The 57,671-nt window shown below is 37.1% G+C and carries 57 protein-coding genes and 1 tRNA gene (1 of these 58 running past the window's edge); 34 read left to right on the top strand and 24 right to left on the bottom strand.

Annotated elements, in window-relative coordinates; all coding sequences use genetic code 11:
- Positions 1-2,283: the 5' portion of a DNA polymerase III subunit alpha gene (gene dnaE / locus QM481_RS04695; protein WP_283380822.1), read on the bottom strand. The gene continues 1,290 nt to the left of window position 1, outside the view; only the first 2,283 of its 3,573 coding nucleotides appear in the window; its start codon is at positions 2,281-2,283; its stop codon lies beyond the left edge, outside the window.
- A gap of 66 nt (positions 2,284-2,349) precedes the next feature.
- Complete coding sequence (locus tag QM481_RS04690) at positions 2,350-3,036, bottom strand: DUF2461 domain-containing protein (RefSeq protein ID WP_283327240.1); 687 nt, start codon at positions 3,034-3,036, stop codon at positions 2,350-2,352.
- A gap of 164 nt (positions 3,037-3,200) precedes the next feature.
- Between QM481_RS04690 and trpS the strand changes: the two genes are divergently transcribed.
- The 3 genes from trpS to QM481_RS04675 all read left to right on the top strand — a co-directional run bounded on the left by trpS (position 3,201) and on the right by QM481_RS04675 (position 5,517).
- On the top strand, positions 3,201-4,175 hold the full coding sequence (gene trpS / locus QM481_RS04685) for a tryptophan--tRNA ligase (protein ID WP_166552197.1): 975 nt from the start codon (positions 3,201-3,203) through the stop codon (positions 4,173-4,175).
- A gap of 314 nt (positions 4,176-4,489) precedes the next feature.
- A complete protein-coding gene (locus QM481_RS04680; protein ID WP_283380821.1) occupies positions 4,490-5,047 on the top strand; it encodes a phosphatase PAP2 family protein in 558 nt (185 codons plus the stop codon).
- 35 nt (positions 5,048-5,082) lie between these two features.
- Positions 5,083-5,517 (top strand): DUF2147 domain-containing protein, encoded by a 435-nt coding sequence (locus QM481_RS04675; RefSeq protein WP_283380820.1) that lies wholly within the window; start codon positions 5,083-5,085, stop codon positions 5,515-5,517.
- A gap of 205 nt (positions 5,518-5,722) precedes the next feature.
- On the opposite strand, the gene QM481_RS04670 is transcribed toward QM481_RS04675, so the two are convergent.
- Positions 5,723-6,739, bottom strand: a complete 1,017-nt coding sequence (locus QM481_RS04670) for an aldehyde dehydrogenase family protein (protein WP_283380819.1) — start codon at positions 6,737-6,739, stop codon at positions 5,723-5,725.
- Between the two features lie 221 nt (positions 6,740-6,960).
- Here QM481_RS04670 and QM481_RS04665 point away from each other — a divergent pair, with 221 nt between their 5' ends.
- The 4 genes from QM481_RS04665 (at position 6,961) to QM481_RS04650 (ending at position 11,307) form a co-directional block, all read left to right on the top strand.
- Positions 6,961-7,308 carry a 4Fe-4S dicluster domain-containing protein gene (locus QM481_RS04665; protein ID WP_095165955.1) on the top strand — a complete coding sequence of 116 codons (348 nt, stop codon included), beginning with the start codon at positions 6,961-6,963 and terminating at the stop codon, positions 7,306-7,308.
- Between the two features lie 342 nt (positions 7,309-7,650).
- Entirely contained in the window at positions 7,651-8,757 is a 1,107-nt protein-coding gene (locus tag QM481_RS04660) for a porin (RefSeq protein ID WP_283380818.1), read from the top strand.
- Positions 8,758-8,885: 128 nt separating this feature from the next.
- Entirely contained in the window at positions 8,886-10,223 is a 1,338-nt protein-coding gene (locus QM481_RS04655; RefSeq protein ID WP_283380817.1) for an ammonium transporter, read from the top strand.
- A 493-nt stretch (positions 10,224-10,716) separates the two neighbouring features.
- The gene (locus tag QM481_RS04650) at positions 10,717-11,307 is read left to right on the top strand and encodes a 3'-5' exonuclease (RefSeq protein WP_283380816.1); all 591 of its coding nucleotides are present in this window, start codon (positions 10,717-10,719) and stop codon (positions 11,305-11,307) included.
- A gap of 174 nt (positions 11,308-11,481) precedes the next feature.
- On the opposite strand, the gene mtaB is transcribed toward QM481_RS04650, so the two are convergent.
- From mtaB to QM481_RS04635, 3 genes are all read right to left on the bottom strand, one after another.
- A complete protein-coding gene (gene mtaB, locus QM481_RS04645; RefSeq protein ID WP_283380815.1) occupies positions 11,482-12,837 on the bottom strand; it encodes a tRNA (N(6)-L-threonylcarbamoyladenosine(37)-C(2))-methylthiotransferase MtaB in 1,356 nt (451 codons plus the stop codon).
- Between the two features lie 35 nt (positions 12,838-12,872).
- Positions 12,873-14,684 (bottom strand): LTA synthase family protein, encoded by a 1,812-nt coding sequence (locus QM481_RS04640; protein ID WP_283380814.1) that lies wholly within the window; start codon positions 14,682-14,684, stop codon positions 12,873-12,875.
- A gap of 134 nt (positions 14,685-14,818) precedes the next feature.
- Positions 14,819-15,832, bottom strand: a complete 1,014-nt coding sequence (locus QM481_RS04635) for a glutamine synthetase beta-grasp domain-containing protein (RefSeq protein ID WP_166552187.1) — start codon at positions 15,830-15,832, stop codon at positions 14,819-14,821.
- 573 nt (positions 15,833-16,405) lie between these two features.
- Here QM481_RS04635 and QM481_RS04630 point away from each other — a divergent pair.
- From QM481_RS04630 to QM481_RS04600, 7 genes are all read left to right on the top strand, one after another.
- Positions 16,406-18,610 (top strand): glutamine synthetase III family protein, encoded by a 2,205-nt coding sequence (locus tag QM481_RS04630; RefSeq protein WP_166550233.1) that lies wholly within the window; start codon positions 16,406-16,408, stop codon positions 18,608-18,610.
- 82 nt (positions 18,611-18,692) lie between these two features.
- Positions 18,693-19,256, top strand: a complete 564-nt coding sequence (locus QM481_RS04625) for a hypothetical protein (protein WP_166550232.1) — start codon at positions 18,693-18,695, stop codon at positions 19,254-19,256.
- Between the two features lie 117 nt (positions 19,257-19,373).
- A complete protein-coding gene (locus QM481_RS04620) occupies positions 19,374-20,075 on the top strand; it encodes a 16S rRNA (uracil(1498)-N(3))-methyltransferase (protein ID WP_283380813.1) in 702 nt (233 codons plus the stop codon).
- Positions 20,076-20,115: 40 nt separating this feature from the next.
- Positions 20,116-20,790 carry a DUF4159 domain-containing protein gene (locus QM481_RS04615; protein ID WP_370520397.1) on the top strand — a complete coding sequence of 225 codons (675 nt, stop codon included), beginning with the start codon at positions 20,116-20,118 and terminating at the stop codon, positions 20,788-20,790.
- A 181-nt stretch (positions 20,791-20,971) separates the two neighbouring features.
- The gene (locus tag QM481_RS04610; RefSeq protein ID WP_166550230.1) at positions 20,972-21,733 is read left to right on the top strand and encodes an acyl-CoA desaturase; all 762 of its coding nucleotides are present in this window, start codon (positions 20,972-20,974) and stop codon (positions 21,731-21,733) included.
- Positions 21,734-21,859: 126 nt separating this feature from the next.
- Positions 21,860-22,801, top strand: a complete 942-nt coding sequence (locus tag QM481_RS04605; RefSeq protein WP_283380812.1) for a hypothetical protein — start codon at positions 21,860-21,862, stop codon at positions 22,799-22,801.
- Entirely contained in the window at positions 22,794-23,474 is a 681-nt protein-coding gene (locus QM481_RS04600; protein WP_283380811.1) for an ABC transporter ATP-binding protein, read from the top strand. Before QM481_RS04605 ends, QM481_RS04600 begins: the two co-directional genes overlap by 8 nt.
- A gap of 25 nt (positions 23,475-23,499) precedes the next feature.
- On the opposite strand, the gene QM481_RS04595 is transcribed toward QM481_RS04600, so the two are convergent.
- Together QM481_RS04595 and QM481_RS04590 are read right to left on the bottom strand one after the other, a co-directional pair.
- Positions 23,500-24,801, bottom strand: a complete 1,302-nt coding sequence (locus QM481_RS04595) for a dihydrolipoamide acetyltransferase family protein (RefSeq protein WP_283380810.1) — start codon at positions 24,799-24,801, stop codon at positions 23,500-23,502.
- Positions 24,802-24,900: 99 nt separating this feature from the next.
- Entirely contained in the window at positions 24,901-26,139 is a 1,239-nt protein-coding gene (locus QM481_RS04590; protein ID WP_283380809.1) for a competence/damage-inducible protein A, read from the bottom strand.
- A gap of 277 nt (positions 26,140-26,416) precedes the next feature.
- On the opposite strand from QM481_RS04590, the gene QM481_RS04585 reads away from it, so the two are divergent.
- The 3 genes from QM481_RS04585 to QM481_RS04575 all read left to right on the top strand — a co-directional run bounded on the left by QM481_RS04585 (position 26,417) and on the right by QM481_RS04575 (position 28,771).
- Positions 26,417-27,145, top strand: coding sequence for a DUF4197 domain-containing protein (locus QM481_RS04585; protein WP_166550225.1), 729 nt, complete (start codon positions 26,417-26,419; stop codon positions 27,143-27,145).
- Between the two features lie 135 nt (positions 27,146-27,280).
- Entirely contained in the window at positions 27,281-27,634 is a 354-nt protein-coding gene (gene gldC, locus QM481_RS04580; RefSeq protein WP_283380808.1) for a gliding motility protein GldC, read from the top strand.
- 105 nt (positions 27,635-27,739) lie between these two features.
- A complete protein-coding gene (locus QM481_RS04575; RefSeq protein WP_283380807.1) occupies positions 27,740-28,771 on the top strand; it encodes a thioredoxin domain-containing protein in 1,032 nt (343 codons plus the stop codon).
- Between the two features lie 59 nt (positions 28,772-28,830).
- Here QM481_RS04575 and QM481_RS04570 read toward each other — a convergent pair whose 3' ends face one another.
- The 5 genes from QM481_RS04570 to QM481_RS04550 all read right to left on the bottom strand — a co-directional run bounded on the left by QM481_RS04570 (position 28,831) and on the right by QM481_RS04550 (position 33,091).
- The gene (locus tag QM481_RS04570; RefSeq protein ID WP_283381095.1) at positions 28,831-29,331 is read right to left on the bottom strand and encodes a tetratricopeptide repeat protein; all 501 of its coding nucleotides are present in this window, start codon (positions 29,329-29,331) and stop codon (positions 28,831-28,833) included.
- Positions 29,332-29,403: 72 nt separating this feature from the next.
- Complete coding sequence (locus tag QM481_RS04565; RefSeq protein WP_283380806.1) at positions 29,404-29,757, bottom strand: MmcQ/YjbR family DNA-binding protein; 354 nt, start codon at positions 29,755-29,757, stop codon at positions 29,404-29,406.
- A gap of 11 nt (positions 29,758-29,768) precedes the next feature.
- Positions 29,769-29,957 (bottom strand): DUF6728 family protein, encoded by a 189-nt coding sequence (locus QM481_RS04560; protein WP_166550220.1) that lies wholly within the window; start codon positions 29,955-29,957, stop codon positions 29,769-29,771.
- 79 nt (positions 29,958-30,036) lie between these two features.
- Positions 30,037-32,085: a (E)-4-hydroxy-3-methylbut-2-enyl-diphosphate synthase gene (gene ispG / locus QM481_RS04555; RefSeq protein ID WP_374760873.1), complete on the bottom strand. Its 2,049-nt coding sequence runs from the start codon at positions 32,083-32,085 to the stop codon at positions 30,037-30,039.
- A gap of 145 nt (positions 32,086-32,230) precedes the next feature.
- Entirely contained in the window at positions 32,231-33,091 is an 861-nt protein-coding gene (locus tag QM481_RS04550; RefSeq protein WP_283343614.1) for a sugar phosphate nucleotidyltransferase, read from the bottom strand.
- 689 nt (positions 33,092-33,780) lie between these two features.
- Here QM481_RS04550 and QM481_RS04545 point away from each other — a divergent pair.
- The 4 genes from QM481_RS04545 to QM481_RS04530 all read left to right on the top strand — a co-directional run bounded on the left by QM481_RS04545 (position 33,781) and on the right by QM481_RS04530 (position 36,690).
- Positions 33,781-34,200, top strand: coding sequence for a 6-pyruvoyl trahydropterin synthase family protein (locus QM481_RS04545; RefSeq protein ID WP_283380804.1), 420 nt, complete (start codon positions 33,781-33,783; stop codon positions 34,198-34,200).
- Positions 34,160-34,861, top strand: coding sequence for a GTP cyclohydrolase I FolE (folE, locus tag QM481_RS04540; RefSeq protein WP_166550216.1), 702 nt, complete (start codon positions 34,160-34,162; stop codon positions 34,859-34,861). The genes QM481_RS04545 and folE overlap by 41 nt, the downstream gene beginning before the upstream one ends.
- 108 nt (positions 34,862-34,969) lie before the next feature.
- Positions 34,970-35,671 (top strand): SDR family NAD(P)-dependent oxidoreductase, encoded by a 702-nt coding sequence (locus tag QM481_RS04535; protein ID WP_283380803.1) that lies wholly within the window; start codon positions 34,970-34,972, stop codon positions 35,669-35,671.
- Between the two features lie 98 nt (positions 35,672-35,769).
- On the top strand, positions 35,770-36,690 hold the full coding sequence (locus QM481_RS04530) for an SPFH domain-containing protein (protein WP_166550214.1): 921 nt from the start codon (positions 35,770-35,772) through the stop codon (positions 36,688-36,690).
- A gap of 31 nt (positions 36,691-36,721) precedes the next feature.
- Here the strand turns inward: QM481_RS04530 and QM481_RS04525 are convergent, their stop codons facing one another.
- Together QM481_RS04525 and QM481_RS04520 are read right to left on the bottom strand one after the other, a co-directional pair.
- Positions 36,722-37,588, bottom strand: a complete 867-nt coding sequence (locus QM481_RS04525; RefSeq protein WP_283380802.1) for an alpha/beta fold hydrolase — start codon at positions 37,586-37,588, stop codon at positions 36,722-36,724.
- Complete coding sequence (locus tag QM481_RS04520) at positions 37,539-38,522, bottom strand: cation diffusion facilitator family transporter (protein ID WP_283380801.1); 984 nt, start codon at positions 38,520-38,522, stop codon at positions 37,539-37,541. Before QM481_RS04520 ends, QM481_RS04525 begins: the two co-directional genes overlap by 50 nt.
- Before the next feature lie 236 nt (positions 38,523-38,758).
- Between QM481_RS04520 and QM481_RS04515 the strand changes: the two genes are divergently transcribed.
- The 5 genes from QM481_RS04515 to QM481_RS04495 all read left to right on the top strand — a co-directional run bounded on the left by QM481_RS04515 (position 38,759) and on the right by QM481_RS04495 (position 42,357).
- Positions 38,759-39,307, top strand: coding sequence for an NUDIX domain-containing protein (locus QM481_RS04515; protein ID WP_166550211.1), 549 nt, complete (start codon positions 38,759-38,761; stop codon positions 39,305-39,307).
- A gap of 69 nt (positions 39,308-39,376) precedes the next feature.
- Positions 39,377-39,991 carry a LysE family translocator gene (locus tag QM481_RS04510; protein WP_283380800.1) on the top strand — a complete coding sequence of 205 codons (615 nt, stop codon included), beginning with the start codon at positions 39,377-39,379 and terminating at the stop codon, positions 39,989-39,991.
- Between the two features lie 2 nt (positions 39,992-39,993).
- Positions 39,994-41,133, top strand: a complete 1,140-nt coding sequence (locus tag QM481_RS04505; RefSeq protein WP_283380799.1) for a glycerate kinase — start codon at positions 39,994-39,996, stop codon at positions 41,131-41,133.
- Positions 41,126-41,719: a Crp/Fnr family transcriptional regulator gene (locus QM481_RS04500; protein WP_283380798.1), complete on the top strand. Its 594-nt coding sequence runs from the start codon at positions 41,126-41,128 to the stop codon at positions 41,717-41,719. Before QM481_RS04505 ends, QM481_RS04500 begins: the two co-directional genes overlap by 8 nt.
- Before the next feature lie 71 nt (positions 41,720-41,790).
- On the top strand, positions 41,791-42,357 hold the full coding sequence (locus QM481_RS04495) for a DinB family protein (RefSeq protein WP_283380797.1): 567 nt from the start codon (positions 41,791-41,793) through the stop codon (positions 42,355-42,357).
- A gap of 90 nt (positions 42,358-42,447) precedes the next feature.
- On the opposite strand, the gene QM481_RS04490 is transcribed toward QM481_RS04495, so the two are convergent.
- The gene (locus QM481_RS04490; RefSeq protein ID WP_166550206.1) at positions 42,448-43,989 is read right to left on the bottom strand and encodes a GH3 family acyl-acid amido synthetase; all 1,542 of its coding nucleotides are present in this window, start codon (positions 43,987-43,989) and stop codon (positions 42,448-42,450) included.
- Between the two features lie 169 nt (positions 43,990-44,158).
- On the bottom strand, positions 44,159-44,935 hold the full coding sequence (gene surE / locus QM481_RS04485) for a 5'/3'-nucleotidase SurE (RefSeq protein ID WP_166550205.1): 777 nt from the start codon (positions 44,933-44,935) through the stop codon (positions 44,159-44,161).
- 348 nt (positions 44,936-45,283) lie between these two features.
- Here surE and QM481_RS04480 point away from each other — a divergent pair, with 348 nt between their 5' ends.
- The 3 genes from QM481_RS04480 to QM481_RS04470 all read left to right on the top strand — a co-directional run bounded on the left by QM481_RS04480 (position 45,284) and on the right by QM481_RS04470 (position 46,650).
- A complete protein-coding gene (locus tag QM481_RS04480) occupies positions 45,284-45,856 on the top strand; it encodes a lysophospholipid acyltransferase family protein (RefSeq protein WP_283380796.1) in 573 nt (190 codons plus the stop codon).
- Positions 45,840-46,334 (top strand): GNAT family N-acetyltransferase, encoded by a 495-nt coding sequence (locus tag QM481_RS04475; RefSeq protein ID WP_283380795.1) that lies wholly within the window; start codon positions 45,840-45,842, stop codon positions 46,332-46,334. The genes QM481_RS04480 and QM481_RS04475 overlap by 17 nt, the downstream gene beginning before the upstream one ends.
- A gap of 178 nt (positions 46,335-46,512) precedes the next feature.
- Complete coding sequence (locus QM481_RS04470; RefSeq protein WP_283380794.1) at positions 46,513-46,650, top strand: hypothetical protein; 138 nt, start codon at positions 46,513-46,515, stop codon at positions 46,648-46,650.
- Positions 46,651-46,798: 148 nt separating this feature from the next.
- Here QM481_RS04470 and QM481_RS04465 read toward each other — a convergent pair whose 3' ends face one another.
- Positions 46,799-47,665 (bottom strand): nucleoside phosphorylase, encoded by an 867-nt coding sequence (locus tag QM481_RS04465; protein ID WP_283380793.1) that lies wholly within the window; start codon positions 47,663-47,665, stop codon positions 46,799-46,801.
- 99 nt (positions 47,666-47,764) lie between these two features.
- On the bottom strand, positions 47,765-48,757 hold the full coding sequence (trhO, locus tag QM481_RS04460) for an oxygen-dependent tRNA uridine(34) hydroxylase TrhO (protein ID WP_166550200.1): 993 nt from the start codon (positions 48,755-48,757) through the stop codon (positions 47,765-47,767).
- Between the two features lie 218 nt (positions 48,758-48,975).
- On the opposite strand from trhO, the gene QM481_RS04455 reads away from it, so the two are divergent.
- The 3 genes from QM481_RS04455 to QM481_RS04445 all read left to right on the top strand — a co-directional run bounded on the left by QM481_RS04455 (position 48,976) and on the right by QM481_RS04445 (position 50,558).
- Positions 48,976-49,590, top strand: coding sequence for a deoxynucleoside kinase (locus tag QM481_RS04455; protein ID WP_166550199.1), 615 nt, complete (start codon positions 48,976-48,978; stop codon positions 49,588-49,590).
- Positions 49,591-49,838: 248 nt separating this feature from the next.
- Positions 49,839-50,078 carry a hypothetical protein gene (locus tag QM481_RS04450; protein ID WP_166550198.1) on the top strand — a complete coding sequence of 80 codons (240 nt, stop codon included), beginning with the start codon at positions 49,839-49,841 and terminating at the stop codon, positions 50,076-50,078.
- A 255-nt stretch (positions 50,079-50,333) separates the two neighbouring features.
- A complete protein-coding gene (locus QM481_RS04445; protein ID WP_166550197.1) occupies positions 50,334-50,558 on the top strand; it encodes a hypothetical protein in 225 nt (74 codons plus the stop codon).
- 89 nt (positions 50,559-50,647) lie between these two features.
- Here the strand turns inward: QM481_RS04445 and QM481_RS04440 are convergent.
- A tRNA-Leu gene (locus QM481_RS04440) sits at positions 50,648-50,731 on the bottom strand.
- Positions 50,732-50,878: 147 nt separating this feature from the next.
- Here QM481_RS04440 and QM481_RS04435 point away from each other — a divergent pair.
- The gene (locus QM481_RS04435) at positions 50,879-51,274 is read left to right on the top strand and encodes a DUF3127 domain-containing protein (RefSeq protein ID WP_166550196.1); all 396 of its coding nucleotides are present in this window, start codon (positions 50,879-50,881) and stop codon (positions 51,272-51,274) included.
- A 43-nt stretch (positions 51,275-51,317) separates the two neighbouring features.
- Here the strand turns inward: QM481_RS04435 and QM481_RS04430 are convergent, their stop codons facing one another.
- The 4 genes from QM481_RS04430 to QM481_RS04415 form a co-directional block, all read right to left on the bottom strand.
- Complete coding sequence (locus QM481_RS04430) at positions 51,318-52,652, bottom strand: ABC1 kinase family protein (protein WP_283380792.1); 1,335 nt, start codon at positions 52,650-52,652, stop codon at positions 51,318-51,320.
- A 33-nt stretch (positions 52,653-52,685) separates the two neighbouring features.
- Complete coding sequence (locus QM481_RS04425; protein ID WP_166550194.1) at positions 52,686-53,318, bottom strand: TetR/AcrR family transcriptional regulator; 633 nt, start codon at positions 53,316-53,318, stop codon at positions 52,686-52,688.
- A gap of 117 nt (positions 53,319-53,435) precedes the next feature.
- Positions 53,436-54,734 carry a M43 family zinc metalloprotease gene (locus QM481_RS04420; protein ID WP_283380791.1) on the bottom strand — a complete coding sequence of 433 codons (1,299 nt, stop codon included), beginning with the start codon at positions 54,732-54,734 and terminating at the stop codon, positions 53,436-53,438.
- Positions 54,731-55,726 carry a PhoH family protein gene (locus QM481_RS04415; protein WP_283380790.1) on the bottom strand — a complete coding sequence of 332 codons (996 nt, stop codon included), beginning with the start codon at positions 55,724-55,726 and terminating at the stop codon, positions 54,731-54,733. Before QM481_RS04415 ends, QM481_RS04420 begins: the two co-directional genes overlap by 4 nt.
- A 194-nt stretch (positions 55,727-55,920) precedes the next feature.
- On the opposite strand from QM481_RS04415, the gene dnaB reads away from it, so the two are divergent.
- Entirely contained in the window at positions 55,921-57,534 is a 1,614-nt protein-coding gene (dnaB, locus tag QM481_RS04410; RefSeq protein ID WP_283380789.1) for a replicative DNA helicase, read from the top strand.
- Positions 57,535-57,671: the final 137 nt, after the last annotated feature.

Below are 57,671 nucleotides of genomic sequence, written 5' to 3'. Positions count from 1 at the left end.
TTCTGGATGCCCTTTTTCTTTGGCACCATCCACAAACTTACTTTTCATTTTATCAAGCGTGTAACGGTCTTTTTTACCCATCGCTTTTCTCAGAACGTCGGCATCTCCTTTTGAAAATCCTGCTAATTTCTGAGACAAAAGCATCACCTGCTCTTGATAAACGGTAATTCCATAGGTATCCGCCAAGTATTCCTCCATGTCGGGCAAATCGTAAGAGATTTCCTCACGACCATGTTTACGAGCAATAAAGTTGGGAATATAGGCAATTGGACCAGGACGATACAAGGCGTTCATGGCAATCAAATCCGAGAATTGATCGGGCTTTAGATCCAATAAGTGCTTTTGCATCCCACCAGATTCAAATTGGAAGGTAGCGTTTGTTTCGCCTCTTTGATATAATTCGTAAGTTTTTACGTCATCAAGAGGAATGGTATCTAAATCAATCTCAACACCATAATTTTGTTTAATCAAACGAAGAGCTTCCTTGAGGATAGATAGGGTCTTCAGACCCAAAAAGTCCATTTTGATTACCCCTGCATCTTCAATGATTTTTCCTTCAAATTGGGTAATCAATAAGTTTACTTCTTTTGAAGTAGCAACAGGCAAGATTTCTGTTAAATCTTTGGGTGCAATAATAATCCCAGCAGCATGAATACCCGTACCACGTACAGAACCTTCCAAAACCAAGGCTTCTTCTAAGACTTTTGAACGCAAAGAACCTTCTCGACGTATTTCACGGAGCTTCTTAACGTTTTCAATGTCTTCAGCTTGTAATTGTTCTTTTTCAGCAAGTGATTTTTCCCCAATTAATGGAGCGTTCATTACCCTATTCAAACTAGTACCAGGCTTGTCAGGGACTAATTTTGCCAGCTCATTGGATTCATTCAGTGGCAAATCCATTACACGAGCTACGTCTTTGATAGACATTTTGGCAGCCATTGTACCATACGTTACAATGTGCGCAACTTGCTGTTTACCATATTTATCTACTACATAATCAATCACCTTTTGGCGACCTTCATCATCAAAGTCCGTATCAATATCGGGCATTGATTTACGGTCAGGATTTAAGAAACGCTCAAATAGGAGGTTGTATTTAATCGGGTCAATATTGGTAATACCGATACAGTACGCCACCGCCGAACCAGCCGCCGAACCACGACCAGGTCCTACAAATACGCCTAAGTCTCGACCTGCATTGATGAAATCTTGTACAATCAAGAAGTAACCTGCAAATCCCATCGTTCTAACTACGTGCAACTCAAACGCCAAACGTTCTTTAATGTGAGGTTCCTCCCAGTTTTCACCATAGCGATTACGAGCGCCTTCCCATGTCAAATGTTCGAGGTAATCATCTTGAGAAACAAAACCAGCTGGAATTTGATAGTTAGGAAGCAAAATATCTTGCTTCAATTTCAAATGGTCACACTTGCCAACGATTTCGTTGGTATTGTCAATTGCCTCTGGAATATGACTCCAAAGGTCAGTCATTTCTTGTGTTGACTTAAAATAAAATTGGTCATTATAAAAAGCAAAACGCTTTCCCTTCACGCTTTCGCCATCATCTACATCCTTGTAAGTTGGCGTAGATTGCTTTTCACCAGTGTTGATACAAAGCAAAATATCGTGGGCGTTGGCATCTTTTTGGTCGAGATAATGCGAGTCATTCGACGCAATAACTTTTACGTTATATTTCTTCGCAAACTTTAACAAAACCTCATTGACCTTCAACTGGTCAGGAATTTCATGGTTTTGTACCTCGATATAATAGTCTTCACCAAATAAATCCAGCCACCATTTGAACTCTTTCTCTGCTTCTTCTTCACCGTGTCTCAAAATGGCTTGAGGAACAGACGCACCGATACAGCATGTAGTGGCAATTAACCCTTCATGGTATTGTAGAATCAACTCTTTATCAATACGAGGATATTTACCGTATAAACCCTCGATGTAGCCCAATGAACATAGTTTTACCAAGTTTTCATAACCTTTACGGTTTTTGGCAAGCATCAATTGGTGATTACGACGGTCTTTTTGTTCTTTGGAGAAAGCTTTTTTGTGACGATCGTCCACGACATAAAACTCGCAACCTACGATAGGTTTTACGTCTCCATGTTTTCCAGCTTCGGCCACAAATTGGAAAGCTCCAAACATATTTCCGTGGTCGGTAATGGCCACAGCAGGCATATTATCAGCCTTGGCTTTGGCAAAAAGCCCCGAAATTTTTGAAGCTCCATCAAGTAAGGAGTACTGCGTATGACAGTGTAAGTGACTAAATTGCATAATTTCTAAAAGTAATATTGGCAAAGAAATGGTTTAAAGAAACCTATTTCAAAATTAATTTCATTTCTACAACAACTGAATATCTGGTTCTTCGTGGTCAAAGAAAATTACGTTCAGGTAATCCAAATAAGGTTTTAATATCTTACAGGTTTCAGTTACCTGTTCCACAAAGTTGGGCGAAAGCACCTCTTCATTGGTGAATTTTTTCCAGAAAAACATTTGTTTCCATTTCAATAACTCAATTTCTGGATGGTTTTTATCATAACCTTTTGGAGACGTTTTTACTTTCTCACCTTCGGGCGTTCCAAAGGTTTTGACAAAAAGAGGGTCAAAGATAATACCTTTTAAACTTTCTGGACTAAAATCTATTTCTTGACGAAAAGCGGCGAGTTGCTCGGCAGTTGGCGAATACATACCTCCTCCAAGGAATGAACCACCATTTTCGATATGTAAATAGTAATCCATTTTCCCAGACTTGCGACCGCCTTCCGAAAAACTAGCTGAGAGCCATGTTTTGTAAGGATCTTTGTTTGCCGAAAAGCGTACATCACGGGCAATTCGGTAATTACAGTCTTTAATTTTTACGCCAGATAGATTTTCGAATGTTCCAATACTATTAATTAATTCTTGGATACTTTCTTCAAAACTTGCTTTTACTCCGTCATATTCTTTCTTGTTGGCGTGAAACCATTCTCGGTTGTTGTTGATTTTGAGTTGATTAAGGAAGTCAAAAGTTTGTTGAGTAATGGCCATGTGTTTACTTTTTATAGATTTGTATCAGTTCTTATTTGTGAAGTTACTCAAAATGTTCAAACCATGATTTGACGGATTGGAGGAATTTGTGGAATTTTGTATAAAAATGGACTCGAAGCTTGCGAAGGCTTCAATATCACAAAGAACCAATTAATCCTTCTAGCATGAGAATACTAACAGGCATTCAAGCATCGGGGCGTCCACATTTGGGAAATATTTTGGGAGCGATTCGCCCAGCCGTAGCCTTGTCTAAAGAACCAAATAATGAATCATTTTTGTTCATTGCCGACTTACATACTTTAACAAGTTTGAAAGATGGTGATGCACTTCGTCAAAATACTTATGCTATTGCAGCTGCATGGTTGGCTTGCGGATTTGACCCTGAGAAAAACTTTTTCTATCGTCAATCAAGATTGGCTGGTTATCATACCGAATTGATGTGGTATCTTAATTGCTTTACGCCATTCCCAATGTTGGCAAATGCCCATAGCTTTAAAGAGAAATCTGAAAAGTTGGCAAGTGTCAATGCAGGTTTGTTTACCTACCCAGTTTTACAGGCAGCAGATATCGTTTTATATGATGCACATTTGGTGCCCGTAGGAAAAGACCAACGTCAGCACCTTGAAATGACACGTGATATTGCTTCGGCATTTAATCGTCAGTATGAGGAGGAGGTTTTGGTGCTTCCAGAGGCAAGAATCGACGAGTCAGTTATGACGATTCCTGGGATTGATGGGCAAAAGATGAGTAAATCTTATGGCAACTTTATAGATGTGTTTTTACCAGAAAAGGAATTATTGAAAGTTGTTAAGAAAATTGTAACAGATACCACCCCTTTAGAGGAACCTAAAAATCCAGATACTTGTAACGTTTTCAAATTGTACGAATTAGTAGCAACAGCTGAAGAAATTGCCTCAATGCGTGAAAAATATTTGGCAGGTGGCTTTGGCTACGGTCATGCCAAACAAGCATTGCATGAGGTGTTAGTTCGTGAGTTTGCTGAAGAAAGACGTTTGTTTGAATATTACATGAACAACTTAGACGAACTAGAAGCAAAATTGAAAATCGGAGAAGCCAAAGCAGAAGAAATTGCTAAAGCAACGATTGAGCGTGTGCGTAAAGTTTTAAGATTTATTTAAAATACCAAACCGTGTCAAGTGAGTGCTGAATTGTGAGTGCTGAGTTTTGAGTGTATTTGTTAACGTCTAAATACTCAAATTCACAACTAGCACTTTACGAAGTTATAAAAACCATTTATTTCGGATATCGGATGTTGGATTTCGGAAGTGTAGACTTCTATATTTTGTAAAAAATAAAGATATTTTACTTTATTTCCGAAATCCCAAATCTGCAATAGTTGAGAATCCTTCGTACAGCACTCATACCTACTTAATTTTGACACGGTTAATTTTCTCCTTATCCATCTGTTTCAGATAAGAATAGCCTCATATTTATGTTAGAAGCGCTCAAATCATTAGATACACAAGCCTTTCTTTTGTTGAATGGTATTCATCATCCTGTCATGGACAGTTTTATGAGTTTGATGACCAATAAATTTACATGGATTCCCTTGTATCTTTTTTTTCTCTATTTTATTTTTAAACAAGAAGGGAAGTCAGGCTGGAAGATACTTGTTGCTATACTATTGTGTATTTTGATTTCAGACCAAGTTTGTTCTGGTTTGTTAAAACCTTGGGTCGCTAGATTACGACCTTGTCATGAGCCTAGTTTAGCCAGTGTGATACATTTGGTAGGAGGTTGTGGAGGACAGTATGGGTTTTGTAGCTCTCATGCCGCCAATAGTTTTACGTTGGCTGTTTTTTTCTATTTGATCTACGGGAAAAGCCAAAATTGGGTCAAATTTTTATTTCCTTGGGCAATAATTGTAAGTTACAGTCGTATCTATGTTGGAGTTCATTACCCTGGCGATGTAATTTGTGGAGCTTTAATTGGCTCAATTGCAGCTTATGGAGTAGTTAAAGTGTTTCAGAACATTCAGAGCTCAAAATAGTTTACTCTTTAACAATACTCAATATTTGATAATCTATGAAAATGCTCATTAACCTCTTTGGAATCGGCTTTATTTTGTTGTTTTCTCATTTTTATAAAACAGAAAGTACCTCTGTCGAAGGAATGTGGCTCACAGCAGATAAGCTTTCCAAAATTCAAATCTATGAAGAAAACGGAAAGTATCATGGAAAGATAGCTTGGCTTAAACAACCTTCGGTTAACGGAAAACCTGTTTTGGATACCAAAAATCAAGATGAGTCATTGCGCAATAAACCCATGTTGGGATTGATTTTGTTGAAAAACTTTATTGCAGAATCAAAGAATACTTGGAGAAACGGGACTATATATGACCCGAGAAGTGGGAAAACGTACGACTGTGTTTTAACACTCAAAAACAGTAATACCTTAGATGTAAGAGGATATATTGGCAAACCAATTTTTGGTAAGTCGGTTACCTTTACAAGGGAATAACCTCTAGATTGAGTGAATTGAGTGATTATTTTTTATAAATGTATTGCTTCTAACCATGGGTTATCACGAATTTAAGCATCAAAAAAGGGGGTGGAAAAAATTTTCAACCCCCTTTTGATATTTCTATGCTGTATGATTCGCATGTACATTTTTAAAATAATCACAAATCACTCAATCAGCACTCACTCAATTCAAACAAAGTACCTTACATTTCCAACAAAAACTTCATGGTATCTACACCATCGGCATAATCTGCCAATTTCGGACATTGTGCATCTCCGAAGGGAACTGAATTAGGATACCAACCATCTTTTGCAACGATACACTGAATTTTTTCCTCATGAACAGCCAACTTTTCTGTCAAATCTTGTTCGTTTTCATATTCCTCATAGAAAATAACAGAGATAGGAGAGACCAAATTTTCACTTGGTGTAGCTACCAAGAAGCCATTGTCGAAATGTTTTACCCCATTAATCAAATAAATAGACTTATTATAGTCGTAATTATTTTTGTATTTATGATTCAAGAAAATGTCTCCTAATGGCTCAATAGCATCATAGAAACTAATGAACTCATAACCTTTCGGTACATACAATTTAGAAACATTGCGACAACCCAATCCAAAGTAAGAGGTAATATCTTTTCCTAGTGCCAAAAACTCTTCAGTTGTTTCGTCACCCTTGATAATACCTAACGAACTACGGTTTTTACGAATAATATGTGGTTTATTACGGAAGTAATATTCAAAATAACGAGCGGTATTGTCTGAGCCAGTTGCAATCAAAGCATCTACATTTTTCATTTGCTCAGCAAATTCAATCGGAAGTGCTGGTGCAAACTCTAACAATTTAGAGATCAGCCCTCTCATTAAAGCGGTATCCTGCGAACTAAGTTTTACTACACAGATATTACCAGAAATCAACACACAGAATAAATCATGAAAGCCTACCGCAGGTATATTGCCAGCCATGATTAAGCCTACACGTTGAGGATTAGGGTTTTCGCTTGGGATTTGATAATTACCAATCCATTGGCGAATAGCCGTTTCATCCAAGAAGTAATTAGCGATAGCCTCAATAGCCGAGCGGGTATTTTCTGGAGTAAACCAGTTGTTTTGATGGTATGCTAAATCTACCCAAAGTTCAATTTCTGATTGATTTTTTGAGTCTTTCAAAAAGCGTCCAAGCGCCAAAAAAGCCTCAATTTTTGCTTCTAATGTCATAATCATTCGATAATTTTCACAAAGGTAATCAAAAAGAGGAAATAAAATTTTTACAATAGTCTTCAAACTATCTAGTCTATTCGCTGTTTACTTATTAAATTTGCGTTTAGTTATCAGTTATCAAAACCATTATCAATAAATTTTGAATTTAGCGCGATAATCTTTTCCGATTAACCGATAGCCATAAACCGATAACGTTTTAATCAATTATTTAAAAAGCTATGGCAATTATTATCACTGAGGAGTGTATCAACTGTGGAGCCTGCGAGCCAGAATGCCCAAACACTGCAATCTATGAGGGTGGTGTAGAGTGGACTTGGTCAGGTGGGACAAAATTGGTCGATGTTGAATTGGAAGACGGTACTGTTATCAACGGTAAAGAACCAATGGCTCCGGTTTCTGACGAGTTTTACTATATAGTATCCGATAAATGTACTGAATGTATGGGATTCCACGAAGAACCACAATGTGCAGCTGTTTGTCCAGTTGACTGTTGTGTTCCAGACCCAGAGTATGTGGAAGACGAAGAAACTTTGTTGGCTAAAAAAGCATGGTTACATGCTGAATAACATGGTATAGTACAATTGTACTGAAAGGCTCTAAGCCCCGATTTCTTTCGAAATCGGGGCTTTTTTGTTAGAAAAATGCAAAAAAATATTGAAATGTGCAAAAAATAATATTTGGTATATTAGTCGTTTTGCCAAATAAGTTTAAAAACGAACTAGTTTGTTTATTTTTTATGTAAAAAGTGATATTATTGGTTTATAAAAAGATTGATTTTGGATTATTTTTTGAAAAATAGCAAAAAATAGGTTTAAAAATTATCTAAAAAATTTGGATTAATGATTTTTACCTATAATATTTGCACTGTAATCAAGCATTAATAATTAATCAATTAACCAAATAATATTATGAAAAAGACTTTAACGGCATTATTTTCTTTGTTTTTAGCAGTTCCTGCATTTTCTCAAGATAAGGAAGAAGATAAAGGTAAGTTTACATTCTCTGGATACATTGATTCTTACTATTTATCAAACTTCAATAATCCTAGAGATATGAAGAACACAGGTGCTTCTGGTACAGCTAGAGCATTTGATCAAAAAACTGGTTTCTCTTTAGGTTTGGCTCAAACGAAGATTGGATACTCGACAAGCAAATCTGATGTTGTTTTAGACTTGACATTCGGTCCGAACGCTGACTTAGGAAACTACGGAAACAATATTGGTCCATTAGGAAAAGACGGATCTTCTTCTTTGATTATCAAACAAGCTTATTTCAACTGGAAGGCTACAGATAAATTTACTTTAACAGCTGGTCAGTTTGGTACACATATTGGTTATGAAGTAATCGATGCTCCAGCTAACTACCACTACTCGCTTTCTAACTTATTCAACAATGGTCCATTCTACCATGTAGGTGTTAAAGCTGCTTACGCAGTGTCTGACAAATTTGCGTTGATGGGTGGTATCGTAAGTGGTGTTGACCAATTGTATAGCAACAACAACAAGCCAGGTTTGATTGCACAAGTATTTGTTCAACCAACAGCAGGATGGAATGTATATGTAAACGGTATTACTATTAACCGTAACTCAAAAGATCCAGTAACAGGCGTAACTCCAACAGGAACTTATAACTTGTTAGATTTGACTACAACTTACCAAGTTACTGACAAATTCTTGTTCGGTTTGAACGCAGCAACTGGTGAGCAAGGTGGTAAAACATGGGGCGGTATCGCTTTGTATCCTAAATATGACTTCTCAAGTACGTTTAGCTTAGGTGCACGTTACGAATCATTCTCAAACAAAGACGGTGTAACTGCTTTGATCGATGCAAAAGGAAATGGTGTTAGTGTAAATTCATTCACAATCACTCCAACTTTCACAGTAGCTGATGGTCATTTGTTATTGAAACCAGAATTCAGAGTTGACTCTTATGATAAAAACTTCTTCGTAGATGGTGACGGAAAAGACACTAAATCTCAGTCAACATTCACTTGGGCAATGATTTACAAATTCTAATTACGATATTATAACTAAGTCAGGAATATCTATCCCTTTATTCCTGACTTAATTTAAGATAATTGTCCGACGGCAACGTTTGACATTCTCTGAAAACAAAATCCATAAACCCTAAAACTTTTAGTATCATGACACAACAAAAACCAACTTGGATCCCAATGTTGATCCTCTTGGCAATTGCGCTTTTTGCTGCCTTTGGTGTTCCAACTCCAGGTCCTGCTGTAACAGAAGGTCTTGACACTGGTGACATCGCATGGATGTTAGTATCTGCAGGTCTTGTATTATTAATGACCCCAGGTTTGGCTTACTTCTATGGTGGTATGGTTAACCACAAAAACGTAATCTCAACAATGTTGCAATCATTCATTGCGATGGGCGTAATCACATTGATTTGGGTAATTTTCGGTTTCTCATTAGCTTTTGGTAGCTCAATCAATGGTCTTATTGGAAACCCATTTGAATATGCTTTCTTCAAAGGTGTATTTGATGGTAAACCTTGGTCATTAGCTCCAACGATTCCGTTTGCTTTGTTTGCATTTTTCCAAATGAAGTTCGCTGTAATCACTCCAGCTTTGATTTCAGGTGCTTTGGCTGAACGTATCAACTTCCGTGCTTTTGTATTGTTCATGGTATTGTTCTGTGTGGTAGTATATGCTCCATTAGCTCACTGGACATGGCACCCAGATGGTTGGTTGTTCAAATATGGTGTTCTTGACTTCGCAGGTGGTACTGTAGTACACATGTCAGCAGGTTGGGCAGCTTTAGCAGGTGCTATTTACTTGAAACGTCGTAAATCACACGTAGAAGCAAACATCCTTCCTCCAGCAAACATCCCTTACGTATTGTTAGGTACAGGTTTATTATGGTTCGGTTGGTTTGGTTTCAACGCTGGTTCAGCAGTAGGTGCAGGTGCTTTAGCAGTTTCAGCATTCGCAACAACACACGTAGCGGCAGCTTCAGCAGGTTTGTCTTGGATATTGTTTGATGTAACACGTGGACGCAAAGTATCAGCATTAGGTTTCTCAATCGGTGCAGTAGTTGGTCTAGTAGCAATCACGCCAGCATCTGGTTTCGTTTCTGTTCCAGCGGCTATCTTCATCGGTACAGTTTCGGCAATCGTTTCAAACATCGCTGCACACTGGAGAGCTAACTCTAAATTGGATGATACATTAGACGTATTCCCTTGCCATGGTACTGGTGGTATGATGGGTATGTTGTTGACAGGTTTGTTTGCTTCAAAAGCAATCAACGGAGCTGTAGCTGAAGAAGGTCTATTCATCGGTGGCGACGCTTCATTGTTCATCAAACACATCGTTGCATTGGTTGTAGTATCAGCATTCGCTTTCTTAGCATCTTACGCATTGTTGTTCATCACAGACAAAATTATTCCATTGCGTGTAACAGAAGAAGAAGAAAGAGTTGGTTTGGATATCTCACAACACGACGAATCTTTAGTAGAAGTTTAGGATTAATAACTATACAAGCATGACCACAAGTAATGGTTCTTGTGGTTTTGTTTCAGAAAAAATGCCCTCAGACTATGTCAGAGGGCATTTTGTTGTTATATACACCACCACATTTTCGAATTGTCACTAAAGTGTCAGTAAAATGTCAGTAAAGTGTCAGTTGCAGTTAAAAAAAAGAATGGAAAAGGACTCAAATTTTCAAAGCCATTTACTATCAGAACCAACCCTCGTAAAGACCCAAAACGTGAACGGTTGGTATGTGAATGTATGTATTGGTTGTAAGTTTTGGATGTCTCTAAGCAATCCTACTAATCGATTCATTTACTTTGGCTCGCTAGTTGGTTGATTATTCAATTTTTCTACCATTTTCGCTCCTTTTTTCCGATATTTGCAGATATAGAGAACAGAAACTTATTTTATATTCGATGAATTTGGTTTACAGATTTTGCTTTTATGGAAGCGTTTGAGCCGATGTGATGAAGATGTTATTAGTATGAATTTTACAGCAATAGATTTTGAAACTGCCAATAATAGTAAAAGTAGTGCGTGTGCTTTGGGTGCAGTCAAAGTCGAAAATGGCGTGATTACTGAGAGAAAAGAATGGTTGATTCGTCCCGAACCGTTTGAGGTGGGGTACTATCAATTCCGTGTGCATGGTTTGTCGGCAGAATTGTTGGAAGAGCAACCAACCTTCGATCAAGTATGGCCAGAAATTAAGCCCTATCTCGAAAATACTACTTTAGTGGCTCATAATGGGAAATTTGATTTTGGAGTTTTAAGTACTGTTCTAGAATTATATGGTATTCCGCCAATTAGATATGCTTCTTTGTGTTCGCTGGAGTTGTCAAAAAAGATTTGGAAAGAAGAACCGGGCTATGGCTTGAATACACTCGCTACAAACAAACTCAACCACCGTTTTAACCACCATAATGCGATGGAAGATGCAGAGGTAAGCGCATTATTGTTATTAAGAATGGCTGAAGAAATTGGAACGAATGATGTATATGAGATTATGGCTTCCTATACGCCTTCGCGCCCAAGGTTTTACAAGAAAAGAAAATTTCCTAAAAGTGGAAACCCTTGATAATCTACTGAATATAAAGGATAGAATGGGTAATTGAACAATTTGGAGAAAATTCGCTTATTGTTAGTATTATTCTAAGAATATTAATTATCTTTGCAGACCACAAGTTTGGTTTCTTGTGGTTTTGTTTTGTTATAAGAAAAGGCTGCTCAACTCTGAACAGCCTTTTTTGTTTTAATGACTTTCGAATAATACTTCCGCTTCTTGAACCTCTACTAGCATTTTTTCATTAATGCTTACCAAGGCAACTTGCTTAGTTTCATTGATTAAGAGTGGGTCATACTTGGCTGTCACTCGAACATAATTCTCGGTAAAGCCTTGCATTTGTCCATCTTCTACATCTTCTTCAAATAGTACTTCAAAGCTTTTTCCTAATTGTTGCTCATAGAAATATCGACGTTTTTTGTCTGATAATATATGTAACATTTTCGAACGTTCAGCACGTTTGCTTTGTGGAACTACAGGTTTTATGGTCAAAGCGGTAGTGTTTTCACGCTCAGAATAGGTAAATACATGCAAATAACTAATCGGAAGTTCGTTCAAGAAGTTATAGGTTTCCAAAAACTCTTCCTCTGTTTCGCCTGGGTGACCTACAATGACATCGACACCAATACAACAGTCTGGCATGAGTTCTTTGATTTTTTGAACTCTATCAACGTACAGTTCTCTTTTGTATCGACGACGCATCAAGCCCAATACTTTGTTGGATCCCGATTGTAATGGTATATGAAAGTGCGGAACAAAGCGTTTTGACTGCGCTACGAATGCGATAATTTCATCCGTCAACAAGTTGGGTTCGATAGACGAGATTCTAAAGCGGTTGATTCCCTCTACTTCGTCGAGTGCTTTGACCAAATCGAAGAAGGTTTCTTCTCTATTACCATTGCGCAAACCAAAATCTCCGATGTTTACACCTGTCAATACAATTTCTTTCACACCGCTTGCTGCAATTTCTTGCGCTGCCTTTACCACATTGGCAATACTGTCTGAACGACTGGCTCCACGTGCCAAGGGAATGGTACAATAAGCACACGGGTAATCACAACCATCTTGTACTTTCAAGAAGGTACGAGTACGGTCATTCAAAGAATAGGAGGTATGATAATCAATTGCCTCTTCGATATTTTGATTATAAACCTTGGCCTTTTGTCCGTTTGGTTCTTTTACAAAACCATCCAATAAATCAATCAATTGAAACTTTTCAGCGGCACCCAAAACAGCATCAACTCCTTCAATATCAGCGATTTCTTGAGGCTTCAATTGCGCGTAACAACCAATAATAGTCACGTAGCCATCAGGGTTGATTTTGTTGGCTTCCTTGACAATTTTCTTACATTTCTTGTCGGCATTTTCAGTAACCGAACAAGTATTGATGATAAATATATCGGGTTTTTGATTGAACTCTACTTTTTCATACCCTTTTGATTCAAACATTCGGGAAATCGTTGACGTCTCCGAATAGTTCAATTTACAGCCTAAGGTATAAAAGGCTACTTTCTTTTTATCCGTATGATTCTCAGTGTTTTGCATAAATCTTTTTAGAAATCTATTTGGCAAAGTTACAGCTATAAATTCAAAAATGCTTGAAATGATAGCTGAAGATATGCTTTTCCTTGTTTTACAAGGTTTGAATCGACTTTTCCTGAGGTTTCGATAAGGTTTTTTCCTTGATTGTCAAAAGCAAAATTTCCACTTGGAGCTACCCACCCGAAACCATCATTGAAAACATAATATGCCGATGGTTGATAATTTTGTTGAAATATATTTTTAGACCATTGATACGCTGGATTACTCTTACGAAGTTGAGCTAATAGAGTAGCCACCAAATCATTTTGAGAACAAATGACATCGATTACTTTTCCTTTTACCTTCAATGCTCCACCAGTCCAAACCATTGGAATATGAAAATTGTCTATTTTTTTATCGTCATTAGGTAATGGATGTCCATGATCTGCCACAATAATGACGATGGTATTTTTCCACCAGTCTTGTTTTTTTGCTTCTGCAATAAATTTACCTAGGCTTTTATCGGTATAATGATGTGCATTGATAAACTTATCCTTCATATCATCGCCTTTAAAAACCGTTTCCATAGGTACTTCAAAGGGTTCGTGGCTACTTAAGGTAAAATAATTGACAAAAAATGGTTCTTTTTGACCATTCAAATCATGTAATAGACGATTAAAGACTACATGGTCGTGTGCGCCCCATTTGGAGTTCATATCCTTTGGATCAAAGTTTTCTTTGGTAATCAATTGGTCAAATTCGCCCGCCAACATATAAGATTTAATATTGGCAAATTCTGGCTCGCCACCATAATACCATGCTGTACGATATCCCTGTTTTTTGAAATCCTGACTTAAAATCGGCAAATGAGCCGTTTTCTTTGGCATAGTCATGACACTTGCCGTTGGTTGTGCTGGAAATGCGCTTAAAATGGCAATTAGTCCTTTATCTGAACGGTCACCACTAGCAAAACAGTTCCTGAAAAGGATACCTTCATCAGCAATTTTACCTAATTCTGGCAAAACACCTTTCAACCCGCCAGTTTTATCAAATACTTTTGCCGTAAGACTTTCCCATGTAATGATTAAAATATTGGGTTTTGTAATCGTAGTATCTATGACATATTCAGTCGTTTTCGAACTATTTTGAAGGGTAATTGATACCTCTTTTTCTGCCTCCTTTATCGGTAAATATTGATAAGGGTTTCCTTTGTCGGCTGTTTTATTAAACCAAGAATCTGCAAAATTCCAAAGGGGATTAATGGCTGCATGATTCGCAAATAGCTTATTAGAGAAATATACTGCACTTTGATTGATAGGTGCTAATTGAAGTCCTCCTCGAATTGGAATGATTAAAGCCGCCGCAAAAAAAAGCACAATTGGGAAGTTGAGCCATGGAAGTTTTTCAAATCGTAGTTTTTGAAAAAGAAAATGAAAGGCAAAAATGGAAATGATACTAATCACTACCCAAATAAAAATTAACAATCCAATCGGCGAAGCCCCAGCCGAAGCCATCATCTCATCAGGATTGCTCAAATACATCAAAGGAGTTGCATCTATCCTGAATCCCCATGCACGATAAAGTTCCAAATCTATGGTAACAATCAAGGTACAAATGATGACACATAAATAGGTAAAGTATTTGACAAAACTCAAAACAGGTTTTTGAATTTTGGGATTGATCGAAAATGCTAATAAGGTAAAGGGTAAAATACTGAGGTAAGCAGCAAATGAGGCATCTAAGCGAAGACCAACTACAAAGATTTTTAGTTGGGTCCAGCTATCGAGTGCGTGGAATTTATTGAAATGATAAAGAACGAAAACTTCTTTGCTGATGATAAAGTAGATAATCCAATAAAGGTAATATCTCATTAAAAAGTACAATCTATCTAACACGGCCTATAAATTTTTCCGCAAAGGTACGTCCATTTTATAAATATTTTGGAAGTGTGAGCAAATAAAAAAGCCCACCTTTTGGGTGGGCTTTAGATATATCATAATGCTGATTAAACATTAGCAGTTTTAACAGTTTTGATGATACGAGCTGCCACTTTGTATGGATCAGCAGCAGAGTTTGGACGACGGTCTTCCAACCAGCCTTTCCAACCTTTTTCAACTGCAGCGATTGGGATACGGATAGAAGCACCACGGTCAGATACACCAAATGAGAATTGGTCAATTGACTGAGTTTCGTGCTTACCTGTCAAACGCAAGTGGTTGTCAGCGCCATATACAGCGATGTGTTCTGCAACGTAAGGACGGAATGATTCGCAAATAACTTCGTAAGTTTCTTTGCTACCGCATGTACGCAATACAGTGTTAGAGAAGTTAGCGTGCATACCTGAACCGTTCCAGTCTGTTGCGCCTAGAGGCTTACAGTGCCAGTTGATAGCTACGTTATATTTTTCACCTAGTCTTTCCAACAAATAACGAGCAACCCAAATTTGGTCACCAGCTTCTTTTGCACCTTTAGCAAAAATTTGGAATTCCCATTGACCAGCAGCAACTTCAGCGTTGATACCTTCAACGTTCAAACCAGCGTCCAAACAGATGTCTAAGTGCTCTTCAACGATATCACGACCGTAAGCATTTTTAGCACCTACTGAACAGTAGTATGGACCTTGTGGAGCTGGGTAACCGTTAGCTGGGAAGCCAAGAGGTTTATCAGTTTCTAAGTTCCACAAGAAATATTCTTGTTCAAAACCGAACCAGAAATCGTTGTCATCGTCTTCGATAGTTGCACGACCGTTAGATTCGTGTGGAGTACCGTCAGCGTTCAAAACTTCGCACATAACCAAGTACGCATCTCTACGAGCAGGGTCAGCACAAATATATACAGGTTTCAATAAACAGTCAGATGAACCACCAGGGGCTTGCTCAGTTGATGAACCGTCGAATGACCACATATCGCAGTCTTCTAATTTTCCACTAAAATTGTTTTCAATTTTAGTTTTGCTACGTAGACTCTGAGTTGGTTTGTATCCATCTAACCAGATATACTCAAGTTTTGATTTTGCCATGATAATTTAACTGATTTTTATTGATTGGTTAATTATTTCGTAATTCTTGGTACAAATATAAACTAGTTTATAAGAAAAATACAAAAAAAATTTCAAAAAAGATTTAAAATTTAACCTGTTTGATTGCATTCGTCAGTTTTAAGTAAAAAACACTATCTGCATAAATGCCTAAATTCTTCTTATTGCGAATTATATTTTGTGATATTCAAAAGTACAAGATATAATTTTGCCATAAAAGAAAAATGCAAAATAATTTCGATATTTATTGAAATAATACAATTTTTTCTTAAAAGATTTTATTTTGAATTCATTTGATGGTTTGTACTTAAGCCTGAATTGATGATTTTTTCATTTTTTTTCAGAATACTAGATGTTTTTTAAACTACTTTTAAAGTAATAATGCAATTATTATAGATATAGTATATGTATAATAGACTAGATTTTACAGAAAAGTTAAAACCATATTAGGGTATTTATACGGGTTTCTGAAAAAATCCTGATTGTTTTTATGAATCTATTGTCTATTTTTGGATTGCAAACAATTTTGTCAACCAAAATTCATATTTTCAAATTATGGCAATAGCAAGATTTAAAGCTCTTGAATTGGCTCAGTCACGCCAGACTGTCCCTGTTAAAGTGCCTACTGAAAAAGTAACTGACTTTTATGGCAGTAATACTTTTAATGACGAAGTGATGCGCTCGCTCCTTAGTCCAGAAGCATATCTCAAAATTACCAACGCTATCCAAGATGGGAAGAAGATAGACCGTGAGGCGGCCGATGAGGTAGCAGCAGCGATGAAATCTTGGGCACTTTCAAAAGGTGCAACACACTATACTCACTGGTTTCAACCATTGACGGGTACTACCGCGGAGAAACACGATGCGTTTTTTGATGTGACTCATACAGGTAAAGCAATCGAGAAGTTTAAAGGTAGTGCTTTGGTTCAACAAGAGCCAGATGCATCTTCATTCCCCAATGGAGGTATCCGTTCTACTTTCGAAGCTCGTGGCTACACTGCATGGGATCCTTCTTCTCCTGCTTTCATTATGGAAAACACTGCTGGTACTGCCACGCTTTGTATTCCTTCTGTATTTGTTTCTTACACAGGTGAAGCACTTGACTACAAAACTCCTTTGTTGAAATCAATTGAGTTAATCGACAAGGCGGCTACTAAAGTAATGAATGAATACTTTAGTCGTGATGTATCTAAGGTAACCGTAACCTTAGGTGCTGAGCAAGAATATTTCTTGGTGGATGAAGCATTATATAATGCTCGTCCAGACTTGATGATGGCAGGTCGTACTGTTTTCGGACATTCTCCAGCAAAAGGTCAGCAATTGGAAGATCACTATTTTGGTTCGATTCCTTCAAGAATCAATGCCTTTATGGTTGACTTTGAATTGGAAGCCTTGAAATTGGGTATGCCAGTACGTACACGTCACAATGAAGTAGCACCAGCTCAATTTGAGGTAGCACCGACATTCGAAGAAGTTAACTTGGCTTGTGATCACAATGCTTTGTTGATGGACTTGATGAACAAGGTGGCTGCGAAACACAAATTGAGAGTGTTGTTCCACGAAAAACCATTTGCGGGTATCAACGGTTCAGGTAAACACAACAACTGGTCTTTGGGTACAGATACAGGTATTAACTTGTTAGGTCCTTCAACTAAACCGAAAGAAAACCTTCGTTTCTTGACGTTCTTTGTAAATACCATCAAAGCAGTACACGATCATGCTGATTTGTTGAGAGCCTCTATCGCTACTTCTGGTAACGAACACCGTTTGGGTGCAAACGAAGCTCCTCCTGCGATTATCTCTATTTTCATTGGTACCGAAATGAGTCGTGTATTAAATGATTTAGAAAACCTTTCTGACTTGAACGATATTAAGTTAGAAAAAGGAGATAATGTGTATTTGCGTTTGGGTATCAACAAAATTCCTGCATTGTTGTTGGACAATACCGACCGTAACCGTACTTCTCCATTTGCCTTTACTGGTAACAAATTCGAATTCCGTGCAGTTGGTTCATCAGCGAACTCAGCTTCACCAATGACGATTTTGAATACCATTATGGCAAACCAATTAATCAAATTTAGAGAGGAAGTAGATGTTATCCTCGAAAAAGGAATTAAGAAGGAATTAGCTATTGTTGAAGTATTGAAGAAATACGTGAAGGAAACTAAACGTATTTTGTTTGAAGGAAATGGCTATTCTGACGAGTGGGTAGAGGAAGCAGCAAGTCGTGGCTTGTCTAATTTGAAAACTACTCCAGAGGCGTTGGCTAAATATATTGAGCCTTCTGCTATCGAGTTGTTTACCAAATACAGCATCTTTAGTGAGACAGAAATGCACGCGCGTTTTGAAATCGAATTAGAGAACTACATGAAGAAAGTACAAATCGAGTCTCGCGTAATGGGCGATTTGGCAATCAATCACGTGGTTTCTACTTCATTGAAATACCAAACACAATTGGTAGATAACGTTCGTGGACAAAAAGAAATCGGTATCGATCCGCAGTATTATGCTCCTACGGTAGAGATGATTAAGAAAATTTCGCAGTACACGTCAAAAATCACCACTTTGGTAGATGAAATGACTGAAGCTCGTAAAGAAGCAAACAACTTAGAAGATGCTTACGAACGTGCTAAAATGTACAGTGACAAAATCAAAAATTATTTTGAAGAAATCCGTTATTGCGTTGACAAGCTTGAATTAATTGTTGACGACGATGAATGGCCTTTACCAAAATACCGTGAGTTATTGTTAATTCGATAATTTTAATGCCCTCTATTCTCAAATAGAGGGCATTTTTCTTATATTTGACAAAACATTAAGAAAATCTATTAAAGTTAAAATTATGGCACAACCAAAAAATTTAGGGTTTGACCCAGCCGAAATCGCTCAATTAAAGCAAGAATGCCAAGAAGCTGGTCAAAAATTTGTGTACTTCGAAGACGAGCTAAATGATGAACCAGACAATGTTGAAGAGTTTGTTCATGTTCAATTTGTAGGTGAATACAAAGGCCAAGAAGTAATTTATGATGCTGTGCTTTACACGTTGCGCTTGCATTATAGTAGCGTTGTATTTGAAGCTGCTGAGAAAAAAGCAGTGAAGGCATTTCCTAAATACGTGCCAATGGATCAACGTTCGGCTAAATACAAACCTAATGAGGCACTTGATGAGGAAGTAGATATTTTCATCGCAGAGATAATCGATGAAATGGAGGAAAATGAGGAAATCAAGTTATCTGAACATATTGAAATCGATGAGGAATTTGAATATGGTATCGGCATTGACGTATGTTTGAATGTAGATGAAATCACGGAAGAAGTTGTAATTAAGTTTGTTGATGATTTCTTGACTGGAAGTATCAGACTTGATCCAACGCTTTATTCATTCAAAACTGATCACGACGAATAAAACAAAGCATGGTCAAAAAGCAAGGTCGCAAAGCTAAAGAACAGGTTTTTGCGACCTTGTTTGTTTGGAATCAACCGAAGATTACACACTAAAGCATCAAGTTTAACAGAGAGTGGAATGAATTTATTTTATCAACCAGAAATTCAAAAATTACAACAACTCAGTGAAGAAGAGTCTCGTCACGCCATTAAGGTATTACGTTTGAAAGAAAGAGACGAAATTCATGTAATAGATGGAGTAGGGGGATTATATCGATGTGAAATAAGTAAAGCACATGATAAAAAATGTGAGTTTCGCATTTTAGAAACAAAGCAGGGTTTTGGACAACAACCTTATCGTTTTCACTTGGTGATAGCACCAACCAAAAATTTGGATAGGATAGAGTGGATGGTTGAGAAATGTGTCGAGATAGGTATTGATGAAATATCTTTTATCCAAACCCGTTATTCTGAAAGAAAGGAAATTAAAATACCGAGAATTGAAAAAGTGGCCATTGGCGCCATGAAACAATCCTTAAAAGCATATTTACCCAAAATTAATGAGATTCAAACGTGGAAAAACTTTCTGACTAAACTTCCAGAAGCTGATTTTCATGTTATTGCGCATTTGGAGGAGGGCGAAAGGACTTTGTTGAAAGATATTCCAATGCAAAAACAAAGCATTTGCGTGCTAATTGGTCCTGAAGGTGACTTTTCACCAGAAGAAATCCAACAAGCTTTAAGCAAAGGATTTAAACCCGTAAGTCTTGGCGAAAGTCGTTTGAGAACCGAAACCGCGGGTTTAGTAGCTTGTCATACAGCGAATTTATTGAATCAATAACATATACAATCCGTACATTTAACTACGATATTTAGACAATATGATGCGATTTAGACACCTTGCTTGCATTGTACTCGGAATTGTACTTTTCCTAGGATTTAAACCTGCCTATTCTCAAGCATCTTTCAAGATTGCTAAAATGAAATATGGCGGTGGTGGCGACTGGTACTGTAACAAGACATCTCTCGGAAACCTCATTAAGTACTGCAATAGCAACTTGCGAATGAACATCTTTCCTGAAGAAGATATTGTAGAGCCTGGTAGTCCCGAATTGTTTACATATCCGTTTGTGCACATGACTGGGCATGGAAACGTGGTATTCTCAGAATCAGAGGCGCGCAACTTAAGAAAATATCTGTTGAGCGGAGGTTTTTTACACATAGATGACAATTATGGGCTCGACAAATTCGTTCGTAGAGAAATGAAAAAGGTATTTCCTGAGCTAAATTTTGTGGAATTGCCCTATAACCATCCAATCTATTCTCAAAAGTTCAAATTTACCAATGGTTTGCCTAAGGTTCATGAACACGATGGAAAAGCACCACAAGGATTTGGTCTGATTTGGGAAGGAAGACTAATTTGTTTTTATAGCTACGAATGCGATTTAGGTAATGGTTGGGAAGACCAATCTGTGTATAACGACCCAGAGCCAATTCGACAAAGAGCCTTACAGATGGGCGCTAATCTTTTGTCGTTTGCCTTGACCTCTTTTTAGTAAAAAATACCCTGTATAAAAGGGAGGTTAATAGAATAAAATTTGTACTTTTCCTGAAAACCATACGATTAAACCTGACTAAATTTAAAAGAAAAATGACATTTGTCAGAATAATTAATGATTAAAACAATTTAGAACAACAAAGAGTATATTTGTTGTAACATTTAAACATCTTTTACACATGCAATTGGTATTACCCGCATTCATCATTCACTGGTATTTGTCATTGTTTAGCCAAACATTTTTCTTGCACCGTTACTCGGCGCACAAAATGTTTTTGATGAACAAGTTCTGGGAGCGCTTTTTCTATTTTTTGACTTACGTTTCTCAAGGTTCTTCTTATTTGAGCCCTCGTGCTTATGCGATCTTGCACCGAATGCACCACGCATTCAGCGATACCGAGAAGGATCCTCACTCACCTCATTTTTCGAGTAATGTGTTCACAATGATGTGGAAAACGAAAGACATTTACAATGCACTTTTGAATAGCAAAACAAAAATTGAAGAACGTTTTGATCACAACTATCCTTACTCAAATTTTATTGAGAAGTTAGGGGATAGCTGGATGTCGCGAGTTGGTTGGGGAGTTGCTTATTCTGTGTTTTATATCGTTGCATTTGTTTACTTCGATATGCACTGGGCATTCTTCTTTTTATTGCCAATCCACTTTTTGATGGGACCAATCCACGGTGCTATCGTTAACTGGTCTGGTCATAAGTATGGATACCAAAATTTTGATAACCACGATAAATCAAGAAACTCATTGATTTTTGATTTCTTGATGTTGGGTGAATTGTTCCAAAATAACCACCACAAATTGCCTAACAGCATGAACTTTGGTGCAAAATGGTACGAAATAGACCCTACATATCCAGTAATTAAAGTTTTGACTTGGTTGAGAATCATTCGTCCGAATGTAAAACCAGCAGATGCGCAATTCTAATTTAGAAAAAGAATAAACTTTTGAGGCTATCCAATCAAATGGATAGCCTTTTTTTGTAATTATCCGTTGATGTTTGCGACTCATAGGATATTAGATTCTTTGATTCAATGACAAAATGAGTGTTTTATGATACAAAAGATATGCTTTCTCAGATATAGACAATTACTTTCGATTCTTCAAAAAACTGGATGGGTATATACTTTTCTAGCTATGTGTTTGCTGCTAGGTTTGTTTCTGCAACTGATTGGGAGTTCGAAATCAAGTCCTTTGTGGATTCTCATTCTTCCTTTTTCAATTATCCCTTTTCACCAAAACCGAAAGGATAAGCGACTACTACAGCAAATTTTCTTAGAAAAAACATGGCTCGTGTATCTTTTCGAGTACGAAATACTTACAATTCCGTTTGTTGTGTGGAATGTACTTTGGAGCCAAAATTGGGTATTGGGGAGTTTAACAGTTGGAATTGTGGCACTGCTGGCAAGGTTTCAACCTAATGTTGAACTCAATTGGCGTGTTATTCGATTGAAACACGCATGGATTCCTCCCTCTCAGTTTGAATGGCGAGCCCACTTTCGACAAAATGGATGGGGGATTTATGGACTTTATCTTTTAACAATCGTAATTGGGATATGGCATTGGGCAGGTTTTATAGGAATCGGCTTGGTGACAATTAGTCTGGCAGGTTGTTTTAATTATTGTGAAAGCCTATTTATTTTAAAGCTAGAGCATCAAATGGCATATAGCTTTTTAAAGGCAAAAATATTGTCTCAGTTTTTCCTTTTTACGAAGTTCATAGCACCATTGGTACTTTGGTATTTATTCCGATTTCCAGAACATTGGTTGGCTTATCTGATTTTACTACTCTTTTATTGTCTCAACTTTACCATATTTATTTTGAATAAATACAAATCATATATCCCCAACGAATCGGTTACATCGGGGAAAGTTTATGTTGGAATGATTTTGTTGGGAATGTTACTGCCTTATTTCTTCCCAATTTCTATCGTACTTTTTGTCGTATTCTATCCAAAAGCTATCAGAAACCTTCAAACCTACTTTTATGCTTAATATCAATCATCTTAGTTTTTCGTATGAGGAAAACCTTGTTATAGAAAATGTATCATTTGAGGTCAAAAATGGAGAAATATTGGGCATTTTGGGCTTGAATGGAGCAGGGAAATCCACATTGTTGAACTTGGTTGCAGGCTTTTTACCATTAGCACACGGAACGATTCAGTTTCAATATGCACCATTAAGTCAGCAATCAATTGCAATGCTCGAAACGCATAATTATTTCTATCCGCACCTAACAGCACAAGAGTACCTTCACATTTTTATTAAAAAGGAAAAACTGGTTGATATTCAGGCTTGGGCTGCGATGTTGGATATTCCCTTGAACCAAGAAATTGAAAATTTTTCAACAGGTATGAAAAAAAAGCTGGCATTACTAAGCATTTTGATACTTGATAGACCAGTTATGATTTTTGACGAACCTTTTAATGGGCTTGATTTAGAATCTAGTTTTCTGCTCAAAGAAATCATTTTGAAGTTAAAGGCAAAAGGCAAGATTATCCTTTTGACATCACATGTGTTAGAAACACTTACAGGAATATGTGATAGGATTTTATGGTTAAAAAGAGGAAATGTAGAGCGTATTTTTGAACATGATTCTTTTGGAAATATAGAAAAAATCCTCAAAGAAGATTGGACAAAGTTAGATACTTTGCATCACCTTCTTTGAGGATTGGATATGCTTAAGACGAATCCTAGATAAGATTTCGTTTTGGATCGAATCCTTCTAAATAATCAGACACTCGTTTGACAAACTGTCCACCAAGTGAGCCGTCCACAACGCGGTGGTCGTATGAATGAGAGATAAACATCTTTTGACGAATACCAATTAAATCACCTTGAGGAGTTTCGATAACCGCTGGTTTTTTCTGGATAGCACCAAATGCAATAATCGCTACTTGCGGTTGCATAATGATCGGCGTTCCCATGATATTGCCAAAAGTACCGATATTTGAGATAGTGTAAGTTCCACCTTCAAGATCTTCTGGTCTCAACTTATTTTCACGAGCACGTTGGGTTATATCATTAACCTTCTTGGTCAGACCAATCAAATTGTATGAATCAGCATTATGAATTACTGGTACAATCAAATTGCCATTTGGTAAGGCTACAGCCATACCAATATTGATATTTTTACGATAAATAATTTTATCACCATCCACCGAAGCATTGATTTTTGGAAAATCTTTGATAGCTTTCACCACCGCTTCAATTAAAAGAGGGGTATAGGTAATATTTTCACCATATTCCTTTTTAAAGCTATTTTTGATACCTTCTCTCCACAGCGAAACAGTTGTCATATCTGTTTCCACAAAAGAGGTTACGTGAGGCGCGATGCGTTTTGAGTCAACCATACGGTCGGCAATCATTCTACGCATACGATCCATTTGCACGATTTCGTCTTGTCCAGAGAAAGCGATAGGAGCAGATTTAGTAGCCACAGCAACTGGAGTTGGAGCTACTTTAGGGGCAATACTTGTAGGATTTTGACGATTTTTTAAGTATGCCAAAATATCATGTTTCGTCACACGACCTTCCGACCCTGTTCCTGCAATTTGAGATAATTCTTGTGCTGAAATTCCTTCTTCGTTAGCGATACTCATCACCAAAGGAGAATAAAAACGGTTTGCTGTATCAAGGGCAACACTCTCTTCAATTGCTTGATTAGTAGGGTCTAAGTTAATTCCCGTAAGCGATTGAATTTCTTGAATTTCCTTTTCGATTGTTTCTGAAACTGGCTCAGAGCTGGCTTCGCCATCAGTTTCAATAATACAAATAGGCTTTCCGATTACGGCAATTTCACCTTCCTGTACCAAGTACTGTTTTACAATCCCACCATGCGATGAAGGTACTTCGGTGTCAATTTTGTCCGTAGCTACCTCCAATAAGTATTCGTCTGCCTCAATGCGTTCGCCAACTTTTTTTAGCCACGAAAGCACTGTAGCCTCCATAATACTCTCACCCATTTTGGGCATAATAATTTCAATTTGAGCCATAATTGTAAGTTTTTTGTTTTGTTTTTGGCTGTAAAGTTTAAATTTCGGTTCTAAGAAAGCTCAAGCCTCATTTTCGGCCGAAAATCCGAAACTGTTCAGTTATTTCAAAACTTTTCTCAATAAATTAAGTATGTTGATAGAAGTTAAATGAATATTTTGCTCTCTAAAGCCTCCCAATTGAAGCTTTTGAGTATATGTCTTATCTTTTGTTGCTACCGCAATCCAAATAGTACCTACGGGTTTGTCTGGTAATCCTCCGTCTGGGCCAGCAATACCACTAGTGGCTAGTCCGAAATCTGTTCCCAGTTTTTGACGTACATTTTCAGACATTTGAATAATGGTTTCTTCAGAAACAGCCCCAAATTGGTCTAAAGTTTCTGGTCTTACACCAAGTTGATTGATTTTGACAGAATTGTCATACGAAATTACACTACCCCAATAATAACTTGACGAGCCAGCTACTTTGGTAAATTGATGAGCTAAATATCCACCTGTGCAGCTTTCGGCTGTTGAAACTGTAAGACCTTTTTCTTTCAAAAGTCGTCCTATTGCAACTTCTAGCTCAATATCTTCTAGTGCATATACAAACTCCTCAATGATAGGAATAAGTTTTTGAACTTCAGAAGCAACTTGAGCCTTTATTACTTCCTCATTTTCGCCAAAACCTGTAAGTCGCAGTTTGACACTTCCCATCGATGGCAGATAGGCGAGCTTTAAGTTTTCAGGTAAAGCATCTTCCCAATCAGCAATTTTTTCTGCTAAAATAGATTCGCCAATACCAACAGTTCTAATAATTTGATGGAAAATCGTAGGTGTTTTAAAATGACCCTGAAGTCGAGGCAATATTGCATCAGACATCAATCCTTTCATTTCGTAAGGAACCCCAGGCATTGAAATATAGATGACTCCATTTTGTTCAAACCACATACCTGGCGCTGTACCTAGTTTGTTTTGAATATAAGTAGCATTCAGTGGGAGTTCGGCTTGACCTAAATTAAGTCCTGTAACCTCTCGACCTCTTTTTTGGAAAAAAGCTTTTAGGTCGATAAGGGCTTGTTCGTGGACAGCTAGTTTCGTACCGAAATACTTACAAAAAGTTTTTTTAGTAATGTCATCTTTTGTTGGACCCAAACCTCCCGTGACCAAAACTACATCTGCACGGCTCGTTGCCTCTGAAAAAATAGTTAGAATCGCCTCTTCTGTGTCACCAACCGAAGACTTTCGGACGGTTTTGATACCAATTTTATCCAATTCTGCACTAATCCATTGTGTATTAGTGTCTGTAATCTGACCATACAGGATTTCATCCCCAATTGTAATAATCTCTGCTTTAATCATTGCTTAAAAGGTTCAAGATGCTTTTGGAACTGATTTATTCAATTTTGTACCGAACAAACCACTCTGATTCGGATAAGCCCTGCTAAGAATTCATTATTTTTGTTCAAAATTACACATTTTCGGCACTTTTGTCGTTTAATTCAAGGGTACAAAACAAAAGATTTTAAAAGAGTCAGGGTTAAAATCTTAGATTTTGTTACTTCTATTCACTCTTAAAGTCTGAAAATGAAAGTAATCGAGAGCCACAGGTTCTCTCCATTTAAACAACATCTTATTTATGAAAAGAATTCTTATCGCCATCTGCCTAATGGGTACAGTAACTAGTTGTCAATCTCAAAACCTAGGAAATATCTTAAAACAAGCCAATGATGTATTGGCAAATGCGAGTAAGGGAGGTCTTACTTCAGATGAGATAGGTAAAGGCTTAAAAGAAGCATTGACAGTTGGTATCAAAAACTCTTCGGCACAAGCAGGGGCGCTAGATGGATTTTTGGGAAATCAAACCATTAAATTATTGTTTCCGCCAGAAGCACAAAAAGTAGAGGCAAAACTTCGTCAGATTGGCTTGGGAAGCGAGTGTGATAAATTTATTACCACTTTAAACAGAGGGGCAGAGAAAGCCGCTGGACAAGCAGTCCCAATTTTTGTGGATGCTATTAGCAAAATGACAATCCAAGATGCGTTGAGTATTTTGAAAGGAGACAAAGACGCTGCGACTCAATATCTAAAACGTACATCGTCGGACGCACTGGCTAAAGCATTTGCCCCTATCATGGAAGAATCTATCAATTCGACAGGAGCGACCAAATTGTATGGCGATATTGCGACTACTTATAACAAGATTCCATTTACAGCTCAAAAGTTAAATCCAGATTTGAAAGGATATGCTACACAAAAGGCAATCGATGGTTTATTTGTGTTAGTAGCACAAGAAGAACAAAAGATTCGTGAGAATCCAGCCGCTCGTGTGACAGACCTTCTCAAAAAAGTATTTGGTTCGAACTAGTTTTTTGTGCTAAATTCGTGGTAAGCTTTTGTTTGAACCAAGCAAACTTTTCGGGTGAAATCGCTGTTTCATTTGAAAGCTTTAATTTTCCAATATAGATACTTGCACAATATTTAAGCAGGTGAAGAATTTATCATGAAAAAATCAGAAATCAATTTTCAAGTAACATTAGACGACCAAAATATTCCAGAGCAAATTCAGTGGACTGCTACCGAAAACCCTAACGAGGGAATTGAGGAAACAAAATCTATCTTTATTGGTGTTTGGGATCACTACCACAAAGGAACACTTGCATTACCTTTATGGACTAAAGATATGGATGTACTTGAAATGAAACGTTTCTATATCGAGATGATGGGAAGTATCGCTGAATCTGCGATTCGTGCTACTGGCGATGAAGCCATGGCTATCAAAATCGATGCATTATGTAAAGATTTGAGCCAAACTTTGAAAGAGGAAATGAAAGCTGCTCAACAGCAACAAGCTTAATTTCCTAAAATCAGAAGGCTGATTATGTTGGAGTTTTTCAGCATAATCAGCTTTTTTATTGCAAATGTATTTGTTGTTTCCAACCATATCCCTAATACTTTTACTATGAAAATAACTTTGCTAAGTATTGCCATTTTGCTGTTGTTAAGTCTTTCTACGATTGCACAACGAGGAGTTAACTTTATTTCTGGAGGAAATTTACGCACCGTTTTTGATTTGGCAAAAGTTCAAAATAAAGCGGTATTCTTGGAAGCTTATGCACCAACTTGTCACGTTTGTATAGCATTTAAACCTACTTTTGAAAATCAGCAAGTAGGTGATATTTATAATAAAAATTATATTTCCTATAAATTAGATATGACCTCGCCAGAGGCGGCTGGTTTTTTGCAAAAACAAAATATCTGGATTCCATCAACGCCAACGTTGCTGTTTTTTGACAAGGATGTCAAATTGATGCACATAGCCATTATGGGAGAAAATACCAATTCGCCCGAAGCGCTTATTTCATCAGCGATGATTGCGTTGAATCCACAAAAAAGAGCAACTGGCTACAAGGCCATTTATCAAAGTGGCAACAGAACGGCTAATTTCTTGATTGATTATGGCTATATGGCTCGTATTTTGAAAGATACCGTGATGAATATCACGGTTTTGAAAACCTATGCAAAGTCGATTCCTACCACTCAGTACACCAGTAACGTAAATTTTGCAGTGCTTCAAAAGGCTATTATGGATGATGAGAACCCTCTTTTTGTATACATGATTAATCACCTTGCTGAATTTAATGCCAAGTTTGACAGGAATTTAGTTAAGCAAACTGCTGAGAATATTATCATGTATTCACTGTATTCGAGTAGAGGAAGTAAATTTTCATCAGCTAAAATTGCACAAATAAAAGCCAATTTGGCTAAACTTGGTGTAACTCAAAAAGCGATTGGTGTTCGTGTGTTTAGAGAGGAAGCAACCGCTTTGTTTAGAGAAGGTAAATCTGCTGAAGCCATTAAAATTTTGGAATCAATCATAGATGCCAAAACAGATAAGGCGAGTTATGCATATCTAAGTAATTTTGTAAAATCGAGAACTTCGGATAAAGCTGCCTTAGCAAAAGCATCAGTTTGGGCTGCAAAAGGACGCTAGAAGAAAGAATTATAGCAAAACAAAAAAGGTGAATGATCTTAAATCATTCACCTTTTTTGTTAAATTTTATGAATATACTCAAAACTTGTTCTTAAAATATAGTCTGAATCTTCATCTCCTAATTGAACTGCTAGTTGAAAATCTTCAATAGCGGTTTTCCGTTGACCTAATTGGTACCTTGCCATTCCTCGCCATCGTAGTGCTGTCGGGTTTTCACTTCTAAAATGCCAATCAGCTTTGTCAAATTCTAAGAATGCACCGTCATAATCCTCTAATTTGTACAAAATCTTTCCTTTGGTTACATAAGACTCTCCAACTGTATTATCAAAACTCAAAGATTGTTCGATGTCATACAATGCCGAGTACAAATTCCCCAATTGCAAATTACAAAGTGAGCGATAATAATGCGCTTTGGCTGATTTGGGAAAGCGTTTTAGCTTTTCGGTAAAAAAAGAAAGCGCTTCCTTATATTTTCTATGATGAATTAGGTGTTCACCATCTTCTAGTTTCTCTCTATTTTTGATGGTAATAAACTTTTCCTCTAACCAATTGAAGAACATCAAGGTTAGAACAAAAGGTAAAAAGAAAAAGAGGACCAGCCATTCCATAGTACACGAACGATTGCTATTGGTTTATAATTGCGCTAACTCCGTTTGAAGTTTTTTGGTTAAGCCCGATACCACAATATCATAGGAGTGATCTACAAGTTCGGATGCCATCTTCGAAGGAGTTCTTTCAAAATTAACGGTATTCCAGTGCTTTTTGTTCATGTGGTAGCCAGGAATAATAAAAGAAAATTCCTCCCTGAGAGAGACAGCTCTTTCGGGGTCACATTTGAGATTTACCGTAAAAATTTCGCTATCAAGTCCTGTTAAGGCAAATATTTTGCCCATAACTTTATATACCAAAGTTTCAGGCCCAAAAGGGAGTTCCTCTGTAACTCCTTTTTTTGAAAGGCAATATTCTCTAAACTGCTCTATATCCATACTCAAATGAATTAACGAATAAAGGCGCGATAAATCATGACAATCAAACAAACCAAAAACATCAGAATCGAAATCTTGTTGATGAAGTGCATCGTACGCAAATTGAAGCTTGTAGGTTTTGACGGGTCTGGTTTAGAGAAAACTCTAAGAAAATAACCGAAGGCTTCACCTAATTTGAATTGATCTTTAATACGACTCATGGCTTTTAAAATCTATTGTGAAACAATATTTATTTGAGTGTAATTCTTTGTTTGAACAACAAAGAATCTAATTTTACAATTAAAGCATATCTGCTAATTCGGCACTTTGAGCTGGCTCAAACCATACTCCATCTTCTTTAATTAGCTCAATAAGTTCATCAACCGCACGGTCGGCATGCACAGATTTTTTAACTACTTGCTGTCCACGATACAAGGCGATTTTATCTTTTCCTATTCCTACATAACCATAATCGGCATCAGCCATTTCGCCAGGACCGTTTACAATACAACCCATAATTCCGATTTTTACACCTTTTAAATGATCCGTTCTTTTGCGAATCATAGCTGTAGTTTCTTGTAAGTCGAATAAGGTACGACCACACGATGGGCATGAGATATACTCGGTTTTACTCATACGAGTTCTGGCAGCTTGTAGTATTCCAAATGCTGTAGAATTGTAGATTTTCGCCAAGCCTTGAAATTCTGATGCAGGAGTATTTTGGGGTACAGAAAGTATTGCTCCATCGCCTAAGCCATCCACTAACAAACCACCTAAATCCGTTGCTGAAAAGAGTTGGAAATCACTAGTTGACATAGCATCATATTGGCGCCAAATAACAACAGGAAGCTTTATTTCTTGACTTATCAGCTCAAAAAAGAAACGTCTTAAGGCTGGCATTCCGTGCGTATTATTCGTAGAAATTATCAAAACAGCATCTCTTAAAGAAGACAAACTCGAAATCAATTCTGGCTTTAGGTTGTCAATGTTAACTGCAATGAAATTCAAAGAGTTATGTGTTTTCACATTGTCCGAAATTTCCTCAAATGAAATCATTGGGAATAAATTTTCTGGACAATTTTTTTCTAACCAAATTTTGTAGTCAACAATCTCTTTTAATCCCATAGGCAGCATGAAGGTCGATGGGCGTTGTCCTGTGTAAACAAAATCTGCACCTAAATCATTCATTGCCCACTTGTCAGTAGCAGGTAAGTAAAAATGACCAATTGGCTTTAAATCATCATGTTCATTGATCCCCACCTGTGAGTAGTCTGCAATCACTCTTGGGACGTTATGTCCACCAAAAACTGCCACCTCATTGGTCGCTCTTCTGAAATGTTGGAAAGGATTTATTGGCGAATCAAATGCTTCAGAAAGTTCTGTATTTGCAGGTTTCCATGCAGGAATCACGGTAGTGCTTTCGGCACGATGCGTGTATCTATCGATAAGACTTTTGGCAACTGGCGCTTCAAATTCTGGGTCTTCTGTCAACGATACACGAACGGTGTCTCCAAGACCATCTTCCAATAAAGTTCCGATTCCGACAGCCGACTTGATACGACCATCCTCACCTTCGCCAGCTTCTGTTACGCCAAGATGTAAAGGATAAGGTTTTAGTCCTTCTTCGTCCAATTTTTTACAAAGCAAACGATAAGCTTCAACCATTACTTGTGTATTCGATGCCTTCATTGATAAGACGATATTGAAGTAATTTTCGTCTTCACAAATTCTCAAAAATTCTAAGGCAGACTCAACCATTCCAAGTGGTGTATCACCATATCTACTCAAAATTCTATCGCTCAAAGAACCATGATTGGTACCAATACGCATAGCAGTACCGTATTCTTTACAAATTTTAATTAGAGGAACAAACTTGTCTCTAATACGTTCTAATTCTGCTTGATATGAAGACTCGGTATAATCAATAGTTTCAAAACGCTTTTTGTCAGCATAGTTTCCTGGATTGATACGCACTTTTTCTACCAATCTTGCCGCTAATTCTGCTGCATTAGGTGTAAAATGTATATCTGCGACCAATGGAACATTACAACCACGATTACGAAGTTCTTTGCGAATATTCTCTAAATTTTGCGCTTCTTTTACGGAAGGTGCTGTAATACGTACCAACTCACAACCCGACTCCACCATTCTAAGCGTTTGCTCTACCGAACCAATGGTATCCATAGTATCGATGGTAGTCATAGATTGGATACGAATTGGATATTGCGAGCCCATCCACAAATCTCCAATGTTCACAGAGATTGTTTCGCGACGTTTATATTCGGTAAGAGAAGTACAATACTTGGTTCCTTTTTCGATAAGGTTCACTATTTGAGAGTTATTCGACATAACGAGCTAAAATATAAATTTGATTTTTTGCCAAAACTATTGACTGTACAAATTTAGGGCTTATTGGTAGATTGACAATAAAATACCCCGACTGTTTCTATAACAACAGGCGGGGTAGGAAGGTTATGAATTAAGGCTGAATATTTTAGAAATCGCCAAATTCATCAACTAAATATTTTTGTACCAATGAAATATCACCTTTTGAGGTTAAATCAGGTACATTTTCAGCTACAGGAACGGTGGTTACTAAACCTGGATTCTCTTTTGCCATACGAGTAACGGCACTTGGCAATTCACGTTCGTTACGAATAGGATTGAATGGTTCAGACTGAACATATTTCAAAATATCATCATATTTGAAGTGAAACACGTTCATATTAACACCAATTTGACCAGCTACACGTTTTGCCTCGGCAATTTGCTCGTCGTTAGGTTTTTCTAAAATTTCTACCAAACTACCATCTTCGTTAGTTTTGATAATAGCAAATGCCTTCACACGTTCTGGCTCTACACCTAATGCATCAGCATTATAAGAAACTACCGCATTGGGAATTTCTGCATCCTTCAAAAGCGTTAGCACTGAAACAGAATATAAATTATCAGAGTTACAAACCGTAAAACGTTCGCCTTTCCATTCAGGCGTTTGTTCCAAGGCTTGTTGAATAGCGTCAGCTGTTCCAGCAGGCTTTTCACGATCTGGAGCAATTTGTTGCGTTGCGAATTTAAAAGTAAATCCCCAAGCTTTTCCATCCGCTACCAATTGGTCATAGTAAGGTTGCGTAACAGTATCTTTCGGATTTTTGAGAATCAAAACTTCATTATATCCAGCACGATGCGCATTATATAAAAGATAATCCATAAACGGACGACCATCTTTCCCCACGCCAATCATCCCTTTTGGGAGCGTATTTGCTTGTTCGATTAGCTTTTCATCCAAATTTGAATTGCCGTCTGTTTTTTTCATGCGAGAAGACATCCCGCCTGCCATAATCAATAGTTTTGCCATATAAAAAATGCTCGATGAAAGTAGCAATATATTTTTTGAAAATAGTGTTGCTTTCGCCTCAAAAGCGAGGTAATATATTACCGCAAATTTAGGAATAGTTTTGATTTTTTAACTAAACTAATTAAAAAACTCTAATATCCCCAAATTTCGGTTTCTGTGTAAGTTTTGCACCAAAAGTAAAGTGGTTCAGGTACAGGAGTTTGTAAAATAGATTTCAAATACGATACTTTGATGATACCTGAATTAAAATATCAAAAAATATGCTAGATTCATTATCAGCCCAACCCTTAGTGAAATAATCTAATTCATTTGTATCTTTGAATGACTAAATGCAAAATCACTTTTAACCATTACATTGAACAATCTCAATCGATTCTGTGTTTATCATTTTAGAGGGTCATACAAAACCATTGACAGTTCAAAGATATATCTATTTTTGTTTAATCTTTTTGAAATAATTTTAAACAAAATCGAAACCTTTTCTTTGAACTTGCAGTTTGACCCTATGAAAGAACTACTCGCCGATTTAGTTTAAGAGTGTTGCTGACAACCTTTCAGACGACTTTTAAACTTGATGACTAAATCCCCGATAAAATATAGTTTGTTTCAATCGGAGCGAAAGCTCGGGATGTGTCCTGCCCGATATATCCATTTGTCTCTAAATTCACTTTTAAATTAGCAAAATTACAATGAGTGCAAAGCGAGTGGCGGTGTTCCGCAAAGAACACTTCAATGCCGCACATCGCCTTCATAATCCCAATTGGACGGATGAGAAGAACGAGCGAGTTTACGGTAAATGTAACAATCCAACCTTTCATGGTCATAATTATGAATTAATTGTACAAGTGATTGGCGAACTAGATCCTGAAACTGGCTATGTGATTGATATGAAGGTGTTGAGCGATATTATAAAGTCTGAAATCTTGGATAGATTTGATCACAGAAACTTAAATCTTGATACAGAGGAGTTTAAAGATCTTAATCCTTCTGCCGAGAACATTGCTATTGTTATTTACGACATTCTCAGAAACAAACTAAACCCAAACTTGGATATTAAAATCAGATTATATGAAACAGAACGAAACTTTGTTGAATACCCTGTTGGATAATAATGGAAAATTATTGCTAACTGATGAAGAAATTGGCGATGACCACATTGCGACTTCTGTAGATACACCTATGCGTGCTGATGCCTTCGAGTTGAGTGATGAAGAAAAAATAGCTCAAATTGAATACCATTTCAGACAAATTATGGAAACCCTAGGTCTGGATTTGACTGATGATTCATTGAAAGGTACGCCAAAACGTGTAGCAAAAATGTACGTCAAAGAAATTTTTAGTGGTTTAGACCCTAAAAATAAACCTTCTATTGCATTGTTTGAAAATAAATATCAATACAATGAAATGTTGGTTGAAAAAAATATTTCTTTCTATTCAAACTGCGAACACCACTTTGTACCAATTTTTGGCAAGGCTCATGTGGCTTATATCGCTGAAGGAAAGGTAGTTGGTTTGTCAAAGCTAAATAGAATTGTTCAGCATTATGCAAAGCGCCCGCAGGTACAAGAGCGCTTGACAGTACAGATTGCTAGGGATTTACAAGAAATTTTGGGTACTGAGAATGTAGCTGTAATGATTGATGCAAAGCACCTTTGTGTAGCCTCTCGTGGTGTAAAGGATGATACCTCATCGACGGTTACAAGCTATTATGGAGGCAAATTTCAGGAAGAAAGTGTACGTCAGGAGTTTTTAAAATATATAGGAATCTAGAAAATAATTTGATTGTTTCTTAAAGCTCAAACAAATGAAGGCATTTGAAGTTTATACTTTGAATGTCTTTTTTTTGTTTAAAAGAATTTTGAAAATACTCCACAAAATATGATGAAGAATTATTTAGTTATTGGTGCAAGTTCAGGTATAGGTGAGGCAATCGCTTTGGAATTACTGAGAGAAGGACATCAAGTTTTTTCTGCTTCTAGAAATACACCAAAGGTAGAAGGAATTACTCATTTGGCTTGGGATGCAAGTTCTCCAGATGTCTCAATTTTTAGCCAATTGCCTGAGTCACTGGACGGACTGGTATATTGTCCTGGTACAATCAATTTGAAACCCATCAATCGATTGACTTTGGATGACTTTAAAAATGATTTTCAGATAAACTTAGTAGGAGCAGTATCCGTCATACAGGCGGTGTTGCCTAAGCTTAAAAAAGCAGATGGTGCATCAATTGTGTTATTTAGTACCGTCGCTGCCAAAATAGGCATGGGGTTTCATGCATCAGTGGCAGCCTCAAAAGGAGCTGTTGAAGGATTGACAAAATCGTTAGCCGCTGAGTTATCGCCTGTAAAAATTCGAGTAAACTGCGTGGCTCCATCCTTGACAGATACACCTCTAGCGAAAAATTTGCTTTCTACAGAAGAGAAAAAAGAAGCCTCCAACAAGCGCCATCCTCTTGGCAGAGTTGGTACAGCAGAGGATATAGCTCGCATTTCTACCTTTTTATTAAGTGATTCAGCCTCATGGGTTACAGGACAGATTATTGGCGTGGATGGAGGTATGGGAAGCATTAAAGGTGCATAAATTTGAAATATTATTATCGACTTTGGTATTTTTTCTGTAAAATTGAAACAGCATATTCGTCCGAGTGTGCTGTTTTTTTAACCTATAATATTACAACTATGTCGTTTTTACTTGTCTTATTAGTTATTGCCTTCCCTCTGTTGGCGCTTTCGTTTGCTATTGTAAACCAAGGAACTGTCGCAGTAGTGACTATTTTTGGGAAATATCAGCGAATTATGACGCCAGGGCTAAACTTCAAAATCCCTTTTGTTGAAGCAATCTTTAAAAAAATCTCTATTCAAAGTCGTTCGATTGAACTCGAATTTCAAGCTATTACTGCCGATCAAGCCAATGTGAATTTTAAAGCCATGTTGGTGTATGCCGTAATGAATCAAGAGGAGGAAACGATTAAAAATGTAGCGTTTAAGTTTATGGATGAGCGCTCGTTTATGCAAGCCTTGATTCGTACCATTGAAGGTACTATTCGTGCTTTGGTAGCAACTAAGCGTCAAGCTGAGGTACTTGGTCTGAGAAGCGAAATCGTGATTCAGGTAAAGGAGCATATCGATAATACACTCGAAACATGGGGGTATCATTTGATTGATTTGCAACTGAATGATATTGCCTTTGATGAGGCGATTATGCGCTCGATGGCACAAATTGTGGCATCGAATAACTTAAAAGCTGCTGCCGAAAACGAAGGTCAAGCTTTGTTAATTACCAAAACAAAAGCAGCTGAAGCTGAAGGAAATGCCATTCGTATCGCAGCTGAAGCCGAAAAAGTGGCAGCACAATTACGTGGTCAAGGGGTGGCTTTGTTCCGTGAGGAGGTAGCTAAAGGTATGGCAGAATCGGCTAAGGTGATGAAAGATAACCAACTGGATGCGTCGCTTATTTTGTTCTCTATGTGGACTGAAGCCATTAAGCATTTTGCAGAACAAGGAAAAGGAAACGTGATTTTCTTGGACGGTTCTACCGAAGGAATGGAAAAAAATATGAAACAACTTACGGCTTTGCAACAGCTTAAAGAAGTAAAATAAATCAAAAACCGTAGACTTTAATGGTTAAGGTCTACGGTTTTAATAACAATTCTTTTATCAAATCCTTTCTTTCTGCGGTCAATAAATGCCCATTATCTGGTAGATAAATAAATTGTTTGGGCGCTTCAGTAATCATTGAATCCAAATAAGCTCCATTTCGGGTATCAATAATCCAATCTTTCCCTCCCTGCAAAATAACCACTGGGCAGTGTATTTTACGCCAATCATTTTCTAAGTTCAACAGTTGTTTTTGGTGATCAAACTTTTCTTCACTGGCTCTATTTACATAATAGGGCAAGAAAAATTTCACAAAATCCGAATTTACAGGTTTCGAGAACCACCAGTATTTTTCTAATTTTGGCGCACAAGCTGGTGAAATTAGAAACAGTTTTTTGACCAAATTGGGATAATCCATCGCTAATTTGGCTGCAATGGCAGCTCCATACGAACGTCCCACTACGGTAATTTCGTAGTCAGGATACTTTTTAAGTAACTCATAAAATGCTTTTGCCTGTTCATCGATAGATACCAACTTTTTATCAGAGTGATTATATCCGAATCGGTCTGCTGCTACGATTTTAAATTCCTTCAATAGCAACGAGTCGTTCAAATAATCTTTGTACCCAAACCATGCACCAGGTGCTCCATGTATAAGAAATAGCAGTTTGTGACTGATGTTGGTTGATTGAGCAAAATATATTTTTTTATGCTCATATTCTGCATAACTAAAGTCAGGCTTGGGAGGCAAAGCCGCATAGTATTCATCCACTTGGCTGGTGCTCATAGTAAAACCTTGCAAACAACCACTCAGACCTAATATACTACAGACAAATGCCAACAAAATAAGACTATATGCTTTCAATGAAGTGTTTTTGATTAAGCGATAAATTGACTTCATTCCATTCAATATTTTTGGAAACAGGAAACTTTCTTATAGGACAATCCTGCACTTTACAATAGTAACAGCAATCATCTAAACATGGGTCGGCATGAATGAATATTTCTACATTACCTTGAAATTCAGCGCCTAAAATATCCTCAAATTCATGCACATTAGCATGCACAACTTCAAGATTATAATAACGCGGCAAAGTGATATGGCAGTCAATATGAAGATCGGCACCGTAGTGTTGGATTCTCAAATTATGAATATCTATCCATTCAGATTTTTTATTATTTTTCAAAATTTGGACTACTTTCTCCAATGTTTCTTGGTCGGTTTCATCCATCAAACCACCTATTGATTTTCGCATGATTTTTATCCCACTCCAACCCATATAAAGTGCAAATATTACAGAAGCTACACCATCCACCCATGCAGATTTGGTAAAAACCACCAACGCAACGGCTGCAATCAATATGACACCACTTTGGGCATCTAATTTGAGGTGTTTTCCATCTGCTATTAAAGTTGGAGACTGATATTTAATACCTTCTTTTTCAATGTAATATCCTAAAAACCAATTGACAATAACGCCAGAAATAATAATGCCTAAGCCCAAGGGAAGGTCAGAAAGAGGCTGTGGGTTAAAGAAGTTTTGTACCGCATGAAATATGATAAAGATACTTGCCAAGACAATCAAAACACCTTCTAATCCTGCCGAAAAAAATTCAATTTTTCCATGCCCATACGGGTGGTTAAGGTCTTTGGGCTGTGAAGCTAGGTAGATGGCATAAAAAGCAAATCCGCTAGCTACTACATTAATGATTGATTCAAGGGCATCAGTCAGAATAGCACTTGAATAGGTCATGTAATAGGCCACAAATTTGACTATCATTAAAAAAGTACTAACTACAAACGAAGCTAGGATAATCCGATATTTAGGGGTCATGGTATTGTAAGAATTTCCACAAAGGTACTGAAAGGGAGTTGATTACTGGTTGAGGATGCTTTATTTATCCTTTACCATTTTGAAAAAAATACGACTCCAATTTTCTTTTAAGCCTTCAGTTTGTCAAACGAAAAATATAGGGAATGATTTAGAAAACCGAATCGATTTCGGAATAGTTCAAATAAAACGTAATATTTCCTGTTTTGTATCTCAGCTTCTTACTCTACCTTTGTGATATGACAAAAGAAAAAAATCCTTGGACCAAAACCTCTTCTACCCAAGTATACGACAATCCATGGGTAAGTATTCGACACGAGGAAGTGATTAAACCTAACGGCGAACCTGGTATTTATGGGGTAGCGCATTTTAAAAACAAAGCCATTGCAATTGTTCCTGTCGACAGCGAACTAAATACTTGGCTGGTAGGACAATACCGTTATCCTTTAGAGGAATATTCATGGGAAATTCCGATGGGCGGCGGAGCGTTGAACGTAGAAAGTCTGGAATCGGCTAAGCGTGAATTGAAAGAAGAAACAGGAATTTCTGCCGAAAGCTGGACTGAGTTAGGACGCATCCATACTTCAAATTCTGTAACAGACGAAGTGGGTTATATGTATTTAGCCGAAAATCTCACTTTTGGAGAATCAGAGCCAGATGATACTGAAATTTTGAAGATTCAAAAAGTGAGTTTGTCAAAAGCTATCGAAATGGTGATGAATTCAGAAATCACAGACTCGTTGAGTATTGCAGCCTTGTTAAAAGTAGCTAGGTTGAAAGGAATTTAATTAGGAAGAACATTTTGTTTGGGACAAAGGGCTACCTTTTAAACCCAACCAAATTTTAAGATATTTTGTATGATAACAGCAGCGTTTTTTGGCTTTTTGTATGGCTTTATTCTATGTTTTACATTTGGACCAGCCTTTTTTAGATTGATACAAACGAGTATTGATAATGGCTATAAAAGTGGTATGTTGATAGCCTTAGGAGTAACAGCCGCAGATGCTATATTAATGTTTTTGGCAGTTTTTGGAACCGCTTTTTTGCCTCAAATCGACAATTTTGATATGTATTTATCTGTTGGTGGAGCGGTGTTATTAATAGGTTTGGGATTAATCAGTATTTTCAAACAACAGCCTCAGTTAGTGTATCCCAAAACAAAATTTGGCACCGTATTGTACTATTTTACCTCAGGGCTATTTCTTAATCTGCTCAATCCTTCCAATTACATTGCAGTATTTGGTACATCTACCTACTTAAAAGGAGCGCAACATTTCGACTTAGGACAAATCATCATTTTCTTTTGCTTGAGTTTGGTAGCCACTATGCTTGCAGAGTCGCTTATCTCTTATTATGCCAATAAAATGAAAAAGGTGCTTACGCCTAAAATCATCACACGCATTAACCAAGTCGCTGGCTTAGTATTCATTGGTTCGGCTATGGCTATCTTGTACAAACAGTTTATGATTTAACCATGAAAATCCTCATCGCTTGTGATTCTTTCAAAGATGCTCTTTCTGCTACAGAGGTTTGTAAGGCGATTTCTGACGGCATCCTTTGTACTTTTCCTCTATCTCAAATACAACAGAAACCATTAGCAGATGGGGGAGAAGGTACGCTGGAGGCTCTGAAATTGGCGTTGAATGGAACTTATCAGTTTGTACAAACCTTTGATCCACTACACCGTCCTATTGAGACTAGTTATTTGTGGATCGCTGAACAAAAAACAGCTGTTATCGAAATGGCAAAAGCCTCTGGGTTAGAGTTACTTTTACCAGAGGACAGAAATGTCATGCAAACATCTACTTTTGGTACAGGTATATTGGTTAAAGATGCGCTTGAACAAGGAGCTAAAAAGATATTTTTGACGGTAGGAGGAAGCGCTACAAACGATGTGGGAATGGGTATGGCGAAAGCGCTAGGGTATGAATTTTTAGATGAAAAAGGAAATAAATTAGAGGCATCAGGAGAAAATGTAGGGAAAATCGCCATCATTAATACTGAGCGTATCGATAAAAGAATTTGTCAGACTGAATTTTATGTGGCAACAGATGTGACAAATCCTCTTTTTGGGAAAAATGGTGCTGCTTACGTGTATGCTCCACAGAAAGGAGCAAGCCCCGAGCAGGTTGTTGCATTGAATCATGGTCTAGAACATATTCATCGGTTGTTGAAAGATACTTTTTCGATTGATACTCAAGAGATTGCTGGTGCGGGTGCAGGTGGAGGAATGGGTGCAGGTGGGATTTGTTTTTTGGGTGGAAAAATCATTTCCGCTGCCCAATGGGTTTTCGAAACAATGGCTTTATCCTCTGCTATCGAGCAATCGGATATAGTTATTACAGGTGAAGGTCGTATTGATATCCAATCTTTTCAAGGAAAGGTGCTTTCGGAAGTTTTGAAATACGCTAAAATGTATCAAAAGCCTATTTTCGGAATAGCTGGACAGATTCAAGAGCTTGATAAGCTTTTGGAGATTCCAGAAATGGTATATGTGAGTGCCATACAAACGGGTCCAGAAACCTTGGAGAATTCTCTTAAAAACTGTAGCGAACTCCTTGTTCAAAAAGGAAAAGTTATCGGAAAAATGCTCAAAATGATTCAACATGGATAATCTTGAGGAGTCATATTGCTTGTTCGAACGAACAGTTAATGCTTTTGAGATTCTTAATCAAGAAGAATTACAGAAATTCTATGCACTATTCAAGCCAGTTAACTTCAGTCGAAAATCTGTACTCACAGAGTCGGGTTCTACTGAAAAATATTTGTATTTTGTGGTAGAAGGTGTTCAAAGAATCGTTTTTCAAGACGATTTGGGTCATGAAGCTACCATTTTGTTTACCTATCAAGGGAATTTTGGTGGGATTTTGGATTCAATGTTAACTGGTAGAGCTACCCAATATACCTATGAAACTCTCACCAAATCTATACTACTTCGTGCCAACATTAATGAGGTTCGAGCCTTGGGGAAAATCTATCCAGCTATTCATAACCTATTATTTGAAGGTTTGCTGTATGCCTTCAGTGGTCTGCTCGAAAGATTAGTGGAAATACAATGCTATTCGGCGGAAGAAAAATTTCGGATTTTATTGAAACGCAGTCCACATATCCTCCAGATTGTTCCGCAAAAGTATTTAGCAAATTATATTGGTATCGATGCCACCAATTTCAGTAAGTTTCTCAATACTGTTAAATTGTAAATCTTAGAAAATACCAAGATTTATCATTTGTTGAGAATATACCTTTGTCCCGAAATAAACTATTTTACTTTATGGCACTAACTTATTTTGATACAAAGGAAGAATTGCTCGATTTTTTGACTCAACTAGCAGAAAAACAATTAGATAAAACCGTTGAATGGCGACAGTCTATCGATGTTACAATCCTACTACAGCCTAGCAATACAGGCGGTTGGAGTATGGCTCAATGCTTGTCGCATCTAAATGCCTATAGCGACTATTATTTGGCTAGTTTCCGACATGGAATTTCAACTCATGAGAAATACTTACAGAATCATTCCATCAAATCGACATGGTTAGGAAGATTGGCGATTAAAAGCATGCATCCCGAAACAGGAAAAAGTAAGTTTAAAGCTATGAAAGGCTATATTCCAGACACCGAGCTTCCTGCTCTCGAGGTATTAGATACTTTTATATCCCATCAAAAGAATTTACTGGAAGTGCTTAAGCTTGCCAGAAATTATCAACTCAATCAGATTACGATTCCTATTTCAATTGCGAAATTTTTGACATTAAGATTAGCTGATGCACTTTATTTTTTAATAATCCATCAAGAGAGACATATACTCCAAGCAGAGCGGAATTTAAAGGGAAAATAGCAATTCATTAAAAAAGGCGACCGAAAACCTAGTTTCGATCGCCTTTTTGATGCTTAAAGAGGAATGAAAGAATTCATTCAATCTTTATATTTATTTTGATAAGAAATTTTCCCAATCTTCAATTTGCTCTTTTTTCTTGATCACCCTTGGAAATTTATTTTGACCACCCGTTTTTCCTTTCGATGCCATGAAATCATAGAAAGTTTTAGCAGGAAGTACCCTCACTTTCATTTCACGAAGTGCGTGCTTTCTTTCTACAGGATAATCATCGTTTATTTCACAAAGGGTTTTGTCAATAAATTGTTCTAAGGCTTCCGCTTCTATTTTATCGTCAGTGCCAACGTACCAGTGATGCGCGAAGGTGGTTTCTACCTTTTTCCCAACAACCGTAAACTCTCTAATATCGATATTGAAATGTTTAGAAGCCAATTCAATCGCTTTGTTCATGTTATCGACAGAAAGGTGTTCGCCACAAAGACTTAAAAAGTGCTTCGTACGACCTGTAATAACAATTTCTGCATTTTTCTTATTGGTAAATTTAATGGTATCGCCAATCAAGTATCGCCATGTTCCTGATACCGTAGAAATAAGCAAAGCATACTCTTTACCTTCTTCTACTTCGTCAATCATCAAAGTTTCAGGACGTTCGACCATTGCTCCATCCGAATCAAAGTTGTTTTCGTTGAAAGGCACAAATTCGAAGAAAATACCATTGTTGAGCACCAGACGCATATCGCTATTTGGGTGCGTTTGATATGCCAGAAATCCTTCTGATGCCAAATAGGTTTCGATATAAGTAATCGGACGACCGAGGAGTTTTTCAAAACCTTGTTTGTAAGGTTCAAAACTCACGCCACCATGACAGAATATCTCCAAATTTGGCCAAATATCGTGGATATTATTGACACCATATTCCTTGATGATTTTTTCCATCAATAACTGAATCCATGCTGGAACGCCCACAATAAAGCCAATATCCCAATTTTTAGCTTGTTTGGTGATTTTATCTAATTTCTCGCTCCAATCACGAGTAGCAGCTATTTTTTTACCAGGCTTATAAAATCTTTCAAACCAAAAGGGAATCTTTCCTGCGGTAATACCACTTAAATCACCTTCATAATGAGTTCCCATTTGTTGTAATTCAGTGCTACCACCGAGCATCAAATATCCTTTTTCGTAGAGCTGAGGAGGTAAGTTTTTATAGGCACCCAAGGACAGAATCTGACGAATAGACGTTCTATGAATAGCCTTTACCATATCCTTTGTCACAGGAATATGTTTGGAGGCGGCCTCTGAGGTACCCGAACTTAAAGCAAAATATTTTACACGCCCCGGCCACGCAACATTTTTCTCTCCTTCGTGAGCTTTATACCACCATTCACTATACATTTTATTGTAATCATAAACAGGTACTTGATTTTTAAATTTGGTATAATACTCTTTGTCATCCGAAAACAAAGCTGCATTCATGATGTCTTCAAAATTGTATTTATCTCCAAATTGCGTAAATCGGGCTTTATTCAATAACTTAATAAGTGTCTTTTTCTGTAGTTTGGCATGATTCGTTTTTTTACGTTGAATCACAGTTGTCAAACCAATTCCTTTCTTAAGTAGATTACCGACTATTGCCATATTATGATTAATATTTTGATAGAGAAAAAGAACATAATGATCTTGGTACTGAATTACAAAGCAACATTGCTACTTAATCTCTGTATGATGAAAAATGATTTTCAAAGTTATTGTTAAATTTTGAGGTTAAAATAATGTAAATGTTAAATTCTTAACTGAGATTTAGCATTTACTCCCCCAATTGAAGGGATTTTAATACATCAATCGCTTTATAATCAGTCAAATCGAATTTTACAGGTACAATGGCAATATAATTTTCTTTTAATGCGTCTTCATCGGTATTTCCGCCTTTATCATCATTCTGCAAATAACCATCCATCCAATAATAGGCTCTTCCGTAAGGGTCTTTTCTTTCTTCGAAGGATTCTCTGAAAAGCGCATCTGTTTGGCGGCATATCTTGATTCCTTTGATTGCCTCTTCAGACTTAGCTGGAATATTCACATTCAAGGCTACGCCGTGTGGTAGACCATTTGCTAGAATAGTCTGAGCAATTTGCTTGATATATGGCTCGCCATGACCAAACTCAATATCAGCCCCAAATTCACATAATGAAAAGCCAATGGCAGGAATACCCTCAATCGCTGCTTCGATAGCAGCCGACATCGTTCCGCTGTAAATGACAGCAATCGAAGAGTTGGAACCATGATTAATCCCACTCACTACCAAATCAATCTTACGACCTTTTAGAATAAAATGTTTTCCAAATTTAACACAATCCGCTGGAGTACCGCTGCACTTATAGGCTTTGACATCTGGTAAAAAATTGGGCACTTCACTCACACGCAAAGGGCGATCAAGCGTAATAGCGTGGCCCATACCTGATTGATGAGAGTCGGGTGCAACCACAACAACTTCACCTAATTGTGACATAATGGCAGCGAGTGTTTTGATACCTTTAGAAGCGATTGAGTCGTCGTTTGAAATAAGAATTAATGGCTTTTGCATTGCAAAGTTGATTTTAGGGATTGTTTTAGTTTGTAGTTATTCGTGAGTTTGAGTTGGCGTAATGATTTAATAGTATATTCATTATTGAGGATACTCGCAATCTATTGATAGTTTGTATGGATTTCATAACGGTTCAACTAATTACAATAACTTCTTTTCTTTAGCGAATGACTAATCACAAATAACGTTTTCTCCCAAAGGAAAAATGATTACATTTGAAATACAATAAACAAAAACAACCTCAAATTTTGTCGTTATCTTGAAGCTTGTTCTCAATGTGTCTATTGATTTTGACCCAAAGATAATAGGCTTTTAGAGATTAAATTTAGTTTTGACCTCAATTATGCCATGTTGAAAATTATTGGTAAACTGATTTTACAGCTAAGTGGCTGGAAGATTGTAGATAAGACTCCCTTAGGAATTAAGAAATATCCCAAAGCTGTGATTATTGCTGTGCCACATACGTCCAATTGGGATTATCCGTATGCTATGGCAACCCTTTATGCTATGGGTTGTAAGATTCGCTATCTGGCAAAGGATTCACTTTTTAAATTTCCGTTGGGTCTCATAATTCGTGGCTTAGGAGGAATTCCTGTTAATCGTTCTCAGAAGAACAATTTGGTGCAGATGATGACAGATTTACTCATAAATGCTCCTGAAATGCAATTGCTTGTTCCAGCTGAAGGCACCCGATCCTACACAAGCGAGTGGAAATCTGGTTTTTATCACATCGCCAAAAATGCTGGTGTACCAATTGTGCTTGGCTTTTTAGATTTTGGAAAAAAAGAAGCAGGATTTTTAGGGGTATTTCAGCCTTCAGGGAATTATGAGGAGGATTTACCCAAGATTCAATCGTTTTATAAAAATATTACCCCAAAACACCCAGAATACTTTTCATTAAAGGATGCAAAACTCGATTAACTTAAAAAATGCTACCGTTGAGGATATTCCTCTGATTCAATCTATTGCCGAACAAACTTGGCGACCCACTTATGGACATATCTTGACTGAAGAGCAGACGCTGTTTATGTTAGACATGATGTATTCTTCAGAATCCTTGACCCGACAGTTTGAGACCAATACCTTTATTTTTGCTTACGAAGGTGAATCCCCGCTCGGATTTGCTGGTTTCGAGCCCAAAGATGATGAGGTGATGAAACTTCATAAACTGTATATGCTCCCCGCTGCCCAAGGTAAAGGCATTGGAAAATTATTGATTCAGGAAGTGGCAAAATATGCTAAGCAACAAGGATTAAAATTTGTTCATTTAAACGTAAATCGCAATAATAAAGCGATTGGTTTTTATGAGAAACAGGGTTTTAAAATCATTAAAGAGGAGGATATTAATATCGGTAATGATTATTGGATGAATGATTATGTGATGCAGTTGGATGTCTAGGATAAATCATAAAAAATAGAAATTTGTAAAGGATGCTACGTGAAAGTTTTAACTCCTTACTATCTAGAAGTCTTTCTTGTTTTAGGGATAATAGTATTAGATGGTATAATTTTAATAAACTCTCAAACAAGTCAAGAAAACCAAGTTAGAAGAAAAAGCTGCAGCCCGTAAAGCAAAGATGGATTCTTTATCCCCAGAAGAAAAAGCGGCTTTAAAAGGTAAAAGAAAAGAACTGGTAGAAAAATGGAGAAGCTTAAGTCCAGAAGAACGAAAAGCACTCAAAGAGGAATGGAAGGCTAAAAAAGCAGGAAATTAACAAATATGATTCCTTCCGAATGTCTAGGATTGGGATTATTCTCCGATTTTTTGATGCCACTATGCTAGATATGACTAGGCTTAAGACAGAATCATTGCGTCTTAAGCCTAGAATACAAATTTTTACATAATCACTCACTCAATTTATTTTATAGCATTGTAATTTTTTCAAGCACTTGCTGAATCAAACTTTCGGTATGTTTTTCTGGATTTTTTGAAAATTGATGCGTCATTCTTGACGCTACGATAGCGCTCATCGAAAGTACTTCATGACCCAATAACTCTCCAAATAAATAATATCCTGCCGTTTCCATCTCCAAATTCGTTAACACATTTCCTTGAAATGAAAATTGATTAAATTTTTGAAGTAAATTTTCTTGTTTAGGACTATATCTTAAGACTCTTCCTTGCGGTGCATAAAACCCTGGACAAGTCACGGTATTTCCTTCAAAATACAAGGGATTCTTATTGTCAAAAAGTAAATCATAAAGTTTTTGAGAGCCAAATGATGTGTAAGATAGAAAATCCAAGTTCATTTGTGCTTGAACCGCTTCGGAAAAGGAAGATGTTGTAGTTGGATAAAAATGCCCCAAAGCATCAAACCCAATTCCTCTTTTTGACACCACGTAGCTATCCACTGGAATACTTTCTTGTAGACTTCCTGATGTGCCTATCCGTACGATATTGAGGCTAGTATGAGCTTGTTTAACAGTTCGAGTAGATAAATCGACATTCACGAGGGCATCCAGTTCATTCATCAAAATTTCGACATTATCGGTACCAATACCACTAGAAATCACAGACAGTCGAGTGTTGCCGATATATCCTGTGTGCGTCACAAACTCACGTTTCGATACCTTTTTTTCTATTTTGTCAAAATATTTAGAAACTACCTCCACACGGTCAGGGTCGCCTACCGTAATGATGGTATTAGCAATATCTTCAGGGCGTAAGTTCAAATGATATATGCTTCCATCAGGATTTAGAATTAAGTCGGTTTCAGAAATTGATTTCATAGGTTGTTTTTTTAAGATTGTTGATTTACGTATTTCCTAAGTTAAAAATAAAAAACCTCTCATCGAAATGAGAGGTTTGTATTTTGTATCAAATTTTAATTATTCTGCGCTAAGCTGAAAGCTAGAATAATCTACATTTGTTTTCTGGCGACTTTTGAATCCAAATTCTGGCGAGTAATTGTCAGACTGTTTGCTGTAATACCCAGAAGGATTATACGGGCGCTTGCGAGGGTGATTTTTACATTCTTCAGAACAAGCTCCTTCCATTTTTTCTAAACAACTAGGACAAATAGGCACGTGCTCATTACATTCAGGATTGGCACAATTGACCATGTGGTCGCTAATCGTTTCGCAAATATGACATTTTGATATAACCTCTGGATTCACCGTATTTACAGAAGTTGTCACACGATTATCAAATACATAACATTTGCCTTCAAAATCCTCTCCACCTTCCTCTAATCCGTATTTGATAATACCTCCATGTAATTGATATACATTTTCAAAACCTTGGTCAATCAAATAGGCTGAAGCTTTTTCGCATTTGATACCACCTGTGCAATAGGTAATGATTTTCTTGTCTTTTAGGTGTTCAATTTCATGAACATGGTCAGGCAGTTCGCGCAAGGTTTCCATATCAAACGTGACAGCACCTTTAAACTTTCCAACCGAGTGCTCATAGTTTGAACGCATATCTACCAAAACGACATCAGGATCATTTTTCAATAATTCCTTAAAATCTGCTGGTTCAAGGTGTTTACCTGTACGAACGCGCGGATTAACTGGTAAATCTGAATTAACGATTTCTTCTTTGACACGAACGTGCAATTTGGCAAAAGCGTGTGTGTCATGCTCTTCAACTTTGAAGTCAAAGTCACTTCCTGCAAAAATAGGGTCGTTTTCCAACCAATTCATGTATTTCTCACAATCTTCCGCTAAGCCAGATACAGTTCCGTTTAAGCCTTCTGATGCTACGATAATACGACCTAAGAGGTTGTTCTCGATACAATATAAGTGGTGAATTTCTCTATATTCCTCAGGATTGGGAATAGGAGTATAGTTGTAATATAAAAGCACTCTGTATGGCTTCATCTTCAACATGAGTTACAGATTAAAAAAATGATTTAAGTTGCAAAGATAATTAAGTTATAGCAATGTCACAAAATGATTGAACCTTCCTTGATGGGTTGAGTTTGGATTTTGAGGTAAAAAAATAGACCTTTGCACCGTTTTAAAAAAGAAAAACGTTATTTCTCGAGTGCGAAATAGACCTCGCACAAGAATTCATATCTCATCATCATTTTCATTTTATGCACATAGCAGTTACAGGAAATATCGGCGCAGGAAAAACTACTTTAGCCAGCAAATTGGCAGAGCATTTTGGTTGGGAAGTGCTTTTCGAAGCGGTTGAAGGTAATCCTTATTTGGCCGAGTTTTATTCGGATATGCCTCGTTGGGCCTTTCATCTACAAATGTATTTTTTGAAAAGTCGTTACGAACAAGTAATGCAAATACAACGTTCTAACCGTCGTATTATTCAAGATCGCACTATTTATGAAGATGCTTTTATTTTTGCCATGAACCTTTACAAAACAGGTATTATGAGCGAAAATGACTACGGTACTTACCGTGGTATCTTCGATTTGATGATGCAAACCGTAAAAGCGCCAGATTTGACTATCTATTTGAAAGCTGATTTACCTAAATTAGTTCGTCAAATCGAGAAACGTGGACGTGATTTCGAAGCAAATATATCTCACCAGTACTTGGCTGACTTAAACGACCATTATGAAGAGTTTGTCAATGGATACACCGAAGGAAAGCTATTGGTAATAGATGTTAATGATTTAGATTATGTCAACAATGCAGCGCATTTTGAGCATGTGATAAAAGAAGTTGATAAGGCGCTTTTGTATCAAAAATAAATTAACCAAGTTCCCAATAAATACTAAAATATAAACAAAGAGAAAAGAATATTACTCATTGTTTATATTTTAAAAATATACTATATTTCAACAATATGCTATGAGAATGATGGTTGCTGATTCATTTATATAATATATTGCCTAACTGGTGATCAAATCAAGTGGTTGTGATTACAGACAAAAAGCTAAATTTTCAAATTATAGAATACCTTTAAAAACTAGGACAATAATCGTTAAGCCTAAACCCAATGTCAAGAGAAAACTTTTACGAACCCGAAGAAAACGAAAATGAGTCAAGCTCAGCGTATGAACAGTACAATTTTCCTGAATTGGCAGAAAAGCTTCGTAGCTCAACCTCTTATATGAATGTCTTAAAACAACAAGTTGCGGAGGAGCCACAAGACAACGAGGAACAAACAAAGGCAAAATTTAAACGCCTGAAAGCGATGTATTACAAAGCAATGTCTGAAGGTGAATTTAAAAATTAACAAACATGAGTCATCCCGAATTTTAAGATTGGGATTATCCTTCAAATTTTCATCAAAAAAGCGGTCGGAAAATATTTTCCGACCGCTTTTTTGATGCTACCATGCTAGATTTTTACTAAGCTTCAGACGCAATCATTGCGTCTGAAGCTTATATTCTGTCTGAATCGTCATATAAAAATCTTTTGGGTTATGAGTTATGATAAGGCAACCAAAGATATTTGTTTGTCAAATATAACCCACTAAATTAAGATGAGAATGAAGTACTCAAGCGAGTTGATTTTTGAAATACTCAACGAAATGATTTCAGGCAAAAGTATGAATGCTATCTCACGTGAAAAAGGTATTCCGATTTCTACCATTTTTAGTTGGAAACAACAGCATATCGACTACTACACGAAGATAGAGGACCAAAAAGAAAAGTTTAGAAGACTCAAAGAAAATTATCAGAGAGCGGATGTGAAAAAGAGTAAAGTAAAATGATAGAATGGTGGTTGTCTAGCCTCTCAATTTTGAGAGGTTTTTTTGTACTTTAGACATAAAAAAAGCGTCCTGATTAATCAGGACGCTTGTGACGATGGGGAGACTCGAACTCCCATACGGTTACCCGCACTACCACCTCAAAGTAGCGTGTCTACCAATTCCACCACATCGCCTTGTACTTTGATGATGCAAAAGTAGAGAGATAAATTGACAAAGCAAAATAGTACTAATCACTTTTTTTAAATAAAAAATGTAGGATTTTTTTAAGTATTTGAAAATCAGAAATTAAATTAGCATATTATTTTTAAACTTTTTTTTTGATGGCATTAGAATTAGAAGGTACTTTGATTAAAGTACAACCTGAACAGACAGGAAGCGGTAAAAATGGTCAGTGGGTAAAACAAGAATTTGTGGTTGAAACACAAGAGCAATATCCTAAGAAAGCTTGCTTCTCAGCTTGGGGTGACCGTACAGCTGATTTGAAACAATTTGCTTTGGGAGACAAACTTAAAGTGACTTTCAGTGTAGAATCAAGAGAATACAACGACCGTTGGTACACAGACTTGAGAGCTTATCGCATTGATCTAGCATCAGAATCGTCAGCGGCTGCTCCAGCATCAAATTCTTACCAAGCGCCAGCGCAACGTCCTGCTACGCCACAAGCGTCATCAGTGGATTTGCCTTCATTCAGCGAAGACGAAGATTTACCGTTCTAATTAAGGACAAAAAAATAGCGTTGAGAAATCAACGCTATTTTTTTTATACAAATGCTCCTTTAAGTTTTTGAGATTTGAGCCAATCAGGCTTCGTAATGCTTACTTCTGCTCGTAATTCATTCAAAAGAGAATATAAACCAAAATACGTTCGATTGATATAAAGCCCGTGTTGTGAACCTCTAGCGACTTTGGAATTTCGCAACTCGTCCAGTTTTTGAAGCTTTTCTGCATACAAATACACCTGCTCAAAATAGCTATCATCTGCAAAGTCAAAAGTTTCTTCTCCAAACGGACGACCCAATAAGTAAATCATTTCTTTAAATAACTTAGAAAAGAATGCTGATTCTTCTGGAGAGTCTGAAGCAACAATAAACTCTAAAGTTTTGAAGATTTCATTCATCTTTGACTCATCCTCCAACGTATCAAAATTGATTAGGGCAAAATAATTGTCGTAAAACAAATCTGGAATTACCTTAATACAACCAAAATCAATAATACCCATGGTGCCATCTCCACGCATCAAAAAGTTGCCTGGATGAGGATCTGCGTGGACTTGGCGTAGATTATGAATTTGATAATCATAAAAATCCCATAACGCTTGCCCAATTTGATTCCTGATTTCTTGTGAAGGATTTGTTGCCAAAAACTCCTTCATGTGTAAACCCTCGAGCCAATCCATCGTCAAAATTTTATCACATGAAAGTTCTGGATAATACTTTGGAAAAAAGACATTCGGGATATGTGCACACGCTTTTGAGATTTCTACTGAGCGTTGTAACTCTAAGACATAATTAGTTTCTTCAAGCAATCGGTCATGTACCTCACCCATGTATCTATCTACATCCTTGTCATTGAGACCAAACATAGCAATAGCAATAGGTTTGACCATTTTAAGGTCTGCACCAATACTCTCCGAAACACCTGGGTATTGAATTTTAACAGCTAATTGCTTTCCATGGAGTTCAGCCTTATGAACTTGTCCAATCGAGGCGGCATTCGAAGCGCTCATTTCAAACTTATCATAAAGCTCACTAGGAGATTTTTTGAAATGCTTTTTAAAGGTTTTTACCACCAACGGTCCAGAAAGCGGAGGGGCAGAATATTGAGACATCGCAAATTTCTCACGATAGGCTCTTGGCAACAATCCCTTATCCATACTCAACATTTGCGTTACCTTAAGCGCAGACCCTTTCAGTTCGCTCAATGATTCATAAATGTCTTCAGCGTTATCTTGGTGTAACTCTTCTCTTGAGGTAGCAGGGTCAATGATTTTTTTGACATTATGCTTGAGATAATTTCCCCCAATTTTTACTCCCGTTTTTACAAATTGTGTTGCGCGGGCTACTTTGGAGGTAGGTATCGAATTTTGTTCTTTCATAAATAAAGCACTAATTCTAAGGGCGAACTAGCATTAACGATTTTGATACAAAAATTTGGCAAAGTCTAACACCGAATCCAATGCAGAGCTAGCCATCAAGTCAAAGGAAGTATTAACAGCTTTTTCAATCATGGCATCGGTTTGTTCAAACCCCTTCGAACGGTCTTTTACCCAAAAATCCAAAATCATCAATAGCTGAAGCCACAAAGCATCTGGATAGCGTTCGTCCAAGTATTTTCTAGGTTGAACCTCCTTACTTTCTTTTCCTTCCAAAATCAAATCTCGTGTGTAATCTTTAAAGGCGATTTTGAGATCTGTTAAAAAAGTAGGCGTTTTTAACTTACGCTTGTCAATTAGCCTCCAAGTTTGAGAGGCATAACTTCTATTTTCTTTCAAAACCTCAATCCAAGTGTAGTAGAAGGCCAATAGTTTTTCTCTGACAGAATATCCTGCATAGATAGAATCGCTTTCGATTCGTGTAACAGTATCCTTGAAAAAGTCCAACCAAATGCTGCTTTCTAATAACTCAAATGAATTGTAGTATTCATAAAATTCTACTTCTTTCATTTTAAGCTTTTTGGTAAAAGCATAAACTGAAGCTGGATGTGCGCCATTTTCCAAAAAATACTCAATAAAGGCCTGTTTGATTTTTTCTGATTTTTCCATACTCTTTCCGTTTGTGTAGATAACATGATGTAAAAAAACTTTGTTTAATTAAATTAAGAAAATTTTCAATAAAAGTACAAAAGCCCTCTATGAAAGCTTTATCATAGAGGGCTTTTATTATTTCAATATAAACATTCTCAAAACTTTAGTTTCCTTAGAAGTATTTACTCTTAGAAAATACATGCCATTTGCATAGCTGGAGGTATTAATTAAGAAATAGTTGGAGGTAACATTTTGATAGTTGTACTCATTTAAGGTATTGCCATTTTCAGAAATGAGTTGAATCGTGATATTTTCAGTTCCGCTAAATTGTATCTTGATATTTGCACTACTTTTGACAGGATTCGGGTCAACGCTTACTTGCAGAGAATTACTTTCAGAAACAATGGTCGAATTATTCACTAAAGATTTTCTGCGATAACTTAATTCTAGTGCTGCTCTAGTCCGTATCTTTTGATCATTGGTAAAAAGGCTCATACACACATCAGGAGAATAATCCATATAATTCTCAATCTGATTGGTTACTGTAACACCATCACAAGTAGAGGTCATTTTGTTGCAAGTAAAGCCAGCGTTTAGGCTCTCAATCGTTGGGGTATCATCACAATAGTCTGTACCACAACGAACATCTCCTGTAGGATGTAATAAGCCTAACCAGTGACCGACTTCATGGGTGGTAGTTCTGCCCATGTTATAGGTTGTGCTAATAGTCCCACAACATTTACCAAAATATCTGTAGTCTATTACAACACCATCAAATAGTTGTTGCTCTGCTGTTTCGTCAGAATTGGGAATAAGCCCAGGCAAATAGGCATCGAAAGGAAATCCAGAATATCCGATAGTGACTGGTGTGGAAGTGATTCCACTTTTTACTACATAGATATTCAGATATTTGTATGGATTCCATTTTGAAAAAGCTGTAATAGTGCTCAGCTCTTTAATGATGTCAAATCCGACTTTACTAGAGTAATGGCGGGTAATACCTTTAGTGGTTTCACCAGTAGCGATGGAATCTGCCAAAAAGAATTCTATCTGCATATCAGCTCCGATGGGATTGGTATTAAATCCTGCAGTGCCCTCTTTTCTGCGGTAATCTTCGTTTAAGGTTTGTATCTGCGATAAAATTTGCTCGTCACTGATGTTAATATTGTTAGTTCCGCCAATGGTTTTACTAGCTGTATTATGGATAACATGAACTACAACAGGAATACGGATTGTCGAGTATGCCGTCGTTCTGGAGGCTTTCAGCGCGTTGGTATATTGCTGAACCTGATACTCAAAACTACTTTTTTGCTGTAACCATCTTTGGTTGATGGTTTGATTCAGGGAGTCCTGAAATACAACACCACATTTGCTTTGAGCAAATGTGGTGTATGAAAAGATAACAGCTAGTGCGCTTAAAATACTTTTTTTCATTTCTGGAAAGATGAATAAGATTTTTGTGCTTCTTTTTCCGCATCCGCTTTATCGTAAGCCATAATAATGTCTCTTACTAATCGGTGACGTACAACATCTTTACCATCTAGTTCAATAAAAGAAATCCCTTTGATACCCTGTAGAATCTTAGTTGCTTCTACTAAGCCTGACTTTACTTTAGTGGGTAGGTCTATCTGTGATTTATCTCCTGTGATAATCACTTTGGAATTAACCCCCATACGAGTCAAGAACATTTTCATTTGCATTGGAGTGGTGTTTTGGGCTTCATCCAATAAAACAAAAGCATTGTTCAGGGTACGACCACGCATGTATGCCAAGGGTGCGATTTCTATAACACGGTTTTCGATAAAGAACTTCAACTTTTCTGGCTGAATCATATCGTCTAAGGCATCATAGATAGGACGCAAGTACGGGTCAATTTTTTCTTTTAAATCACCTGGTAAAAAACCTAAGTTTTCACCTGCTTCAACCGCTGGACGCGTAATGATAATTTTTTTGACTTCCTTATTTTTAAGCGCTTTTACCGCAAGGGCAACCGCTGTATAAGTTTTTCCTGTACCAGCTGGACCAATCGCAAATACGATGTCATTTTCCGCTGCGGCATCGATGAGCTTCTTTTGATTGGGCGACTTCACGCGAATTACCACGCCTTTGGTACCGTACAATAAGACATCATCGTCCTCTTTTATGATTACAGGAGCCTCTTCTTCATTATTCTTATCCCTAGAAAGATACGTTTTTACTTGTTCTGTTGTAATTTTGCCGTACTTCTGAAAATGCACAACCATCGACTCAATAATTTCGGTAATCTTGACAATGTCAGAAATAGATCCTCTGATGGTGATTTCGTTACCTCTGGAGATAAGTTTACTTTGTGGAAAAGCTTCAGCTACTACTTTGATATTGCTGTTTTCAACGCCAAGGAAACCAACTAACTCAACGTCTTCGAGTGTAATTATTTTTTCTGTCAAATCTAAAAATGAATAAATGTTAATCGATGATTTAGTCTTATAAGCTACTAAACTAACAAAAATAACGCTTGTTTGTGTTCGCTTCTTATAAGATTAATTCGAAGTTTTTTTTTGACTCTGTAAATCAAACCCTTAGGTTTTTTTTGCAAAATGGGATTGTGGTAATATGAGAAAATATTTGTAAAATTGTATTAATGGAACAGTCAAACAGAAATAATACCTTTAAAAAGCCCTCCAATTTTGCTGGAGGTCGAATATCTGCGACCAATCGTTGGCTGGATACAGGTTTGGGTAAAATCCCACCTCAAGCTGTCGATTTGGAAGAAGCTGTGCTTGGGGCTTTGATGATAGAGAAGGATGCTCTTACCGCAGTGGTAGACATTTTAAAACCTGACTCATTTTATAAAGAAGCACACCAAAGAATATATGGAGCCATTACTCAGCTTTTTGCTGCGTCTGAGCCAGTAGATTTACTTACAGTAACCAATCAATTACGTACCAATGGTGAACTCGAAATGGCTGGTGGGGTATCCTACCTTGCCGAATTAACGCAAAGAGTTAACTCAGCGGCTAATATCGAATTTCACGCACGTATTGTTGTAGAACATTCTTTAAAGAGACAATTGATTACGGTATCTTCTGAAATCCAAAAAATGGCTTATGAAGATACAACCGACGTATTTCAGTTGTTGGATAGGGTAGAACAAGAACTTTTTAGAATTTCAGAGGCCAATATTCGTAAAAATTATTCGGATATGTCGCAAATTATGCGAGCTGCCTTGTTGGAGTTAGAAATGAAGAAAAATCAGAAGGATGGTCTTACGGGAGTTCCTTCAGGATTTAGTGCATTGGATCGAATTACTTCTGGATTCCAAAAAACAGAATTGATTATCATCGCTGCTCGCCCAGGTATGGGTAAAACAGCCTTGATTCTTTCTGCTTGTCGTAATGCAGCAGTAGATTTTGGTCAAGCGGTAGCGGTATTCTCTTTGGAGATGTCCTCGGTTCAGCTTGTCAATCGTTTGATTTCATCAGAAGCTGAATTAGAATCTGAAAAATTAAGAAAAGGTAATTTGGCTCCACATGAATGGGCGCAATTACATGCAAAAATTGGTCGTTTAACTAATGCCCCAATTTTTATTGATGATACGCCAGCGTTGTCACTTCTTGAACTTCGTGCTAAAGCTCGTCGTTTGAAAGCCCAACATGACATTCAAATGATTGTGATTGACTACCTACAACTCATGTCAGGCGATACTGGAGGAAAAGGAGGAGGAAACCGTGAGCAAGAAATTGCGACGATTTCACGTTCCTTGAAACAATTGGCCAAAGAGTTGGATGTTCCTGTGATTGCACTTTCGCAGTTGAGCCGTGCAGTAGAAACTCGTGGAGGAGATAAAAAGCCACAGTTATCCGATTTACGTGAATCTGGGTCAATCGAGCAAGATGCGGATATGGTAATGTTTATTTATCGTCCAGAATATTACGGTATTACGCAAGACGAAAATGGACAGTCGATTGCTGGAATGGGAGAGTTGATTATTGCTAAAAACCGTGCAGGTTCTCTAGATACTGTACAGTTGAGATTTATTGGTAAGTACACCAAATATTGTGATTTGGATGCTACAGATTATTCAAGCTTTACTAGTGGGGATTCATTGCAGTCTTTTGCAGCTGTTCCAGACACGATGGCAGCCTTTGAAGGCGGAGCAAGAACGGTAGGAAGTAAAATGAATAATTTCCAATCTGGAGGAGGCGAAATGCCATCTTTTGGTACTACTCCACCAAATCAAGATGTTCCTTTTTAAAATTAGTGAGTTTTGATTGAGTGATGAACTGTATTAAAAATCAAACTTTCAGGCAAATATTATTTTGTGAGCGCAATTTTATTTGCCTGAAAATCATTCTGAAACACAGTATTGTTTTTGACGATAGCGAAAGCTTG

Source organism: Flectobacillus rivi, from assembly GCF_030056655.1.
GTDB classification, from domain to species: domain Bacteria; phylum Bacteroidota; class Bacteroidia; order Cytophagales; family Spirosomataceae; genus Flectobacillus; species Flectobacillus rivi.
The sequence above is the reverse complement of the archived record's forward strand: the minus strand, read 5'-3'. Positions and strand labels throughout refer to the sequence as shown.

Bases quoted from the DNA above. Each gene is read 5' to 3' on its own strand.
- QM481_RS04500 (WP_283380798.1), top strand. From the start codon at position 41,126: ATGGATAATCTTGAGGAGTCATATTGCTTGTTCGAACGAACAGTTAAT.
- trhO (WP_166550200.1), bottom strand. From the start codon at position 48,757: ATGAAGCCATACAGAGTGCTTTTATATTACAACTATACTCCTATTCCC.
- QM481_RS04530 (WP_166550214.1), top strand. From the start codon at position 35,770: ATGTCGTTTTTACTTGTCTTATTAGTTATTGCCTTCCCTCTGTTGGCG.
- QM481_RS04590 (WP_283380809.1), bottom strand. From the start codon at position 26,139: ATGATTAAAGCAGAGATTATTACAATTGGGGATGAAATCCTGTATGGT.
- gldC (WP_283380808.1), top strand. From the start codon at position 27,281: ATGAAAAAATCAGAAATCAATTTTCAAGTAACATTAGACGACCAAAAT.
- QM481_RS04455 (WP_166550199.1), top strand. From the start codon at position 48,976: ATGCACATAGCAGTTACAGGAAATATCGGCGCAGGAAAAACTACTTTA.
- QM481_RS04650 (WP_283380816.1), top strand. From the start codon at position 10,717: ATGAATTTTACAGCAATAGATTTTGAAACTGCCAATAATAGTAAAAGT.
- QM481_RS04655 (WP_283380817.1), top strand. From the start codon at position 8,886: ATGACACAACAAAAACCAACTTGGATCCCAATGTTGATCCTCTTGGCA.
- folE (WP_166550216.1), top strand. From the start codon at position 34,160: ATGAAACAGAACGAAACTTTGTTGAATACCCTGTTGGATAATAATGGA.
- QM481_RS04560 (WP_166550220.1), bottom strand. From the start codon at position 29,957: ATGAGTCGTATTAAAGATCAATTCAAATTAGGTGAAGCCTTCGGTTAT.
- QM481_RS04490 (WP_166550206.1), bottom strand. From the start codon at position 43,989: ATGGCAATAGTCGGTAATCTACTTAAGAAAGGAATTGGTTTGACAACT.
- QM481_RS04675 (WP_283380820.1), top strand. From the start codon at position 5,083: ATGAAAATGCTCATTAACCTCTTTGGAATCGGCTTTATTTTGTTGTTT.
- dnaB (WP_283380789.1), top strand. From the start codon at position 55,921: ATGGAACAGTCAAACAGAAATAATACCTTTAAAAAGCCCTCCAATTTT.
- mtaB (WP_283380815.1), bottom strand. From the start codon at position 12,837: ATGCAAAACACTGAGAATCATACGGATAAAAAGAAAGTAGCCTTTTAT.
- QM481_RS04425 (WP_166550194.1), bottom strand. From the start codon at position 53,318: ATGGAAAAATCAGAAAAAATCAAACAGGCCTTTATTGAGTATTTTTTG.
- QM481_RS04665 (WP_095165955.1), top strand. From the start codon at position 6,961: ATGGCAATTATTATCACTGAGGAGTGTATCAACTGTGGAGCCTGCGAG.
- QM481_RS04505 (WP_283380799.1), top strand. From the start codon at position 39,994: ATGAAAATCCTCATCGCTTGTGATTCTTTCAAAGATGCTCTTTCTGCT.
- QM481_RS04465 (WP_283380793.1), bottom strand. From the start codon at position 47,665: ATGAAATCAATTTCTGAAACCGACTTAATTCTAAATCCTGATGGAAGC.
- QM481_RS04435 (WP_166550196.1), top strand. From the start codon at position 50,879: ATGGCATTAGAATTAGAAGGTACTTTGATTAAAGTACAACCTGAACAG.
- QM481_RS04545 (WP_283380804.1), top strand. From the start codon at position 33,781: ATGAGTGCAAAGCGAGTGGCGGTGTTCCGCAAAGAACACTTCAATGCC.
- QM481_RS04445 (WP_166550197.1), top strand. From the start codon at position 50,334: ATGAAGTACTCAAGCGAGTTGATTTTTGAAATACTCAACGAAATGATT.
- QM481_RS04430 (WP_283380792.1), bottom strand. From the start codon at position 52,652: ATGAAAGAACAAAATTCGATACCTACCTCCAAAGTAGCCCGCGCAACA.
- QM481_RS04575 (WP_283380807.1), top strand. From the start codon at position 27,740: ATGAAAATAACTTTGCTAAGTATTGCCATTTTGCTGTTGTTAAGTCTT.
- ispG (WP_374760873.1), bottom strand. From the start codon at position 32,085: ATGTCGAATAACTCTCAAATAGTGAACCTTATCGAAAAAGGAACCAAG.
- QM481_RS04605 (WP_283380812.1), top strand. From the start codon at position 21,860: ATGATACAAAAGATATGCTTTCTCAGATATAGACAATTACTTTCGATT.
- QM481_RS04495 (WP_283380797.1), top strand. From the start codon at position 41,791: ATGGCACTAACTTATTTTGATACAAAGGAAGAATTGCTCGATTTTTTG.
- QM481_RS04470 (WP_283380794.1), top strand. From the start codon at position 46,513: ATGGATTCTTTATCCCCAGAAGAAAAAGCGGCTTTAAAAGGTAAAAGA.
- QM481_RS04625 (WP_166550232.1), top strand. From the start codon at position 18,693: ATGGCACAACCAAAAAATTTAGGGTTTGACCCAGCCGAAATCGCTCAA.
- QM481_RS04670 (WP_283380819.1), bottom strand. From the start codon at position 6,739: ATGACATTAGAAGCAAAAATTGAGGCTTTTTTGGCGCTTGGACGCTTT.
- trpS (WP_166552197.1), top strand. From the start codon at position 3,201: ATGAGAATACTAACAGGCATTCAAGCATCGGGGCGTCCACATTTGGGA.
- QM481_RS04690 (WP_283327240.1), bottom strand. From the start codon at position 3,036: ATGGCCATTACTCAACAAACTTTTGACTTCCTTAATCAACTCAAAATC.
- QM481_RS04510 (WP_283380800.1), top strand. From the start codon at position 39,377: ATGATAACAGCAGCGTTTTTTGGCTTTTTGTATGGCTTTATTCTATGT.
- QM481_RS04585 (WP_166550225.1), top strand. From the start codon at position 26,417: ATGAAAAGAATTCTTATCGCCATCTGCCTAATGGGTACAGTAACTAGT.
- QM481_RS04520 (WP_283380801.1), bottom strand. From the start codon at position 38,522: ATGACCCCTAAATATCGGATTATCCTAGCTTCGTTTGTAGTTAGTACT.
- QM481_RS04630 (WP_166550233.1), top strand. From the start codon at position 16,406: ATGGCAATAGCAAGATTTAAAGCTCTTGAATTGGCTCAGTCACGCCAG.
- QM481_RS04550 (WP_283343614.1), bottom strand. From the start codon at position 33,091: ATGGCAAAACTATTGATTATGGCAGGCGGGATGTCTTCTCGCATGAAA.
- QM481_RS04610 (WP_166550230.1), top strand. From the start codon at position 20,972: ATGCAATTGGTATTACCCGCATTCATCATTCACTGGTATTTGTCATTG.
- QM481_RS04565 (WP_283380806.1), bottom strand. From the start codon at position 29,757: ATGGATATAGAGCAGTTTAGAGAATATTGCCTTTCAAAAAAAGGAGTT.
- QM481_RS04640 (WP_283380814.1), bottom strand. From the start codon at position 14,684: ATGAGATATTACCTTTATTGGATTATCTACTTTATCATCAGCAAAGAA.
- QM481_RS04570 (WP_283381095.1), bottom strand. From the start codon at position 29,331: ATGTTCTTCAATTGGTTAGAGGAAAAGTTTATTACCATCAAAAATAGA.
- QM481_RS04595 (WP_283380810.1), bottom strand. From the start codon at position 24,801: ATGGCTCAAATTGAAATTATTATGCCCAAAATGGGTGAGAGTATTATG.
- QM481_RS04660 (WP_283380818.1), top strand. From the start codon at position 7,651: ATGAAAAAGACTTTAACGGCATTATTTTCTTTGTTTTTAGCAGTTCCT.
- QM481_RS04480 (WP_283380796.1), top strand. From the start codon at position 45,284: ATGTTGAAAATTATTGGTAAACTGATTTTACAGCTAAGTGGCTGGAAG.
- QM481_RS04600 (WP_283380811.1), top strand. From the start codon at position 22,794: ATGCTTAATATCAATCATCTTAGTTTTTCGTATGAGGAAAACCTTGTT.
- QM481_RS04515 (WP_166550211.1), top strand. From the start codon at position 38,759: ATGACAAAAGAAAAAAATCCTTGGACCAAAACCTCTTCTACCCAAGTA.
- QM481_RS04475 (WP_283380795.1), top strand. From the start codon at position 45,840: ATGCAAAACTCGATTAACTTAAAAAATGCTACCGTTGAGGATATTCCT.
- QM481_RS04450 (WP_166550198.1), top strand. From the start codon at position 49,839: ATGTCAAGAGAAAACTTTTACGAACCCGAAGAAAACGAAAATGAGTCA.
- QM481_RS04635 (WP_166552187.1), bottom strand. From the start codon at position 15,832: ATGGCAAAATCAAAACTTGAGTATATCTGGTTAGATGGATACAAACCA.
- QM481_RS04615 (WP_370520397.1), top strand. From the start codon at position 20,116: ATGATGCGATTTAGACACCTTGCTTGCATTGTACTCGGAATTGTACTT.
- QM481_RS04535 (WP_283380803.1), top strand. From the start codon at position 34,970: ATGATGAAGAATTATTTAGTTATTGGTGCAAGTTCAGGTATAGGTGAG.
- QM481_RS04525 (WP_283380802.1), bottom strand. From the start codon at position 37,588: ATGAAGTCAATTTATCGCTTAATCAAAAACACTTCATTGAAAGCATAT.
- QM481_RS04620 (WP_283380813.1), top strand. From the start codon at position 19,374: ATGAATTTATTTTATCAACCAGAAATTCAAAAATTACAACAACTCAGT.
- QM481_RS04420 (WP_283380791.1), bottom strand. From the start codon at position 54,734: ATGAAAAAAAGTATTTTAAGCGCACTAGCTGTTATCTTTTCATACACC.
- QM481_RS04680 (WP_283380821.1), top strand. From the start codon at position 4,490: ATGTTAGAAGCGCTCAAATCATTAGATACACAAGCCTTTCTTTTGTTG.
- surE (WP_166550205.1), bottom strand. From the start codon at position 44,935: ATGCAAAAGCCATTAATTCTTATTTCAAACGACGACTCAATCGCTTCT.